Source organism: Streptomyces sp. NPDC006365 (assembly GCF_042870755.1).
GTDB lineage: Bacteria > Actinomycetota > Actinomycetes > Streptomycetales > Streptomycetaceae > Streptomyces > Streptomyces xiangluensis.
Genome location: NZ_JBIAHS010000028.1, coordinates 57545 through 110460 on the forward strand (window position 1 = coordinate 57545; position 52916 = coordinate 110460).

At 69.8% G+C, this 52916-nt stretch carries 40 protein-coding genes and 3 pseudogenes (1 of these 43 cut by a window edge); 25 read left to right on the plus strand and 18 right to left on the minus strand.

Annotated elements, in window-relative coordinates:
- Positions 1-56, plus strand: partial view of an NAD-dependent succinate-semialdehyde dehydrogenase gene (locus tag ACFYO0_RS42945; protein WP_388687171.1) — the 3' end only. It extends 1384 nt beyond the left edge of the window; the window shows 56 of its 1440 coding nt (coding positions 1385-1440); its start codon lies off the left edge, out of view; the stop codon is at positions 54-56.
- A 303-nt stretch (positions 57-359) separates the two neighbouring features.
- Here ACFYO0_RS42945 and ACFYO0_RS42950 read toward each other — a convergent pair whose 3' ends face one another.
- Both ACFYO0_RS42950 and ACFYO0_RS42955 read right to left on the minus strand, forming a co-directional pair.
- Positions 360-1103, minus strand: a complete 744-nt coding sequence (locus ACFYO0_RS42950; RefSeq protein ID WP_388687172.1) for an IclR family transcriptional regulator — start codon at positions 1101-1103, stop codon at positions 360-362.
- A gap of 392 nt (positions 1104-1495) precedes the next feature.
- Positions 1496-2242 (minus strand): IclR family transcriptional regulator, encoded by a 747-nt coding sequence (locus tag ACFYO0_RS42955; protein WP_388687174.1) that lies wholly within the window; start codon positions 2240-2242, stop codon positions 1496-1498.
- Positions 2243-2524: 282 nt separating this feature from the next.
- On the opposite strand from ACFYO0_RS42955, the gene solA reads away from it, so the two are divergent.
- The 12 genes from solA to ACFYO0_RS43015 all read left to right on the plus strand — a co-directional run bounded on the left by solA (position 2525) and on the right by ACFYO0_RS43015 (position 15555).
- Positions 2525-3661 (plus strand): N-methyl-L-tryptophan oxidase, encoded by a 1137-nt coding sequence (gene solA / locus ACFYO0_RS42960; RefSeq protein ID WP_388687175.1) that lies wholly within the window; start codon positions 2525-2527, stop codon positions 3659-3661.
- A 2-nt stretch (positions 3662-3663) separates the two neighbouring features.
- Positions 3664-4725 carry a succinylglutamate desuccinylase/aspartoacylase family protein gene (locus tag ACFYO0_RS42965; protein WP_388687177.1) on the plus strand — a complete coding sequence of 354 codons (1062 nt, stop codon included), beginning with the start codon at positions 3664-3666 and terminating at the stop codon, positions 4723-4725.
- 55 nt (positions 4726-4780) lie between these two features.
- Positions 4781-5887 carry an ABC transporter substrate-binding protein gene (locus tag ACFYO0_RS42970; RefSeq protein WP_388687179.1) on the plus strand — a complete coding sequence of 369 codons (1107 nt, stop codon included), beginning with the start codon at positions 4781-4783 and terminating at the stop codon, positions 5885-5887.
- A complete protein-coding gene (locus ACFYO0_RS42975) occupies positions 5880-7019 on the plus strand; it encodes an ABC transporter ATP-binding protein (protein WP_388687181.1) in 1140 nt (379 codons plus the stop codon). Before ACFYO0_RS42970 ends, ACFYO0_RS42975 begins: the two co-directional genes overlap by 8 nt.
- 3 nt (positions 7020-7022) lie before the next feature.
- Positions 7023-7901 (plus strand): ABC transporter permease, encoded by an 879-nt coding sequence (locus tag ACFYO0_RS42980; RefSeq protein ID WP_388687182.1) that lies wholly within the window; start codon positions 7023-7025, stop codon positions 7899-7901.
- Positions 7898-8764 (plus strand): ABC transporter permease, encoded by an 867-nt coding sequence (locus ACFYO0_RS42985; RefSeq protein ID WP_388687184.1) that lies wholly within the window; start codon positions 7898-7900, stop codon positions 8762-8764. Before ACFYO0_RS42980 ends, ACFYO0_RS42985 begins: the two co-directional genes overlap by 4 nt.
- Positions 8761-10122, plus strand: coding sequence for an aminotransferase class III-fold pyridoxal phosphate-dependent enzyme (locus ACFYO0_RS42990; protein ID WP_388687186.1), 1362 nt, complete (start codon positions 8761-8763; stop codon positions 10120-10122). Before ACFYO0_RS42985 ends, ACFYO0_RS42990 begins: the two co-directional genes overlap by 4 nt.
- A gap of 23 nt (positions 10123-10145) precedes the next feature.
- Entirely contained in the window at positions 10146-11099 is a 954-nt protein-coding gene (locus ACFYO0_RS42995) for a succinylglutamate desuccinylase/aspartoacylase family protein (protein ID WP_388687187.1), read from the plus strand.
- Positions 11096-12556, plus strand: coding sequence for an aldehyde dehydrogenase family protein (locus tag ACFYO0_RS43000; protein ID WP_388687189.1), 1461 nt, complete (start codon positions 11096-11098; stop codon positions 12554-12556). Before ACFYO0_RS42995 ends, ACFYO0_RS43000 begins: the two co-directional genes overlap by 4 nt.
- A complete protein-coding gene (locus tag ACFYO0_RS43005) occupies positions 12553-13491 on the plus strand; it encodes an aldo/keto reductase (protein WP_388687191.1) in 939 nt (312 codons plus the stop codon). Before ACFYO0_RS43000 ends, ACFYO0_RS43005 begins: the two co-directional genes overlap by 4 nt.
- Before the next feature lie 65 nt (positions 13492-13556).
- Positions 13557-14222 (plus strand): haloacid dehalogenase type II, encoded by a 666-nt coding sequence (locus ACFYO0_RS43010; RefSeq protein WP_388687192.1) that lies wholly within the window; start codon positions 13557-13559, stop codon positions 14220-14222.
- A 49-nt stretch (positions 14223-14271) separates the two neighbouring features.
- Positions 14272-15555, plus strand: a complete 1284-nt coding sequence (locus ACFYO0_RS43015; protein ID WP_388687194.1) for an NAD(P)/FAD-dependent oxidoreductase — start codon at positions 14272-14274, stop codon at positions 15553-15555.
- Positions 15556-15819: 264 nt separating this feature from the next.
- On the opposite strand, the gene ACFYO0_RS43020 is transcribed toward ACFYO0_RS43015, so the two are convergent.
- Positions 15820-16260: a MarR family transcriptional regulator gene (locus ACFYO0_RS43020; protein ID WP_388687196.1), complete on the minus strand. Its 441-nt coding sequence runs from the start codon at positions 16258-16260 to the stop codon at positions 15820-15822.
- Positions 16261-16527: 267 nt separating this feature from the next.
- Here ACFYO0_RS43020 and ACFYO0_RS43025 point away from each other — a divergent pair, with 267 nt between their 5' ends.
- The 6 genes and pseudogenes from ACFYO0_RS43025 to ACFYO0_RS43050 form a co-directional block, all read left to right on the plus strand.
- Entirely contained in the window at positions 16528-17688 is a 1161-nt protein-coding gene (locus tag ACFYO0_RS43025) for a LacI family DNA-binding transcriptional regulator (RefSeq protein ID WP_388687198.1), read from the plus strand.
- A gap of 300 nt (positions 17689-17988) precedes the next feature.
- Positions 17989-19371: an ABC transporter substrate-binding protein gene (locus ACFYO0_RS43030; protein ID WP_388687199.1), complete on the plus strand. Its 1383-nt coding sequence runs from the start codon at positions 17989-17991 to the stop codon at positions 19369-19371.
- A gap of 1 nt (position 19372) precedes the next feature.
- Positions 19373-20299, plus strand: a complete 927-nt coding sequence (locus ACFYO0_RS43035; protein ID WP_388687201.1) for a carbohydrate ABC transporter permease — start codon at positions 19373-19375, stop codon at positions 20297-20299.
- Positions 20296-21228 (plus strand): carbohydrate ABC transporter permease, encoded by a 933-nt coding sequence (locus ACFYO0_RS43040; RefSeq protein WP_388687203.1) that lies wholly within the window; start codon positions 20296-20298, stop codon positions 21226-21228. The genes ACFYO0_RS43035 and ACFYO0_RS43040 overlap by 4 nt, the downstream gene beginning before the upstream one ends.
- A gap of 28 nt (positions 21229-21256) precedes the next feature.
- Positions 21257-23395 (plus strand): beta-galactosidase, encoded by a 2139-nt coding sequence (locus ACFYO0_RS43045; protein WP_388687205.1) that lies wholly within the window; start codon positions 21257-21259, stop codon positions 23393-23395.
- Between the two features lie 117 nt (positions 23396-23512).
- Positions 23513-25258 (plus strand): annotated as a pseudogene (locus tag ACFYO0_RS43050) (RICIN domain-containing protein); the annotation flags it as partial.
- A 441-nt stretch (positions 25259-25699) separates the two neighbouring features.
- On the opposite strand, the gene ACFYO0_RS43055 reads toward ACFYO0_RS43050, so the two are convergent.
- The 4 genes and pseudogenes from ACFYO0_RS43055 to ACFYO0_RS43070 form a co-directional block, all read right to left on the minus strand.
- The gene (locus ACFYO0_RS43055) at positions 25700-26566 is read right to left on the minus strand and encodes a sugar phosphate isomerase/epimerase family protein (protein WP_388687206.1); all 867 of its coding nucleotides are present in this window, start codon (positions 26564-26566) and stop codon (positions 25700-25702) included.
- Positions 26567-26893: 327 nt separating this feature from the next.
- Positions 26894-27928 (minus strand): Gfo/Idh/MocA family protein, encoded by a 1035-nt coding sequence (locus ACFYO0_RS43060; RefSeq protein ID WP_388687241.1) that lies wholly within the window; start codon positions 27926-27928, stop codon positions 26894-26896.
- Positions 27929-27991: 63 nt separating this feature from the next.
- Positions 27992-29428, minus strand: a pseudogene (locus tag ACFYO0_RS43065) (sugar porter family MFS transporter); the annotation flags it as partial.
- 8 nt (positions 29429-29436) lie between these two features.
- Positions 29437-30390, minus strand: a complete 954-nt coding sequence (locus ACFYO0_RS43070; protein ID WP_388687207.1) for a TIM barrel protein — start codon at positions 30388-30390, stop codon at positions 29437-29439.
- Between the two features lie 232 nt (positions 30391-30622).
- On the opposite strand from ACFYO0_RS43070, the gene ACFYO0_RS43075 reads away from it, so the two are divergent.
- Positions 30623-31627 carry a LacI family DNA-binding transcriptional regulator gene (locus ACFYO0_RS43075; RefSeq protein ID WP_388687242.1) on the plus strand — a complete coding sequence of 335 codons (1005 nt, stop codon included), beginning with the start codon at positions 30623-30625 and terminating at the stop codon, positions 31625-31627.
- Positions 31628-31896: 269 nt separating this feature from the next.
- On the opposite strand, the gene ACFYO0_RS43080 is transcribed toward ACFYO0_RS43075, so the two are convergent.
- Positions 31897-33087, minus strand: a complete 1191-nt coding sequence (locus ACFYO0_RS43080) for an MFS transporter (protein WP_388687208.1) — start codon at positions 33085-33087, stop codon at positions 31897-31899.
- A gap of 396 nt (positions 33088-33483) precedes the next feature.
- Here ACFYO0_RS43080 and ACFYO0_RS43085 point away from each other — a divergent pair, with 396 nt between their 5' ends.
- From ACFYO0_RS43085 to ACFYO0_RS43095, 3 genes are all read left to right on the plus strand, one after another.
- Positions 33484-36663, plus strand: coding sequence for a putative bifunctional diguanylate cyclase/phosphodiesterase (locus tag ACFYO0_RS43085; protein ID WP_388687209.1), 3180 nt, complete (start codon positions 33484-33486; stop codon positions 36661-36663).
- 72 nt (positions 36664-36735) lie between these two features.
- Positions 36736-40011: an amino acid adenylation domain-containing protein gene (locus tag ACFYO0_RS43090; RefSeq protein WP_388687211.1), complete on the plus strand. Its 3276-nt coding sequence runs from the start codon at positions 36736-36738 to the stop codon at positions 40009-40011.
- Positions 40008-40805: a leucyl/phenylalanyl-tRNA--protein transferase gene (locus ACFYO0_RS43095; protein ID WP_388687213.1), complete on the plus strand. Its 798-nt coding sequence runs from the start codon at positions 40008-40010 to the stop codon at positions 40803-40805. Before ACFYO0_RS43090 ends, ACFYO0_RS43095 begins: the two co-directional genes overlap by 4 nt.
- A gap of 112 nt (positions 40806-40917) precedes the next feature.
- Here ACFYO0_RS43095 and ACFYO0_RS43100 read toward each other — a convergent pair whose 3' ends face one another.
- Positions 40918-41922 carry a sugar ABC transporter substrate-binding protein gene (locus ACFYO0_RS43100; RefSeq protein WP_388687215.1) on the minus strand — a complete coding sequence of 335 codons (1005 nt, stop codon included), beginning with the start codon at positions 41920-41922 and terminating at the stop codon, positions 40918-40920.
- 330 nt (positions 41923-42252) lie between these two features.
- On the opposite strand from ACFYO0_RS43100, the gene ACFYO0_RS43105 reads away from it, so the two are divergent.
- Positions 42253-42414: a hypothetical protein gene (locus tag ACFYO0_RS43105; RefSeq protein WP_388687217.1), complete on the plus strand. Its 162-nt coding sequence runs from the start codon at positions 42253-42255 to the stop codon at positions 42412-42414.
- Positions 42415-42484: 70 nt separating this feature from the next.
- Here the strand turns inward: ACFYO0_RS43105 and ACFYO0_RS43110 are convergent, their stop codons facing one another.
- From ACFYO0_RS43110 to ACFYO0_RS43140, 7 genes are all read right to left on the minus strand, one after another.
- Positions 42485-43240 carry an SDR family NAD(P)-dependent oxidoreductase gene (locus ACFYO0_RS43110; RefSeq protein WP_388687219.1) on the minus strand — a complete coding sequence of 252 codons (756 nt, stop codon included), beginning with the start codon at positions 43238-43240 and terminating at the stop codon, positions 42485-42487.
- Positions 43237-44208, minus strand: coding sequence for a fumarylacetoacetate hydrolase family protein (locus ACFYO0_RS43115; protein ID WP_388687220.1), 972 nt, complete (start codon positions 44206-44208; stop codon positions 43237-43239). Before ACFYO0_RS43115 ends, ACFYO0_RS43110 begins: the two co-directional genes overlap by 4 nt.
- Before the next feature lie 124 nt (positions 44209-44332).
- On the minus strand, positions 44333-45271 hold the full coding sequence (locus tag ACFYO0_RS43120) for a VOC family protein (RefSeq protein WP_388687221.1): 939 nt from the start codon (positions 45269-45271) through the stop codon (positions 44333-44335).
- A gap of 11 nt (positions 45272-45282) precedes the next feature.
- Positions 45283-46308: an amidohydrolase family protein gene (locus tag ACFYO0_RS43125; protein WP_388687223.1), complete on the minus strand. Its 1026-nt coding sequence runs from the start codon at positions 46306-46308 to the stop codon at positions 45283-45285.
- Positions 46305-47471, minus strand: coding sequence for an FAD-dependent oxidoreductase (locus ACFYO0_RS43130; protein ID WP_388687224.1), 1167 nt, complete (start codon positions 47469-47471; stop codon positions 46305-46307). The genes ACFYO0_RS43125 and ACFYO0_RS43130 overlap by 4 nt, the downstream gene beginning before the upstream one ends.
- A gap of 286 nt (positions 47472-47757) precedes the next feature.
- The gene (locus ACFYO0_RS43135) at positions 47758-48729 is read right to left on the minus strand and encodes a cyclase family protein (protein ID WP_388687226.1); all 972 of its coding nucleotides are present in this window, start codon (positions 48727-48729) and stop codon (positions 47758-47760) included.
- Positions 48726-49706 (minus strand): fumarylacetoacetate hydrolase family protein, encoded by a 981-nt coding sequence (locus tag ACFYO0_RS43140; RefSeq protein WP_388687228.1) that lies wholly within the window; start codon positions 49704-49706, stop codon positions 48726-48728. The genes ACFYO0_RS43135 and ACFYO0_RS43140 overlap by 4 nt, the downstream gene beginning before the upstream one ends.
- Positions 49707-49827: 121 nt before the next feature.
- On the opposite strand from ACFYO0_RS43140, the gene ACFYO0_RS43145 reads away from it, so the two are divergent.
- Positions 49828-50793, plus strand: a complete 966-nt coding sequence (locus ACFYO0_RS43145; protein ID WP_388687230.1) for a LysR family transcriptional regulator — start codon at positions 49828-49830, stop codon at positions 50791-50793.
- Positions 50794-50913: 120 nt separating this feature from the next.
- Here the strand turns inward: ACFYO0_RS43145 and ACFYO0_RS43150 are convergent, their stop codons facing one another.
- Positions 50914-52185 (minus strand): MFS transporter, encoded by a 1272-nt coding sequence (locus ACFYO0_RS43150; protein WP_388687232.1) that lies wholly within the window; start codon positions 52183-52185, stop codon positions 50914-50916.
- A 268-nt stretch (positions 52186-52453) separates the two neighbouring features.
- Positions 52454-52795 (minus strand): annotated as a pseudogene (locus tag ACFYO0_RS43155) (Glu/Leu/Phe/Val dehydrogenase); the annotation flags it as partial.
- Positions 52796-52916: the final 121 nt, after the last annotated feature.

Genomic DNA, 52916 nt, shown 5'->3' on the forward strand with positions numbered 1-52916 from the left:
GGGTCGGGATCGACGAGTTCCTGGAGTACCAGTACCTCGCGGTGCCCGTGCGATGACGGCGGCTGTCCTGCCCTGACGTACGCCCCGTCGCGCACCGCGGGGCCACCCCGTGCCCGGCCCCGCTGTCCTCCCGGCCGGGCACGGAGGCGGCCCGCGTTCGCGCAGCCGGGCGGCCGCTTGCGCACGTGAGGTCGGGTACGGGGCCCACCGCGCGCAGGGGGCCCGGCAGGAGCCGCCGCTGCGGGGCCTGCACCAGTCAGGGGGAGTGGGCGCAGTAGAGCGCAAGTAGGCACGGTTCGGACCGGCGTGCTGTCGTCCCCAGGCGGTAGGCGGCTGTCTCCGGCCCGGGGCCGTCACCCTCAGCGCAGGTGTCGGGCGGTGATTTCAGCCGCGGTGTCGGTCACCAGTTGGCCCAGCTCCGCAAGTCGGCCGGGCTCGAAGCGGGAGTCGGGCAGGGAGACGGCCACGGCGGCCAGCGGCACGCTGTCGCCGTCGAGGACAGGTGCCGCGATGGCACAGACACCCTGGAGGTACTGGTTGTGGTTGACGGCGTATCCACGGTCTCTGACGCGCTGGAGCTCCGCGCGCAGCTGCACCGGGTCGGTGATGGTCTCCGCGCCGTAACCCTCGAGCGTGCCCGCCGTGACCTCGTCGACCTCGGACTTCGGCAGATGGGCGAGGACCGCGTGTCCGCTCGCCGTGGCGTGCAGGGGCGAGGTGTCGCCGATGGCGTGGTGCGTCCGTACGGTGTGGTCGCAGTCGAGGCGGTCCACCACGACCATGCACTGCAGGGCGTCGGGCACCGACAGGTGGATGGTCTCGTTCAGCGCGTCGCGGAGCCGCGTCATGGGTTCGCGGGCGGCGGCGAACAGGCTGGATCCCTGCAGGGCGGCGGGCCGCACGGCGAGGATACGGGCGCCGATCTCCCAGCGGGTGGTGTCCTTGCGGTTGGCTCGCAGCCAGCCTGCCTCGTTGAGGGAGACCAGGGTGCGCTGCACGGTCGATTTCGGCAGGCCGAAGAGCTTCGTCAGCTCTCCCACGGTCACGGGCTGGTGCTTGGCGACCGCCTCCAGGATGCGCAGTGACCTGGTGACGCTCTTCATTTCCAATTCCGGTACCCCCGTCAGTTGTGTAGCTGCGGCGTGCTCACTTCTTGACTCCCTCCCAGGAGTCGTGGACATGTCGTGCCAGATAATAGCATGGCGTTCCACAATCTGGCATACGCTCTGATGGGACCGGTGATGGGACCGGTGATGGGACCGGTGGCGGGGCCCGTGTCGAGTTGCGGGAATCCGGTGTTCCTCGCGGCGATGAACGGCGACAGCGCCCGGACGGCGCTGTACCGCGCCGTGTGGGGCAGTCGCCCTGTGCCCTGCCCCTCCCTCAGCGGGCGCAGGGCGGTGGGTGCCTCGAGATGCACTGAGGGTCGGCTCCCACGCTTGCGCGTGCGAGCCGACCCTTGCCGGGTGCGGGCTCTCGGGTCACCGCTTTCCGCTCAGGCGCCCGCCAGGCGCCCGGTGATCTCCGCGGCCGTGCCGGCGACGAGGCGGCCCCACTCGGGTGCCCGGTCCGTGTCGTACCGGGACTCGGGCATCGAGATGGCCACGGAGGCCAGAGGTGTTCCGCCGTCGTCGAGTACGGGCGCGGCGAGAGCGCAGACGCCCGGGCGGAACTGGTTCGTGTTGATCGCGTACCCGTCGGTGTGGATGCGGTCCAGCTCGGCGCGCAGCTCGTCGGGGTCGGTGGGGGTCGTGTCGCTGAACCGTTCCAGTCCCCGCGCGACGAGTTCCTCGATGTCCTTCTTCGGAAGGTGGGCGAGGATGGCGCGCCCGACTGCGGTGGCGTGCATCGGAGAAGTGTCGCCGATGGCGTGGAAGGTCCGTACGGCGTGGTCGCAGTCGACGCGGTCCACCACGACCATGCACTGCAGGGCGTCGGGCACCGACAGGTGGATGGTCTCGTTCGTCGCGTCCCGGAGGCGGATCATGGGTTCGCGGGCGGCGGCGAACAGGCTGGACCCCTGCAGGGCGGCGGGTCGTACGGCCAGCACCCGCGCGCCGATCTCCCAGCGGGTGGTGTCCTTACGGTTGGCTCTCAGCCAGCCGGCCTCCGCCAGCGTGACCAGGGTGCGCTGCACCGTGGACTTCGGGAGTCCGAAGAGCTTCGTCAACTCCCCGACGGTGACCGGCTGATGCTGCGCGACTGCCTCCAGGATGCGCAGTGACCTGGTGACGCTCTTCATTTCCATACGGTTTCCCCCTGTTAATCGTCGGAATTTCTGCCGGACACCCTCTTGACTCCCCTCTTGGCCGCTGTCATTCTCGTGCCAGATTCTAGCACAGCATTCCACAATGTGGCACGGCCAGGCCGAGAGAGATCCCGGAACATGAGCCGGAACTCCGAGACACGACGGCTGCGGGCTGTGTGCCTGACGCAGGGCCCGGCCCCCTTCTGAACACCTTCGAACTGATCAGCCTCACGTCGGGGCCCAGCATGCGCCCCGGCGATACGAAAGGAAAGTCCTGTGTCAGCTGCCAGGAAGCGCGTCGCCGTTGTCGGCGTGGGAACGATGGGCAGCCAGGCCGCCTGGCGGCTGGCGGCCCGCGGCGCCGAGGTCGTCGGGTACGACCGGTTCGCTCCCGGCCACGACCGCAGTGCCGCCGGCGGTGAGACCCGGATCTTCCGCAGCGCGCACTTCGAGGACTCCCGCTACGTCCCGCTCCTGAAGCACGCCGACTCCCTGTGGGAGCAGCTCCAGCAGGAGACCGGCCGTGAGCTGCGCCGCCTGACCGGGTGCCTGCTGATGGGGCCGACCGAGCAGCAGCAGATGGCCACCGTCCTTCAGTCCATCGCCGAGCACGACCTCGACCACGACGTGCTGGATGCCGAGTCTCTGTCGAAACGTTTTCCCCAGTACCGCATCGGGGACGGCGACGCGGCTGTGCTCGACCGTCGCGCCGGCTTCATCCGCCCCGAGCTGACCATCCAGACCGCCGCGCGCCGTGCCGAGCAACTGGGCGCCGTGATCCACCGCTACACCACGGTCCGCGAGATCGTGCCCGTCGCGGGCGGCGTGGAGATCCGCACCGACGCAGGCAGTGAGCGCTTCGACACCGCAGTCGTCACCCCCGGCCCCTGGGTCAACGACCTGCTGCCCGGCCTGCCGTGGGAGGTGGAGATCCTCCGCGTGATCAGCGCCTGGTTCATGCCCACCACCGACGCCTGGTTCGGCGAGGAACGTCCCGCGTTCATTCGCACGGCCCCCACCCACTGCTACGGCCTGCCCTCCCCGGACGGCGTCTCCGTCAAGCTCGGCCTCTCCCAGGCCCTGCACAAGCCGGCGGGAGACCCGAACGCGCTGGACCGGACGGTGCGGCCGGAGGAGCTGGAGATCTATGCCGAGCTGATCGGCCGTTATCTGCCCGATCTGCACCCCGACCCGACCCGGCTGTCCGTCTACATGGAGGGCTACACCGACAGCAGCCGCCCCCTGGTCGGCCCGCTGCCCGGCACCGAGAACGTCATCCTGCTCGCCGGCTTCTCCGGCCACGGCTTCAAACTCTCGCCCGCCTTCGGCGACATCGCCGCGGACCTCGCGCTGGACGGCTCCTCACCCCAGCCCATCGACTTCCTCTCCACCGTCGGTCGTACGGAGGCATGACCATGAGCGATACCACCCTCTCCGTCGGCTCCCTGCACGCCGAGCCCGGCACCAAGGAGCGCGGCAGCGTCCGGGCGAACCTCGGCGCCCTCACCGCGGACATTCCGCTGACCCTCGTCAACGGCACCCGCCCGGGGCCTCGGGTCGTCATCACCGCCGGAGTGCACGGCGGCGAGTTCACCCCCATCGACGCCGCGGTGCGCCTGGCAGACCTGTTGGAACCCGGTGAGGTGCGCGGACAGGTGATCATCTGTCCGGTCGCCAACCCCAACGCCGTGTACCAGGGCCGGCTCAACGTCTCCCCGGTCGACGGCGTGAACATCAACCGTGTCTTCCCCGGCGACCCGGACGGCGGCCCCACCGAGCGACTGGCCGCCTGGCTCTTCGCCCACCTCGTCGACGGCGCCGATGTCTACGTCGATCTGCACTGCGGCGGCATCGACCAGGTCCTGCGGGACTTCGTCGGCTACCGCCTCACCGGTGACCCGGACCTCGACAAGGCGACGGCCGAGCTGGCAGGCTCCTTCGGTATCGAGGACGTCATCCTCGGGCTGACGGCCGAGGGCGGCAACAGCCACGCGGCCGCCGCCCGCCGGGGCATCTCGGCGGTCCTCGTCGAAGTCGGAGCGCTCGGGCAGCGTGACGAGGCCACCGCCCTCCGCCGCGTCGACGGCCTGCTCCGGGCGCTGCGCCACCTGGGCGTACTGGACCCGGACGACTCCGCCCCGGCGCCGATCCGCGAGTGGGTCTGGTCCGCGGGCGTCACGGCCGAGGCCACCGGGCTGTGGTACCCGGAGTTCTCCTTCGACGGTGACGTCATCGGCGAAGTGGCGGACGGCGACGTTCTGGGCCGCATCGTCGACCCGGCCGACGGCACTGAGCACACGGTCCACGCCCCGGCCGGCGGGCGGATCTTCTACGGCATGCACGGCCTCACCGTCTGCCCCGGCACCGAACTGGCCGCCCTGGCCGTCCCGTGGGACCCCGACACGGCCACGCGACCCGACACTCTTTCGGCCCCCGGCCTGGGCCGCGGAGCCGACGAGGCGGACCCCCGCCCCTAGACCCCCATTCCCAGCCGTCCCTCTTTCCCCGTAGCACCACCCCAGGAGGCACACCATGAGAGACGCCCGTATAGACCGCAGACTCTTCCTGCGAGGCGTCGGCGGAGTCACGGCGGGTCTCGCCGCCGCGACCGCCCTCAGCGCATGCGGCACCGGCACGAGCCGTACCCCTTCCGGCAGCGCCAAGGGCGGTGGCAAGACGGTGATCGTCCGTGACAGTGGCGGTTCCTACGGTGCGGCCCTGCAGAAGGCGATCTACACGCCGTTCACGCAGGAGACCGGCATCGCCGTCAAGGTGCTCAACGTGGACGACGCCCCGCTGCTCGCGCAGATCAAGCAGGGCCGCCCGCAGTGCGACCTCATCAACAACTCGATGATGTCCCACCTCAAGTACGTCAAGCAGGACGCTCTGGAGGCGCTGGACCCCGACCGGGTCAAGAGCGTGAAGAGCGCGAAGATCCCCGAGAACCAGATCACCGAGCACGCCATCGGCAACAGCTTCTACGGCCAGTGCATCGCGTACCGCACGGACGCCTTCGGGGGCAAGAAGCCGGAGTCGTGGGCGGACTTCTGGGACACCAAGGCGTTCCAGGGCGGCCGTTCGATGGTCAGCCCGGACGGTGACCTGCCGGAGCTGGAGTTCGCGCTGCTGGCCGACGGCGTCCCCATGGACCAGCTGTACCCGCTGGATGTGGACCGCGCGTTCAAGGCGCTGACCCGGCTGCGCTCGAACATCAAGAAGTTCTGGGACAGCGGCCCGCTCCCGGGTGTGCTGCTGAGCCGTGAGGAGGTGACGATGTCCACCGTCTGGGACGGCCGGATCGCCGATCTGCAGAAGCAGGGCGTCCCGGTGGAGCGGCAGCTCAACGGCATGCGCCGCCAGTTCCAGGGCTACGCCATCGCCAAGGGCGCGGCCAACGCGGACAACGCCTACAAGCTCATGGACTTCTCGCTGCGGGCCGAGATCCAGGCCAATCTGGCCAAGGCCTTCCCCTCGAACCCGACTTCTCCGCTGGCCTACGAAAAGCTCACCGAGGACGAGCGCAACGCACTCGCCGGTGCGCCCAAGTACTACGACAAGGGTTTTGACACCGACATCGACTGGTGGCTGAAGAACGAAGCGGCCGTCACCAAGCGCTGGCTGGAGTGGGCTCGTGGCTGAATTCGGTGTCGCCACACCGTCCGTCAAGGTGGCCGGCGTCACGCCGGCCGCCGCGACCGGCAAAGCGCTGTCGGTAGTGGCTCTGCGCAAGACATACGGGGACGTCGTCGCGGTCGACGAGGCGTCCATGGAGATCGCGGCCGGGGAGTTCGTCACCTTCCTCGGCGCCTCGGGGTCGGGCAAGACCACGACCCTGATGATGATCGCCGGGTTCTGCGAACCCGACTCCGGCACCATCACCGTCGGCGGGCGTGATGTCACGCGGCTCGCCCCGCAGAAGCGAAACCTCGGCTTCGTCTTCCAGCAGTACCTGCTCTTCCCGCACATGACGGTCAGTGAGAACGTCGCGTTCCCGCTCACCCTGCGCGGAGTGCCGAAGGACGAGATCCGCCGACGGGTCGGGGAAACCCTGGAGATCGCCGGTCTGTCGGGGTTCGGCGGCCGCAAGCCGCGCGAGCTGTCCGGTGGTCAGCAGCAGCGCGTGGCCCTGTGCCGGGCACTGGTCTACCGCCCGCCGGTCATCCTCATGGACGAGCCGCTGGGCGCCCTGGACAAGAAGCTCCGTGACCAGCTGCAGGTCGAGATCAAGTCCATCCAGCAGGAACTGGGCCTGACCGTCATCTATGTGACGCACGATCAGGAGGAAGCGCTGGTCCTCTCGGACCGGATCGCGGTGATGCGCAACGGATTGATCGAGCAGTTCGACACCCCCCGTGAGCTGTTCGAGCGGCCGAAGACGCCCTTCGTGGCGGACTTCCTCGGCGCGGCGAACTTCCTGCCCGGCCGGGTGGAGAAGCACGACGGCGAGCACACCCTGGTCCGTCTGGAGCACAGTGGCGGCCTGCTCAAGGTGCGCCGTCACGAGCTGGCCTCCGGCACCTCTGTGAAGGTGGCCGTGCAGCCGGGCCGGCTGCGGGCCGTGGCACCGGACGACGGTTTTTGTACCGGCACGGTGGAGAACGCCACCTACGTGGGCACCCTGGTCCGCGCCGGCGTGCGCATCGACGGCGGCGAGGCGCCGCTGCTGCGCCTGGAAGTACCGGCCGGCCGCGGCCCGGTCGGCGGCGAGCGCGTCGGGATCAGCGCCGACCCCGAGGACGTCAACCTCTTCCCGACCGAACAGGGCGGGTGAGCCATGGCCGCCCTCACCGCCACCGCCGGCGCTCGTCCGCGCAAGCTGCTGGCTTCACGCAAGACCCGCCTCGGGATCCTGTACGCGCTGCCGGTCGTCGTCTATCTGCTGGTGCTGTTCATCTATCCGATCTTCAGCACGCTGCTCCTCAGCCTGCAGGACACCGATGGTTCGTTCACGCTGCACTGGTACGCCGACGCGCTGACCGGCGTCAACCTCTCCGTCCTGATCACCACGCTGCGGATCTCCGCGGAGACGGCGCTGCTCAGCCTGGTCTTCGGGTTCCTCCTGGCCCAGGCGATCTCCCGGCTCAAGCCCATGTGGGCCGCCCTGGCCATGCTGGTCGTCGTCGTCCCGCACTTCATCAGCGCCCTGGTACGCACCTACGGCTGGATCATCATGCTCGGCGACAAGGGCCTGGTGAACGAGTCGATACCGGGCGGGCCGTTCAAGCTGCTCTACAACGAGCTCGGTGTGGTCATCGGCACCACCTCGATGATGCTGCCCTACACCGTGCTGCTGCTGTACGGCGTGATGCGCGGTGTGGACCGTCGCCTGCTGGCGGCCGCGGCCAGCATGGGCGCCGGACGCGTGACGATCTTCAGCCGCATCTACCTGCCGCTGGTCGCCCCCGGCCTGGCCAGCGCCGGACTGCTCAGCTTCATCCTCTCGCTGGGCTACTACATCACCCCCGCCCTGATGGGCGGACCCAACCAGACGATGATCGCCACCCTGATCAACCAGCAGGTGACCAAGGAAAACCAGTGGAACGGGGCGGCCGCCCAGGGCGTCATCCTGCTGCTGCTCACCTTCGCCGGACTGCTGCTGGTCAAGCTCGTGACCTCGCTGGGCGCCAGCGCCAAGAAGAGGAGCGCGTCATGATGGAACTGCGCAAGACCCTCGCCGGGCGGATCGCTCTGACCGCGGTTGCCACCATCATCCTGCTGTTTTTGGCGCTGCCCATCGTCGTCATCCTCGTCACCTCCTTCAGCAACAACGCTTTCGCCGCCTTCCCGCCCGAAGCATGGACGCTGAACTGGTACAAGGCGCTGTTCGCCGACGGCAGCAAATGGCCCGCCGCACTGTCCCTGAGCGCCCTGGTCGCCGCCCTGAGCACCGTGTTCTCCCTCATCATCGGGGTGACCGCGGCCACCGCCCTGACCCGCAGCGAACTCCCGCTGCGCTCAGCGGTCTACGCCCTGGTCCTGGGACCGCTGGTCATCCCGCAGATCGTCACCGCACTCGGGCTGTTCCTGCTCTTCGAGCCCGCCGCGATGCTCGGCAGCCCCATCGCCATCGCCCTCGGGCACACCGTGCTGGCCTCGCCGATCGCGGTACTGATCCTGATCGCGACCCTGCGCGGGATCGACGAACGCCTCGAGGACGCCGCGGCCAGCATGGGCGCCGGCCGTCTGACGATCGCCCGGCGGATCACCTTCCCCCTCGCCGCACCGGGGATGATCGCGGCAGCGATCTTCTCCTTCATCACCAGCTTCGACGAGTTCTACATATCCCAGTTCCTGTCCTCCGTCGACACCGTCACCCTGCCGGTGCGGGTCTACAACTCCCTCACCTTCGAGATCGACCCCAGCGTGACCGCGGTCAGCGCGCTCCTGACCGCCTTCGCCATCCTCGCCCTCGGCCTGGTGGCCCTGGTGCGCTGGCTCGGCACCGGACGCCAGAACTCCCTCCTCTCGGTCGAGAACACCGTCGGGGTCGCCAACCCCGGAGGCGAGACCGTATGACCGCCGCCACCGCTCAGCGGCACCTGCTGCTGAACATGACCGCCAACGGCTCGCTCGGCCCCGAGGGCGAAAACCTCCTCGTCGTCCGGCGAGGGGAGGGCCCGTACGTCGACGACGCAGACGGCAGGCGTTACATCGACGGCCTGTCAGGGCTGTACTGCTGCCAGCTCGGCTACTCCTACGGCGCCGAGTTCGCCGAGGCCGCCGAACGGCAACTGCGCGAGCTGTGCTACAGCCCGCTGTGGACCGGCTCCGCGCACCCGACGGCGATCGAACTCGCCGAGCGGCTGTCCCGTATCGCCCCTGTGGACATCGAGCACACCTTCTTCTCGAGCGGCGGCGCCGAAGCCGTCGAGACCGCCTGGAAGATCGCCCGCCGCTACCACGCTCTGCGCGGCGAGCCGGGCCGCATCAAGGCGATCGCCCGGCGCGGCGCCTACCACGGGCTGACCGTCGGCACCCTGTCGCTCACTGACGATCCCGGCCTGACGGAGCCGTACGGCCCGCCGGCGATCGACACCCGGTTCGTGTCCAACACCAACCGCTTCGGCCTCGCACCGGAGTATGCGGACGACGACCTTTACACGGCCCGGCTGCTCGCCGAGTTGGAGGCCGCGATCCTGGCCGAGGGCCCGGCGACCGTCGCCATGCTCATCGCCGAGCCGGTGCAGAACCGCGGCGGCTGCATCACCCCGCCCAAGGGGTACTGGCAGGGGCTGCGGGCGCTGGCCGACCGGTACGGCTTCCTGCTCGTCGCCGACGAGGTGATCACGGCCTTCGGCCGGGTGGGGGAGTGGTTCGGCGGGGACCGCTACGGCGCCCGCCCGGACATGATCACCGTAGCCAAGGGCATCACCGCCGGATACGCCCCCATGGGCGCCACCCTGGTCAGCACCAAGGTCACCGAGGTCATCAACCAGCCCGGCGCGGTACTCAACCACGGTTACACCTTCGCCGGGCACCCGCTGAGCGCGGCCATCGCCCTGCGCAACCTGGAGATCGTGGAGCGGGACCGGATCCTGGAGAACGTCCGCGGCCTCCAGGACCACCTCGCGAAGCGCATGGCGTCCCTCATGGAGTTGCCGATCGTCGGCGACGTCCGCGGTACCGGGTTCTTCTACTCCTGCGAACTCGTCGGCGATCTTGAGGACGGCGGATTCAGCGACTTGGCCCGCGCCGGCCTGATCCTCGACCGGATCCCGCGTCGGCTCCGCGAGGCCGGCCTCCTCGCCCGCGTCTACAACCGGTCCGCGCCGCTGGTCCAGATCGCGCCCCCGCTGATCAGCGACCGTTTCCTCCTGGACCGTATCGCCGACATCCTCTCGGAAACCCTCGCCGAGGCGTCCGCCCGCATCTGATTCACGTTTCGGAAAGGAACGACATGTATTCCATCGGTCCGCTGACCGTCGCCCCCGGCGAACGCGCCCAGGGCCTCATCCCGGTCGGCACCAGCAGCTACGGCGTGGAGCTCGGCATTCCGCTGATCGTCGTCAACGGCGTGCAGGACGGCCCGGTCCTGTGTGTGGACGCGGGCGTACACGGCGACGAGTACGACGGCCAGGAGGCCATCCGGCGCGTACTCGCCGAGATCGACCCGGCCACCCTGCGCGGCACCGTCGTCGGCATCCCCTGCCTGAACACTCCGGCCTTCGAGGCGGCCGCCCGAGCCAGCGGCATCGACCACCTCAACCTCAACCGCATCTTCCCCGGCGACGCGGAGGGCTCGTACTCCCAGCGTCTGGCCGCCACCTTCGTCGAGAAGGTCATCCCGGCCGTCGACGCCGTGGTCGACCTGCACACCGGTGGCGCCTACGGCGAGATCGCCCCGCTGGTCATCCTCCAGGGCGGCTACGAGGACCTGGCCACCGACCTGGCGCTCGCCGCCGGGCACGAGCTGGTCTGGAAGGGCGGCAAGTGGGGCGGCACGGTCCGCCACCCCGTCCTTGAGGCCGGCAAGCCCGCCATCACCATCGAGTGCGGTGGCGCCACCTATCGCGAGACCAACGTCGAGCATCACATGAACTCGATCCGCAACATCCTGCGCAGCCTCGGCATGACCGACGGCCAGGCGGAGCTGCGGGACACCTACACCACCGTCTCCGGCACCTTCGCCCGCTCCGCCTCCGGCGGCTTCTTCGTCGCTCGCGCCGAGCCGGGGGAGAACTGCAAGGAAGGCGATCTGATCGCGACCATCACCGACCACTACGGCAACACGCTGGAAGAGGTCACCGCCCCGCAGGACGGCATCGTGCTCTGGGTCCGCCGGATCCGCACCGTCCGCCCCGGCGACGAGGTCGTCATCTTCGGCGAGGTCCTCGGGGAGATCCGGCCATGACCGGCGAACTGCAGCTGACCGAACTGCTCATCGACGGCAAGCGGGTCCCCGCCGCCGACGGCCGCTTCTTCACGGTCCTCGACCCCTCCGACGGGACGGCCATCGCCCAGGTGGCGCTGGCCGGCGAGGCGGACGTGAACCAGGCGGTGGCTGCCGCACGGGCGGCGTTCACCTCTCCCGAGTGGGCCGGGATGCGCGCCGCCGACCGGGGCCGGATCCTCTACAGGATCGCGGAGGCCATCCGCTACGAGGGTGAACGGCTGGCGCGTCTGGAGAGCCAGGACGTCGGCAAGCCGCTGCGCCAGGCGAAGGCCGATGTCGAAGCGGCGGCCCGCTACTTCGAGTTCTACGCGGGCGTCGCCGACAAGCTCGGCGGCACCACGGTCCCCCTCGGACCCGGCCTCATCGACTACACCGTCCGCGAGCCGATCGGCGTCTCCGGCCAGATCATCCCCTTCAACTACCCCCTGCAGAACACCGCGCGGGGTTCCGCCCCGGCGCTGGCAGCGGGCTGCACGGTGGTGCTCAAGCCCTCACCCGAGGCGCCGCTCACCCCGCTCGAGATCGGCAGAATCGCCCTGGAGTGCGGCCTCCCGCCGGGCGTTCTCAACGTCGTCCCCGGCGACGGCGAGACCGGCGCGGCCCTCGCCGGCCACCCGGACATCAACCAGGTCACCTTCACCGGCTCGGTACCCACCGGCATCAAGGTCGCCCAGGCCGCTGCCGCCAACGTGGTGCCCTCCGTCACGGAACTGGGCGGCAAGTCGCCGGTCGTCGTCTTCGCCGACGCCGACTTCGACCTGGCCCTCGGTGCCGTCGCCGCCTCGGCCTTCGGCAACGCCGGGCAGACCTGCTCGGCCGGCACCCGGCTGCTGCTGCAGCGAGGCGCCGAGGAGTTCCTGGACAAGCTCGTCGCACACGCTGCCGCACTGCGCGTCGGCCCGGGTCTCACCGACCCGGACGTCGGCCCGCTCGTCGCCGCCCGGCAGCGCGACCGGGTGCTGGGCTACGTGGACCTGGCCCGCGAGGAGGGCGCCGTGGCACGGGCCGGTGGCCGTGCGCCGTCCGACCCGGCCCTGGCCGACGGCTACTACGTCGAGCCGACCGTCCTGACCGGCCTGACAAACGACGCCCGCTGCGCCCGCGAGGAGATCTTCGGCCCCGTCGTCACCGTCATCGAGTTCGACGACGCCGACGAGGCCCTGGACATCGCCAACGACAGCCCGTACGGCCTGGCCTCCTACGTGTGGACCCGTGACATCGACAAGGCGATGCGCCTGGCCGAGGGCATCCGGGCCGGCCAGGTCTACGTCAACGCCACCGGCGTCGGCACCGGCGTGGAACTCCCCTTCGGCGGCTACAAGCACAGCGGCTGGGGCCGGGAGAAGGGCCTGGCCGGCCTGGACAGCTACCTGCAGACCAAGAACGTCTGCATCGGCTTCGGGAACCGGTCATGAGATACCGCACGCTCGGTGAGCGCGGCCCGGCCGTCTCGGTGGTGGGCGTCGGCGGCAACAACTTCGGCGCCCGTCTCGACGAGGACGGCACGAAGGCTGTCGTCCACGCCGCCCTCGACGCCGGGATCACTCTCTTCGACACCGCCGACATGTACGGCGGGATCGGGGAGAGCGGCACCGGGCGCGGTGACGGCGAACGGCTCCTCGGCGCCGCCCTCAAGGGCAGACGTGACGAGGTCGTGCTCGCCACCAAATTCGGTATGGAGATGGGCCGGGACGCGGACCTGTACGGGCCGCGCGGGGCTCGTGCCTACCTCCGGTACGCGGTGGAGGCGTCACTGCGCCGGCTGGGCACCGACCGGATCGATCTGTACCAGTACCACGAGCCGGACGGCGTCACCCCGCTGGAGGAGACCGTCGCCGCGCTCCAAGAGCTGGTCGACGAGGGCAAGATCCGGTACTTCGGCTGCTCCAACCTCCCGGCCGAGGACCTCACCGACGCCTTCGTCTCCACCCAGGCCCGCTACCACCTGCTCGACCGCGGCGTGGAGCGGGACCTGATCCCGGCCTGCCTGCGCCAAGGCGTCGGCCTGCTGCCGTACTACCCGCTGGCCAACGGCCTGCTCAGCGGAAAGTACCGGCGCGGTGAACAGCCCCCGCCCGGCAGCCGGCTGTCCTGGCGGCAGGGCTGGCTCACCGACGCGGCCCTCGACAAGGCCGAGGCGCTCACCGCGTACGGCGCCGAACGAGGACTCACCCTCCTCCAGGTCGCGGTGGGCGCACTGGCCGCGCTCCCCGCCGTCGGCTCCGTCATCTGCGGCGCCATGACCCCCGAACAGGTCACCGCGAACGCGGCGGCGGCCGACTGGATCCCCGACCCGGCCGACCTGGCCGCACTCGACGCGATCGTCACCACCGGCGAACGCGTCGTCTGAAGCCCCCACCCCGCCCCACCCCACCCCCTGGAAATCCGGAAACCCGCGAGACTGAGGCGAACACCATGCGAGAGATCGTCACCTTCGACGCCTATGCCACCCTGATCAACTTCGAGCTCGCCCCCACGACCCTGAAGGTCCTCGAGGACCGGCTGGACCTGGACAACCTGGACGTCGACGAGTTCCTCGACGACTTCCGCGTCATGCGGTTCCAGGCCGTCCTGGAGGCCTACCGCCCGTACCACGAGATCCTGCACTCCAGCCTGCGCAACGCCATGCGTCTGCACGGCCTGGAGTACCGCGAGTCCGACGGTGACGCCCTCGTCGAGGCCGTACCCTCCTTCGGTCCCTTCCCGGAGGTCCCGGACGCCCTGCGCGCCCTGAAGACCAAGTACGAGATCGCCATCATCTCCAACACCGACGACAACCTGATCGCGCGGAACGTCGAGAACATCGGCGTCGAGTTCGACTACGTCATCACCGCCCAGCAGGCCGGCGCCTACAAGCCCGACCGCCAGACCTTCGAGCACGCCTTCAAGACCATGGGCGTCGAGCCGTCCCAGGTCATCCACACCGCCCAGGGCTGGGAGTACGACCACATCCCGACCCGCGACCTCGGCCTGAAGCGCCGAGTGTGGATCAACCGCTACGGCCACCCCGGCAGCGCTGACTACCAGCCGTACGACGAGCTGCCCGACCTGTCGGGCCTCCCGAAGCTGCTCGGCTGCTGACCGACGGCCGCACCGGCGAACCAGACCGAGAACACAGAGGACGCACGCCATGAAGCAGATCCCCTACTGGCTGGACACAGCCCCCGCCTTCCCCGACCGTTCCGGAAAGGACCTGCCCGACGAGGCGGACGTGGTGGTGATCGGCGGCGGTCTCACCGGCCTGTCCACCGCCTACCACGCCGCCCGCAAGGGCGCCCGGGTCGTCCTGGTCGAGAAGGACAAGGTGGGCTCGGGCGCCTCCGGGCGCAACGGCAGCATGTGCACCCAGGGCATCACCATCAGCCCCGCAGAGGCGCGCAAGCGCTTCGGGCAGGAGCGGGCCCTTGAGCTCTACAACGCCTTCCGCGAGGCCGTCGACGTCGTCGAGGAGCTCACGCGCACCGAGAACATCGACTGCGACTTCAACCGCTCCGGGCGCCTCGGCGCGGTCTGCAAGCCCGGGCACTTCGATGGCCTGCGGGCCAAGCAGCGCGACCTGGCCGACAACTTCGGCCACGAGACGATCGTCCTGAGCAAGAGCGAACTGCGGGCCGAGCTCGGCACGGACTACTACCACGGCGCCCTGCTCGACCCGCTCAGCGCGGGCCTGCACGTGGGCAAGTTCGTCGGAGGCCTGGCGGACGCCGCCGAGCGTGCCGGTGCCGAGATCCACGAGCGCAACGCCGCCACCGGCCTCACCCGCCTCCCCGGTGGCGGCTTCGTGGTGGAGACCATGAACGGCATCATCCGGGCCAAGCAGGTCATGGCGGCGACGGACGCCTACACCGACAAGTCGATGCCGTGGTTCCGCAAGCGGCTGATCAACGTCGGCAGCTTCATCATCGTCACCGAGCCGTTGGGGGAGGCACGCGCCAAGGAACTCATCCCGAACGGCCGCCTGTTGGTCGCCCACAAGAATGTCGGCCACTACGTCCGCCTCACTCCGGACAACCGCCTCGCCTTCGGCGGCCGGGCCCGCTTCGCCCCCTCCAACCCGGCCTCCGACGTCAAGAGCGGCGAGATCCTCAAGCGGGAGATGACGGAGATCTTCCCGCAGCTGGCCGGGACGCGGATCGACTACGTCTGGGGCGGCATGGTCGGCTTCTCCTGGGACCGCATCCCGCACGCCGGTGACGTCAACGGCCTGTACTACTCCATGGGTTACTGCGGTCACGGCGTCCAGATGGCCACGTACATGGGCCGCGCGGTGGCCGAGATGATGGACGGCAAGCCCGAGGCCAACCCCCTGCGCGGCTTCGGCTTCCCGAAAGTGCCCGTCCCCTTCTACAACGGCACTCCCTGGTTCCTGCCGTTCGGCGGTGCCTACTACAAGGCCAAGGACCGGCTGCTCTGAGCCGAGGCCGACAGGGGTGACATTGCGGGGGCCTTCCGCGACATGGTCGCGGGAGTGCCGCAAGAGGCTGTCCACGGTCACGCCGATGTCGCCGTGACCGTGGACAGCCACCCGGTACCGGCGAGGAAAACGATCACTGGCCTCGACGGTTCCCGAACTCTTGTCGACTGAAGACCAGCGGACCAGCCACCAAGCATCCCCAGAGGGCGGTCGGCGTCGGGCGGGTAACCGCGAGACGTCGGCCGCCCTCTGGCGTCGCCGCGGTCACGCCCCGGTGGTCATCGCGTCCCGGACCTGGGCGGGTCCACGAACTGTTCGAAGCGGACGATCAGTCCGCCCCGTACGACGAAGTGGTGCGCGACGCGCACGTCGATCGGTTTGCCCGTGGCCTTGTTGAGGGCCGTGTAGCGGGCCAGGACGACCGGCCGCCTCCATCCGGTCCACCAGTCGTGTCGCCCCGCCGGTGCTGAGCACCTGCTCCTGGCTGATCGCCCGCATCGACAACCCGGGTTCGCCGGCCCGTCCCAGGATCAGCGGCACCTCGTACATCAGGTGGCTGATCCCGCACTCCTCCTCGATCTTCCGGCCCAGGATCCACTCCAGCCGGTTCGCGGCACCCTGCAACCGTCCGAAGGTCAGGACCAGCGCGTTGTCGGCCGCCTCCAGCGCGGTCGTGATCTCCCTCTGCTCGTCCTGCTCGTCCACGGCACCTCCGTATGTTCGTCCAGGCGGAACCTGTCGCGCCTGATCGCAGGTGGGAGGCTCGGTGCCTGTGGGGCGGGGGTCGTGCGTTGCGTTCCGGTTGCCGCGATGTTGCGCGAAGTCTTGACACGTTCTGTTTGACTGCGTAGATATGACACCGCAGTCATGACAGCGCAGTCATACAGTTGACCGCCCGGTTCCGGTCGGGTCAGCTGCGGGCAACGGGCCGTGACTGGCTAGGATCTGAGCCGCCGAACATCGGGAGACGCAATGACGCGAGTGGGAGGACGGGGCGGCAGCCCCGCCGCGCCGCGCAGCGTGGACGTGGCCCGGCTGGCCGGTGTCTCGCAGAAGACGGTGTCCCGGGTCTTCAACGGTGAGCGGTACGTGTCCGACGAGGTGCGTCGGCGCGTGCTCGAAGCCGCCGAGGAACTCGGCTACCGGATGAACAATGCGGCCCGGGCACTGGCCTCGGGGCGCTCCCGCACCATCGGCGTGGTCACGCTGGGAACCGCCCTGTACGGGCCCGCCACGCTGCTCATCGGCGTCGAGCGGGCCGCCCGGGACGCGGGTTATGCGATCCGGGTGGTCAACACCCTGGAGGGTGAGCCGGGAGGCGTCGCCGGGGCCGTGGAGTCACTGCTCGAGCAGGGTGTGGACGGCATCGTCGTATCCGAACCGATCGATGAGGGATCGGTCTCGCTCAGCGTCGATGTGCCGGTCCTCGTCCTCGGCGCGCCCGCGGTGTTCGGCGGTTCACGGACCGTGGCCGCGGGGGTCGGCGCCGAGTCGCTGGCCCGGGCGGCCACCGAACACCTGCTGGATCTCGGTCATATGACGGTCCATCATCTGGCCGGTCCGCAGGGGTGGTTCGCCGCCCGGGACCGTCTGGGGGGCTGGCGGGCGGCGTTGTCGGCACGCGGCAGGGAACAGCCGCCCGTGATCGAGGGCGACTGGTCGGCCGAATCCGGCTACGCGGCGGGCCGCGAGTTCGCCTCCGCCGGTGGCGTCACCGCCGTGTTCGCCGCCAACGACGACATGGCCATCGGTCTGATCCGCGCGCTGACGGAAGCCGGCCTGCGGGTGCCGGGCGATGTGAGTGTCGTCGGCTTCGACGACGTCCCCGTCGCGGCCTATGTCACTCCTCCACTGACCACGATGCGCCAGCCCTTCGACGCCGTGGCGAACGACGGGATCCGGCTCCTGGTGCAGGCCATCGAGAAACCGGACGCGGAGCCGGCGCCGGCGCACGATCCGCCGGTCGAACTCGTCGTCCGCGCCTCGACCGCACCCCCGCCGAGCCGGAAGATCCCGGCACGCGGGCGGCGCACGGCCTCCGGCTCGAGCGGCTCGGCACAGTTACCCCCGGCCGGGGACGGACCGCCCACTCCACCAACTGATCCGCTGATCCGCCCGCCCACCACCGACTGACCCGCGTTCATCGGCCTGGGCGGTACCCGCTCATGGCCGGGCGGTGCGCCGCCCGCGCTCACCGCCCTTCAAAACCCTTCCACAACCGTGGACTTCCGCAGTACGGCACGTGACGCGCGTGCCGGCCGCACCCCGCACGCGACGCAGACTCGAATATGGCGACCCCGATGCCCTGGTAGCGACGTCTGCGCCCCGCCCCACGTCATCCCTCCCCACGCCTCTCCCTTTCCCCATGCGCAGCGCCCACGCCAGGTGCTCCGTTCCTCTGCCCATTCGTCTGCCCTTCGGCGGGAGTTCGCCATGCCCCGATCATTCGTTCCCACGTCCTCCATGAGCCGTCGGCGGTTCCTCGCCGCGACCGGCGCGGTGTCCCTCGGAGCCGCACTCGCCGCGTGCAGCGGCGACAGCGACTCCGGCTCCTCCTCCGCCGAGCCGGTGAGCCAGGCCGACATCGACAAGGCGATGAAGACGCCGACCGAGCTGACGTTCTGGACCTGGGTCCCGGACATCCAGCAGGAGGTCGCGCTCTTCCAGAAGAAGTACCCCGCGATCAAGGTCAGGGTCGTCAACGCCGGCCAGGGCGTAGCCCACTACACCAAGCTGCGTACGGCGCTGAAGGCCGGAACCGGCGCCCCGGACATGGTGCAGATCGAGTACCAGGCGATCCCCACCTTCACGATCACCAACAGCCTCCTCAACCTCGCCCCGTACGGCGCCACGGCACTGAAGGACCAGTTCGTCGACTGGACTTGGGGACAGGTCAGCGGACCCGGCGGCGAGGTCTGGGCGATCCCTCAGGACACCGGACCCATGGGGATGCTCTACCGCAAGGACATCTTCGACAAGCACGGCATCCAGGTGCCCGAGACCTGGGACGAGTTCGCGGCCGCCGCACGCAAGCTCCACAAGGCGGACCCGGACGTCTACCTGACCAACCTCGCGGCGAACGCACCGGCCGCCTGGCACGGCCTGGTGTGGCAGGCGGGCGGCAAGCCGTACACGACCTCGGGCAAGAGCGCTCTGTCCATCAGCGTCGACGACACCGTCTCCAAGAAGCTCGGCGAGTACTGGGGCGGTCTCGCGAAGGAAGGCGTCATCAGCACCGACCCGGACTTCACCGACCCCTGGTACGCCGGGTTCAACAAGGGCAAGTACGCCACCTGGCTCACCGCGGCCTGGGGCCCGTCCTTCCTGTCCGGCTCGTCCAAGTCCACCTCGGGCAAGTGGCGGGCGGCGCCGCTGCCGCAGTGGGATGCCGCCAAGCCGGTTGCCGGCAACTGGGGCGGCTCCACGACCGCGGTCACCGCGGCCACCAAGAACAAGATCGCGGCGGCGCAGTTCGCCCAGTTCCTCAACAGCGACCCGGCGAGCGCCAAGATGTTCGTCACCCAGCAGTTCTTCTTCCCGGCGACCAAGGCCTTGCTCGCGGACGCGAGTTTCACCGGCAGCGCGCCCGAGTTCTACGGCGGTCAGAAGGTCAACCAGATCTTCGCCGACATCAGCGACACGGTCTCTCCCTCGTTCCAGTGGCCGCCGTTCTACGACCAGGCGGCGACCGACTGGACGGAGACCGTCGGCAAGTCCCTTGCCGCCAAGTCCGACACCGTCGCCGCGCTCGGTACGTGGCAGTCCCGGCTCACGGCGTACGCCAAGAAGCAGGGCTTCACGGTCAAGGGGACCTGACATGGCTGCCACGACCGCGGCCTACGCCAAGAAGCCGCGCCGAGCCGGACCGTCGCCACGTCGCCGGTCCGGCTCGGCAGGACCCCTGTTCGTAGCCCCCTTCCTGATCCTCTTCCTCCTGCTGTTCCTCGCCCCGCTCGGCTACGCCGCCTACCTGAGCCTCTTCCAGGAACAGCTCATCGGCGGCACGGTGTTCGTCGGCCTGGACAACTACGTCACCGCTCTCAAGGACCCTCAACTCCTCCACGGCGTCGGACGCGTGGCCCTGTTCTTCCTGGTCCAGGTGCCGCTGATGCTGCTGCTGGCCCTGCTGTTCGCCCTCGCGCTCGACAGTGGCCTGCTGTGGCTTGCGCGCGTGATCCGGCTGGGCATCTTCGTGCCGTACGCGGTCCCGAGTGTCGTCGCCACACTCATGTGGGGCTACCTCTACGGCCCCGACTTCGGCCCGTTCGCCCAGCTGAGCCGCAATCTCGACCTGCCGGCCCCGCAGTTCCTCAGCGAGGGCTGGATGCTCGGCAGCCTGGCGAACATCGTGACCTGGGAGTTCGTCGGCTACAACATGATCATCCTGTACGCGGCCCTGCGGACCATCCCGCACGACCTGTACGAGGCGGCCGCGATGGACGGCGCAGGAGCCTGGAGAGTCGCCTGGTCGATCAAGCTCCCGGCGCTGCGGCCCGCTCTTCTGCTGACCCTGCTGTTCTCGGTGATCGGCAGCTTCCAGCTGTTCAACGAACCGAGCCTGTTGATGAAGATCGCCCCGGACGTCATCAGCAGCTCCTACACCGCCAACCTCTACGCCTACTCCCTCGCCTTCACCGGCCAGCAGGTCAACTACGCGGCCACGGTGTCCTTCCTCCTGGGCCTGGTCATCGTCATCGCCTCCTACGCCGTGCTGCTCACCGCGAACCGCAGGAGGGAAAAGTGACGACCACCATGCCGAAGGCCACGACCGCACCGGCCGACGGCCCGGCCCCCACCGCACCGAAGCGGCGCCGGTCCGCGTCCCCCCGCCGCAGTACCCCGCTCACGATCGCCATGCTGGCGGCCCTGGCGTACTTCCTCCTCCCGCTGTTCTGGCTGCTGGTCGCCTCGACCAAGAGCACCCAGGACCTGTTCGACAGCTTCGGCCTGTGGTTCTCCGGCGCCCCGCAACTGCTCGAGAACATCAGTCAGACCTTCACCCAGGACGACGGCGTCTTCGTCGACTGGCTGCTCAACACCGCCGTGTACGCCGTCGTCAGCGCAGTCGGCGCGGCGATGATCGCGGCTGCCGCCGGCTACGGCTTCGCCAAGTTCCGCTTCCGCGGCGACCGGGCCGCCTTCAACCTCGTACTCGGCGCGATCATGGTCCCGGCCACCGCGCTGGCGATCCCGACCTACCTTCTGTTCGCCCAGGTCGGCCTGGTCAACACCCCCTGGGCGATCATCCTGCCCTCCCTCGTCAACCCCTTCGGCCTCTACCTCATGCGCGTCTACGCGGCCGACGCGGTCCCGGACAGCCTCCTGGAGGCCGCCCGCATCGACGGGGCGGGGGAGGCACGGATCTTCTTCCGGATCGCTCTCAGGCTGCTGGGACCCGGCCTGGTGACCGTCCTGCTCTTCACGCTCGTGACGACCTGGAACAACTACTTCCTGCCGCTGATCATGCTCAACGACCCGAGCCTCTACCCCATCACGGTCGGCCTCTCCTCCTGGGCCGCCCAGGCGCAGAACGGCGGGGGCGGCGCCAGCGGCGACATGCTCCCGCTCGTCGTGACCGGCTCCATGATCTCCATCGTGCCGCTCGTCATCGCCTTCCTCATGCTCCAGCGCTACTGGCAGAGCGGTCTGGCGACCGGAAGCGTCAAGCAGTAACGCCCCCTACACTCCCGGAGGTTCCTTCATGGCGGATCTGCCTGCCCGCGTCCTGTTCGGCGCCGCGTACTACCACGAGTACACACCCGCGTACGACCCCCAACTGCGGCCCGACGAACGGCTCAAGACCGACCTCGACCTGATGGCCGCGGCGAACTTCACCGTGATCCGGGTGGGCGAATCGGTCTGGTCGACCTGGGAGCCTACGAGCGGGCACTTCGACCTCGACTGGCTCCAGCCGGTCCTCGACGGCGCCCACGAGCGCGGCATCTCCGTCATCATCGGCACGCCGACGTACGCGGTGCCGCCGTGGCTGGCCCGACAGTACCCGGAGATCACCGGGGAGTACGCCACCGGTCAGCGTCTCGGCTGGGGAGCCCGCCAGGAGGTGGACTTCACCCACCCCGCCTTCCGTTTCCACGCCGAGCGGATCATCCGCAAGCTCGTCGCCCGGTACGCCGATCACCCGGCGGTCATCGGCTGGCAGGTCGACAACGAACCGGGACTGCACCTCTTCCACAACCAGGGTGTCTTCCAGCGCTTCGTCGACCATCTGCGCGACAAGTACGGAGACGTCGAGACCCTCAACCGCGAATGGGGCCTGGTGTATTGGTCCCACCGGCTGTCCACCTGGGCCGACCTGTGGACGCCGGACGGCAACGTCCAGCCGCAATACGACGTCGCCTGGCGGGAGTTCCAGGCGCGCCAGGTCACCGAGTTCATCGGCTGGCAGTCGGACATGGTGCGTGAGTACGTCCGCCCCGAGCAGTTCGTCACCACCTGTATCTCCTACACGCGCCAGGGAGTTCAGGACGACGAGCTGTCCGCCCGGCTCGACATCGCCTCCGGAAACCCGTACTACGACATGCAGGACGGTCTCCTGCTCCCCGACCCCACGCCCGACGACCACCAGCAGATCTGGAAGACCACCGGCGTCTGGTCGATGTACCAGACCGCGGACTGGATGTTCTCCTCCCGTCAGGAGCCGTTCCTGGTCACCGAGACCAACGCGAGCTCCATCGGCTTCGCGTGGGACAACCGCCCCGGCTACGACGGCCAGTGGCGGCAGACCGCGTGGGCGCACGTCGCGCGCGGGGCGCGGATGATCGAGTACTGGCAGTGGCAGACACTGCGCTTCGGTGCCGAGACCTACTGGGGTGGCGTCCTGCCGCACAGCGGACAGCCCGGCCGAGCGTACGCCGAAATCGCCCGCCTGGGCGCCGAGTTCGAGGCGGCCGGCCCGCTCGTGGCCGGGCTCGAGCCGGACGCCGACATCACGATGGTCTACTCGACGCCGAGCAAGTGGCTCATGCAGAAGTACCCCCCGCTCGCCACCCCCGACGGCGACTCCGACCCCGCCGCCTACCACCGCATCTTCGACCCCTTCTACCGCGGCGCCTTCGAGGCCGGCCGCCAGGTGCGGATCGTGCACGCGCGGCAGCTGCACGACCCGCGCGGTGAGCAGGAGGGTCTAGCGCCGGAGGAGGCCGCACTCCGTCACCCCGTGCTGGTCGTACCAGGGCTGTACATCGCCGCCGACGCGACCCTCGACTGGCTCGCGGCCTATGCCGACGCGGGCGGGCACCTGGTTCTCGGCCCGCGCACCGGATACGCCGATCACGAGGCCCGGGCCCGGCACGAAGCGGCACCCGGACGCCTCACCGAGGCCGCGGGCGTGATGTACGACGAGTTCAGCAATCTGTCGCGCGACGTCCCGGTCCACTCCCCGGACGGCAGCCCGCTGCGGCTGCCGTCGGAGGCGACGGCGACCCGCTGGGCCGATGCCCTGACCGTCACCGACGCCGAGGCGCTGGCCTCGTACGACCACCCCCACTTCGGCCAATGGCCCGCGATCACCACCCGCCGCCACGGCGATGGCCGCGTCACCTACGTCGGTACGGTCCCCGGCCGCGCCCTCGCCCGCGCCCTGGCGACCTGGCTGACACCCGCCGCACGCCACGGCTGGCGGGACCTGCCGGAATCGGTCACCGCCACGACCGGCACATCACCCGACGGGCGCCGCGTCCACATCGTCCACAACTGGAGCTGGGAGCCCGCCCGTGTCACCACCCCCGTGGCGTTGACCGACGTCCTGAACGGCACGTCCGTCCCCGCGGGTGAGGCGCTGGACCTCGGCGCCTGGGACGTACGCGTACTCGTCTCCTGATTCAACCTCTGATCCAACCTCCCGAGCATCACCATGACCATCCCCGATCCCCAAGGAGGGGCTGTGCAGAGAAGAAGACTCGGCAAAGCGCTGGGAACTTTCGTCGCGGGTTCAGCGATGCTGGGCCTGACCATGAGCAGCGCGCAGGCGTACAACCCGACGGGCGGGATTCTGTACCAGCTCGGCGATGAACCGTGCCTGAAGGGCCGGGGCAACTGCGCGATCTACGTCAAGTCGGCGCAGCTGGAGAGCGGACGTCTCGTCGCGGCATTCGAGAAGGCCACGGTCGTCCCGGAGACGGGAAGCGCCGACCGAGAGACGATGCCGGTCTACAAGAGCGACGACTACGGAACCTCGTGGCAGCCGCTGGCGGACGTCAAGGCCCCGGCGTACCTCTCCAAAGACCCCAAGTACGCGAAGTACAAGAGCAACTGGGCGAGCCCGTTCCTCTACACGCTTCCGCAGGACGTCGGCAAACTGAAGAAGGGCACGCTGCTCCTCGCGACCATCGTGACGGGCGACGACCACTACTACACGGAGCACAAGGCAGCCGACCCGAACTGGACGCCGTCCAATGACGGAGACCGCAGTGACATGGCGCTCGCCCTGTACTCCAGCACCGACGAGGGCGAGAGCTGGAAAGTCCTCAACGTGATCGCGACAGGCGGCTGGCAGGGCGGCAGCGCGGGCGCGATCGGCAAGAACGTCGCCAAGGCGAACACGTACAAGCAGGTGGATCCCCTCTGGGAGCCGTACCTGATGGTCCACAAGGGCCAACTCGTCTGCTACTACTCCGATGAGAACGACTACCTCGGCTTCGACCCGGTCACCGGTGTGCCGAAGCTGGATCCGGACAACGACACCGCCCGGGACTCGCACGGCCAGATCCTCGTCCACAAGACCTGGAACGGCCGCAGCGCGCAGTGGAGCGAGCCCGTCGTCGACGTCGCGGGTCTGACCCAGGACATGGGAGGCGGCAAGACGCAGATCGGAGGCGGCCGGCCGGGCATGACGACCGTCGTCCCGACGACGGACGGCAAGTGGCTTCTCCCGTACGAGTACTGGGGCGGCGGAACCAACACCCGGTACGTGATCGCCGACGACCCGCTGAAGTTCTACCGCGGCTCCACTGACAGTCCCGTCACCTCCCTGCCGGTCGACGAGGGTTCGCGTCGTCTCGCGGTGAACGGAAGCCCGGTCGTCATCAACCTCCCCGACGGGCGCCTGGTGTACAACGCCGCGGGCAGCGGCAACGTCTGGGTCAACGAGAGCGGACGCAGCGACGGCGTGTGGAAGGAGTACCAGACGAATGCGCCGGCCTCCTACAGCCGCAACCTGCAGTACGTCGAGGGCACGGGCCGCATCTCGATCCTCAACCACCAGGGCACCTCGACGCTTCGCTTCTCCGAGGTCGACCAGGGCCGCTCGGAGGGCGCCTACTACCAGCTCGTGAACCGCAAGACCGGGCAGGTGATCGGCACCGGCGGCAAGACCAACGACGCCAACATCGGCAACGGGGACGTTCCCGACGTCCGCCTGGAGGACGCCGGCTCGGCGGCGAACAGGGACACCCAGTACTGGCACCTGGCCACCAAGGCCGACGGCGCCAGGACACTGCTGAACAAGTCGGGCGGCCGTGCCGCCGGCATCTGGACGGCGAATCCGACGGTCGGCCAGCGGATCGGCCAGTGGGTCGACGACACGCCGGCGGGCCTGTGGAACCTCGTCAGGACCGACGACGGCTACTACAAGTTCCAGTCCGCCAAGAACACCAACGTGTACCTGACCGGTGCCTCCGCCGGTGCGCCGCTGACCCTCCAGAACGCGGTCGCGGACGGCTCGCAGGAGTGGGAGCTCGTCCAGCAGGCGCCGACCGCCGCGGCCCTGACGAAGGAGACGCGGTCGAAGCGTCTGACCGCGAGCACCGTCGGGAAGAATGCCACCCTGTCGCTGAACGCCGCCGCCTCGGACCCGGCGGGCACGGCCCTGCACGCGAACAAGACCGGCCAGGTCTACGTGTTCGCGGCCAACGGCAAGGTCACGGACCTCGGCCCGGTCTCCTTCGACGAGGCCCAGAAGGGCAGCGTGGCGCTCCCGGAAACCCTCGCGGCCGGGACACAGGTCAAGATCGCCGTGCAGTTCGACGACACGCCGCTGATGTGGGACACGGCCAAGGTCCGGTGATCTGCTCCCGGCCGGTGATCTGAGGGCCACAGGACATCACAGGGCTGAGGAGCGGGCTCACCGCTCCTCAGCCCTGCGCGGTCGTTCGGTTGCCGACCGCGTCGAACCCTCCGGCCGGTCTCAGGCCGCGAGTTCCTTCCTGATGCGGTCCAGCATGAACGCCGAGGAATCGCGGGCCCGTTCCTCCCAGGCGAAGACGCAGGACGTGGCGACGCCGCCGAAGTCCAGTTCGCGCAGGGTGGCGAAGAAGGTGTCCCAGTCGACCTCGCCCTGGCCGATGTCCAGGTGCTGGTGGATACGGGCCGGGGTGCCGGGCGGGTTGAGGATGTAGCGCAGGCCGCTGGAGCCCTTGTGGTTGAAGGAGTCCGCGATGTGCACGTGCTGGAGCTTGTCGCCGGCGTAACGCATCATCGCCGCGATGTCCGCTGTCGGATCCGCCCCCGACAGGTGGAAGGTGTGCGGGGCGCAGTAGAGGTAGTTCACCCAGGGCTTGTTGATCGCGCGGACCAGGTCGACCGCGGGGGTGTTCTCCTCGCAGAAGTCGTCCGGGTGGGCCTCCAGGTTCAGAGCGATGCCTTCGCGCTCGAACACCGGCAGCAGTTCCTCCAGCGAGCGCCAGAAGGCGGCTTCGCTCTCGGCGGCGCGCTCCGGACGGCCGTTGAACTCCGAGTTCATCAGCGGACATTCGAGGTCCGCGGTGATCTCGATCATCCGCTTCCAGTAGCGTACGGCGCTCTGCCGCTCGGTCTCGTCGGGCGAGGACCACTTGTACAGCGGCAGCACCGAGGACAGTTGAACGCCGTGCGTGCGCAGGGACTTCTTCAACGCCGCGACGCACTCGTCGTCCGCCCGCGGGTGCAGGAAGAACGGCATGAAGTCGTCGCGCGGGGACAACTCGATGTACTCGTAGCCGAGTTCGGCGACCGTGCGCACCATGTCGTCGAGCGGCAGGGCGCGGAACATATAGGGGTCGAGGGCGATTTTCACCTTGTTCCTTCCAGTAGGCCCGGTCGTCCGCCGGGAGGAATGGATCTCGAGCAAGCGGCGCGTGGCGCCGCAGTGTCTCCGGTATGATGGTTCGGTCGTTCCGTGAGCCCTTGAAGGCACGAACCGGCCTGGCTGGGGAGACGGTTGTACGTGGCGTCGACCGGATCGATGTCGCCAGGACTTCCTGGCGTGGGGTCTTGTCACCGGTCCTGCACCGCATGGTGGTCCGGTCGTCATGCGGTGGATGCGACCTGTGACCGTCCTGTCGTAGGGGGCAGTCGGGAGCGTGACGAGGTGTGGACGGCTGAGCGCACAAGCTCGGTCGCTTCACGGCTGAGAAGGTGACGCGGCACCTCCGTAGAACGCGGGGCGGGGCTTCATGTCGGCGGAGACGACCGTGCCGTCGGACTCCAGGGAGCGGACGGCGGCGTCGGTGATGACGGTGGCGGCGTAGCCGTCCCAGGCGGAGGGGCCGGTGGGCTCGGCGCCCGCCGCGACCGAGGCGATCCACTCGCGGAACTCGGTGTCGAAGGCCTCCGCGAAGCGGACCTTCCAGTCCTGCGTGACGGCCGTGGCGTGCCGGGCCGCGGTGCGGATGCCCACGGCGGCCGGGTCGGGCAGCCGGACCAGGCCGTCCTCTGCGACGACCTCGCATTGGATGTCGTAGCCGTACTGGCAGTTGACGAAGACCTCGAGGTCGATACGCACTCCGCTCACGGTCTCGAAGATCATGATCTGCGGGTCCTTGAGGTTCTCGAACCGTTTGCTCGTGGCGCGTGGCGTGACCACCTGGGCGGAGACGATCTCGTCGTCGAGCAGCCAGCGCAGTACGTCGATCTCGTGGACCGCCGTGTCCTGCGCCGCCATCGCGGAGTGGTACGCGTCGGGGACCGTCGGGTTGCGGTGGGCGCAGTGCACCATCAGCGGGACGCCGAGGGAGCCGGCCGCGAGGACCTCCTTCATCTGGCGGTAGCCGGGGTCGAAACGGCGCATGAAGCCGACCTGGACCAGACGGCTGCCATGCGCCCGCTCGGCCTCGACGATCCGCAGACAGTCCTCCGCGGTCGTCGCGAGGGGCTTCTCGCAGAACACGGGCTTGCCGGCCGCGATGGCGTTCAGGACATGCTCGGCGTGGGTCGGGCCCCAGGAGGTGACGAGGACGGCGTCCACGTCGGGTGAGTTGATCAGCTCGGCGCCGCCCGGCAGTACGGCCGCGCCTACGGTGGCGGCGACCTCGGCGGCCCGGGCCGCGTCGAGGTCGGTCACCGCGGTGACGGTGGCCCCGGTGACCACCTCGGTGAGGCGCCGGATGTGGTCCTGGCCGATCATTCCGGCGCCGATGACACCTACACGTACGGTCATGGCCGTTCGTTCCCTTCGAAGGGCTTGCGGGGCCGGGAGTCCATCAGCGGCCCGCGGGGGGAGGGGGTCAGGAGAAGCGGGCCTTGAGATCCGCTCCAGCGTCTCGAGCGTGCGGCCCTTTGTCTCGGGGACGTAGCGCTTCACGAAGGCGAGCGAGAACAGGCCCGCCACCACGAAGAGGAAGAAGGTGTTGGAGATCCCGATCCCGTCGACCAGGGACGGGAAGACGAGACCGATCACGAAGTTGGTCAGCCACAGCACCACGGCCGCGACACCCATCCCGAAGCCGCGCATCCGCATCGGGAAGATCTCGGACAGCATCAGCCAGGTCACCGGCGAGATCGCGCCCTGCTGGAAGGCGAGGAAGGTGACGGTCATGGCGAGCACGGCGTACGCCCGGCCGTCACCGGAGGGCAGCGCCAGGGAGAAGATGCCGATCAGCAGCAGAGCGGCGGTCGTGCCCATCTGGCCGGCCATGAGCATCGGGCGGCGCGCCACACGGCCCAGCAGCCAGATGCCGACGAAGGTCGCCAGCACCGAGATCACGCCGTTGGCGATGTTCGCCGTGAGCGCGCTGTCCGCGGCGAAGCCGGCGTCGGTGAGGATCTGCGTGCCGTAGTACATGATCGTGTTCACGCCGGTGATCTGCTGCACGATCGCGATACCGAAGCCGACGAACATCAGCTTGCGCACCCACGGCGTGCTCTTCATGTCCTGCCAGCCGCCGAGCTTCTCCTGCTCGTCCTTCACGGCCAGCGAGGACACCTCGGCGAGCTCGGCCTCGGCCCGCTGCTGGGAGCGCACCTGCTTGAGGACCTCCAGGGCCTCGCCGAAGCGGCTCTTGGAGGCCAGCCAGCGCGGGCTCTCCGGCATCACCAGCATGCCGAACCACAGCACGACGGCGGGGATGGTCGCGATGACGAGCATCCAGCGCCAGACGCCGCCGGACTCATCGCCCACCCGGGCGATGATCGCGTTCGAGGTGAAGGCGAGCAACTGCCCACTGACGATCATGAGTTCGTTACGGGTGACCAGCGCGCCGCGCCGCTCGGCGGGCGAGACCTCCGCGAGATAGACCGGCACGGTCACCGACGCGCCACCGACCGCGAGACCGAGCACGAACCGGGCGACGACCATGATCGCCGTGTTCGGTGCGAGCGTGCAGCCGAGCGCGCCGACGAAGAACACCACGGCGAGAACAAGGATGGTGCGGCGCCGGCCGCGCCCGTCCGACAGCCGCCCGCCCGTGACGGCGCCGAGCGCGGCACCCAGGAGAAGCGAGCTGGTGACCATGCCCTCGGTGAACGGGGTCAGGCCGAGGTCCTCGGTCATGTACGGCAGGGCGCCGTTGATGACGCCGGTGTCGTAACCGAAGAGCAGTCCGCCGAAGGTGGCGATGAGCGTGATGACCCGCAGTCGGCGCTTGACCGTGGGCGAGGCGTCGTCCGGGACGGCGGTGGCGGGAATGGGGTCCTGGGACGTGTCCTTGCTGACGTCCATGGTCACCCCTACTTGTCGTCGAGGACGGGGCGCCGGGTACCGGCCAACCCGCAGCCGGCCAGGTACTCACGCGTACTGACCGCGATGGCCTGCGGCACCTCGGGTGCGCACGGGTACAGGTCCTGCTCGACGATGACGAACAACTCGGCGTCCAGCTCCGCCAGTTCGGCGACCACGTCGTCCGGCTCCGGCACACCCGCCGGAGGCGACACGCACACACCGCGCTTGACGGCCTCGCCGAAGGAGAGGTTCTCGGCGGCCACCCGGGCGAGGATCTCCGGGTCCATCTGCTTGATGTGGACGTAGCCGACGCGCTCCCCGAACCGGCGGATCAGGTCGAGGTTGTCCCCGCCGCCGTAGGCCACGTGCCCCGTGTCCAGGCAGAGGTTGGTGTAGCGGGAGTCGGACTCGTTCAGCAGGCGCTCGATCTCCGGCTGCGTCTGGATGTGGCTGTCCGCGTGCGGGTGGATGACGAGGCGTACGTCGTACTCGTCGAGGAGCAGCTTCCCGAGCCGGTCCGCGGCCCGGCCGAAGCCCGCCCACTGCTCGGCGGTCAGCTCGGGCGACTCGGTGAAGCCGCCGGTCTTCTCGTCGCGGTACATGGGCGGGATGAAGACGAGGTGGTGGGCGCCCGCGGCGGCGGTCAGTGCGGCCACCTGCCGGACATGGGCGAGCATGTCGCCCCAGGCCTCCGGACGGTGCAGCGCGCCGAACGCGGTGCCGCCGGAGACCCGGAGCCCCCGGGCGTCGAGCTCCGCTTTCAGCCGCTGCGGGTCCGTGGGGAGATAGCCGTACGGGCCCAGCTCCAGCCACTGGTAACCGGCCGCGGCCAACTCGTCGAGGAAGCGGGTGTACGGAACCTGGTGCTCGTCCTCGGGAAACCAGACGCCCCAGGAGTCGGGGGCCGAGCCGAGGCACAGGTTGCCGACGACGGTGCGAAGGGGGGACGGCGTCGTTGCCATAGTGCACGTCCTTTGAAGAGGGAACGGGTGGGGGTATGGAAAGGCTCGGGGGAGTTGTCAGCAGGAGGACTGGACTGACGCGCTCTACTAGCGCGCGCTAGTGCGAGTACGATGGCGCCTGTTCAAATGTCATGTCAATAGCTTGTTGCCGGGAGATTTCAGGACTGCCCGTATGGTGGGCGCGTCGAAGGGTGGTTCACAGGTGAGTGCGTCGGGCAAACAGCGGCCCACGATGGTGGACGTTGCCGCGAAGGCGGGCGTGTCCAGGGCGCTCGTCTCGATCATCTTCCGCGACCAGCCGGGGGCGAGCCAGGAGACCCGCGAGCGTGTACTGCGCGTCGCCGACGAGATCGGCTACCGCCCCGACAACGCGGCGCGGCTGCTGGCCCGTGGCCGCAGCCGCACGCTGGGCGTGATGTTCACCGTCCACCAGACCTTCCACGCCGACCTCGTCGAGGGCATCTATCCCGAGGCCGAGCGGCTCGGCTACGAGGTGTTGCTCTCCGCCACCGGCCAGGGGAGGGGCGAGGCGAAGGCCGTCGAGGCCTTGTTGAGTCATCGCTGCGAGGCGGTGATCCTGCTGGGCCCGGACACGGTGGCTGCGGACCTCGACGCCCTTGGGCACCGTACGGTCGCCGTCTCCGTCGGACGCCGGGTGCCCCAGACCCGCGTCGACAGCGTGCACACCGCCGAGGGCAAGGGCGTACGGCAGGCCATGGACCACCTCTACGAGCTGGGGCACCGCCGGATCGTGCACATCGACGGCGGCCGGGGTCCTGGTTCGGCCGAGCGGCGGCGGGCGTATCGGGCCGCGATGCGCCGTCACGGTCTGCACTCGGAGCTGCGGGTGATCCCCGGGGATCACACCGAGGAGTCCGGCATCGAGACCGGCCGCCTGCTGCTGGCGGAACGCGAGCGAGGGGAGCCGCTGCCGACGGCGGTCCTCGCCGGGAACGACCGGTGCGCGATGGGCCTCTTGATGGCTCTGACACGGGCCGGCGTCGAGGTCCCGCGGGACCTGTCCGTCGTCGGCTACGACGACAGCCACCTGTCCCACCTGATGCCGATCGGCCTGACCACCGTCCGCCAGGACTCGCTCCTGATGGCGGAGTACGCGGTCCGGTTCGCCGTGGAACGCCTGGAGGACGGGGAATTGGAGCCGCGCGAGGCTGTCCTGGACCCGAAACTGGTGGTGCGGGGAACGAGCGGTCCGGCCCCGGAACAGGGGCCGGCCTGAAGGCTCGGTGAGGGCCGAGGACCCGCGACCGCCTGGTCATTACCGTGTGTCCTTTCGGCGAACTTGGCGATGGCGTCGACGTTCTCCCGATGACGAAAGCCGGACCGGTCAGGACCACCCGCGACGCCGGACGCCGGCACTGTGGGCCTCTGAGGCGGGATCGTCGCCGCAAGGGCATGCAGCGGTCGGCCGATGCGTGCGTTGCGCTGGAAACCGCCCCTGCCGAAGAGGGTCCAGATGGAGTGCCGGCGTGGCGGGCCTGGCCGAGCTCACTGCGCGTCGGCGCGGGTCAGCCGTGGCAGGGCGAGGGAGACTGTCGAGGCGGCGAGCAGGGCCGCCGCGCACGACGCCCCGTAGCCCGCTGGGGCCCCGGCCGCGTCGACCACCCACCCCGACGTGGCGTAGCCCAGAGCCACCCCGACGGAGAGGCCTGAGACGATCCAGGTGATGCTCTCGGTGAGCTGAGAGACCGGCGCCAGGCGGCCCACCAGCCCCATCGTGGTGATCAAGGTCGGCGCGATGGCCATGCCCGCCACGAAGAGCATCCCCGCCAGTGCCGCGAGACTCGGCGCGAACAACAGCGGTGCCACTGTCACCGCCATCGCCCAGACGCTGACCAGCAATCCCCGTGTGATCGCCCCCCGGGGCCTGACCGCGCCGAACACCGCGCCCGCCAGGCCCGAGCCGAGCGCGTACACGCCCAGGAGCAGGCCCGAGAGCGCCTTGTGGTGGTGTGTGTCGGCGAACGCCACCGTCACGACCTCAACCGAACCGAAGGACGCGCCCACCGACGTCACCGTCAGCACCAACAGGCCGAGTCCCGGGATGCGCAGCGCAGAGCCCCCGGCGCGTTGCGGCCGGGGGCGCACCGGCGGTTCCGTGCGCCGCTGGGCGGCGAACAGCAGGACGCCGACGGCGAGCAGGACCGCGGCCGCCAGCGGACCTGCCTCGGCGAAGACGCTGGTCGACAGCGCGATCGCCAGGACTGGGCCGACGACGTAGACCACCTCCTCGAGCACCGTCTCCAGCGAGTACGCGGTGTGCAGCAGTCGCGGCGACTCCCGGTGGACCTCCGACCAGCGGGACCTGACGAGCGCGGCCATGCTGGGCATGCAGCCCGCTACCGCCGCCGCGACGTACAACGTCCATTCCGGGGCGCCATACCGGGCGCACAGCAGCAGCGCACAGATGGCGGCGACCGTCACGGCCATCGCGGGGAGGACGACCCGGCGCTGGCCGTGACGGTCGATCAGCCGGGAGATCTGCGGGGCGATCGCCGCGGTGGCGAGCGCCTGCGTGGCGGAGACCGAGCCGGCGAGCCAGTATTCACCGCCGAGTTGCGACAGCATGGTGATGATGCCGACACCGATCATCGACATCGGTAGGCGTGAAACGAAGCCCGCGGCGGAGAAGAGCAGACTGCCCGCGGGAGAGAAGATTCGGCGGTAATCGGAGAGCATGGACTCCACGCTCCGTCAGGAGCCGATCGTCGCTCGGCGGATCCGGTCCGGTTACCGCGTCCTCCGTGTACTCCATTTTCACGCATGGCGCGGTATGCCGCGACGTGACGCGGTATCTCTCCCTGCACGTGCGGGAAATGGCGAGCCGAGTTAGCTTGAAGGAGACACGTCGATTTCTCGGCGAGAGGGAGCCCGTATACCGGCGACCGTGTAAACGGCGACCGCGTATCGACCGCGTACAGAGGCGATCGGTTCAGAGGCGACCGGGGCCGAGCCCCGGGCCAGGAGAATTCTCCTCCTTCGTCAGCCCGATCCCACGGGCTTCTCCGCCGTCGCCCAGTGCCGTTCGCCCAGCTCGTCCGCCCGACAAGTGGCCCTCCAAGGAGGTTAGCTGGGATGAACGCGCGACTGCGAAGCCGGGCCGCGATGGCTGCGGTCAGCACATGCATCGTCGTGCTGACCGTGTTCTACTACATATTCCCGGAACAGCGGCTGATCTTCGTCGCCATTGGAGCCACCGGCGTCATCGGGATTACCCTGGGTATCCTTGTCAATCGCCCCGCGCATCCACTTCCCTGGTTGTTGCTCGCCGCGGGAAATCTCGCATTCGCCGCTGGCCAGGCCACCCAGATCGTCCTCATCGAGTTGCTCCACGATGAGATTCCGTTCCCATCGATCGCGGACGGCTTCTATCTCGCGGCGTATCCGCTCTATGCGGCCGGGTTGCTGGGCTTCGTGCACTGGCGCACGAGTTGGCGCGACCGCGCGAGCCTCGTCGACGCGCTGACGCTGACAGTCGGCCTGGCGCTGCTGTCGTGGCTCTTCCTCATCGATCCGTACGCCCGCCTCGAGGGTCTCACCTGGGTGCAGAAGGCGTTCTCCATCGCGTATCCGCTCGGCGACATCCTCGTACTGGCGATGCTGCTGCGCCTGCTCGTCGGCCGTGGCGGCAAGAGCCGCTCGCTCATGCTGCTCACCGCGGGCACCGTCGGACTGCTCACCGCCGACGTGGCTTACGGCCTGATTCAACTGAACGGGACCTGGCGCACGGGTACCGCGGTCGATCTCGGCTGGGCCGTCCTGTACGGCGCCTGGGCGGCCGCCGCGCTCGATCCGACCATGCGGTCGCTGACCCAGCCGGTGGAATGGCGCGCCGAGACCGGCACGGGCCGGCTGAGCCTGCTCACCCTGGCGTCGCTGATCGCGCCGACCATCCTCCTGACGGAGGCGGTGCGCGGCGTGAATTCCAACACCGGCGTCATCGGGGTGTTCTCCGCGGTGCTCTTCCTCCTCGTGCTCTACCGCCTGGCGGGCGTGGTGGCGACGCACCGGCGGGCGGTCGGCCGGGAGAAGGTGCTGCGCAACGCGGTGTCGTCGCTGGGCGGAGCGGGCGATCTGCGGGATGTGGCCGCCGCCGTCCACTCGGCGGTGACGGAGCTGATACCGCACGGCCCGCCTCATTCCGCGCTGCTCACCGTGCCCGACGACACGCTCTGGGTGAACGGGGCGAACGGCGGCGCACACGGGCCGCTGTCTGCGCCGATGACCGCAGCCGTACGGGAACTGATCGCGTCCGGCGAGAACCGTCTGGTGGCTGTCGACGGTGCGGGGCCCGATCTTGTCGCCCGCCTCACGGGCTCGGTGGAGGAGCCGACCCTGACCGGCCACGCGCTGGTCTGCCCGCTCATCTCACAGGATCACCCCTCTGGCGATTCGCTGATCGGGGCACTGATCGTGGCCGGGGACGAGCACGACCTGCTCGTGTTCCGCGACACGCTGGCGACTCTCGCTGCACAGGCGGCACTTGCCGTGGCGAGGGTCGCCCTGGCCGAGGAAGTCAACCGTCGCAACAGCGAGATGTACTTCCGCACACTGGTGCAGAACGCCTCCGACGTCATCCTGATCCTCGACGACGACGACCGGGTCCGTTACGCCAGCCCCTCCGCCGACCAGGTGCTGGGCATTCCGAACCTGGAGGGCGCCCAGCTCATCGATCTGGTGCCGCCGCAGGACAGTCGCGCGGTGGTCGAGACGCTCGGCCGGATACGGAGCCGCGAGTACCAGACCATGCGCGAGCACTGGCGCATGGTCCGCACCGACCGGTCGATCATCGAGGTCGAGGTGAGGTGGAGCGACCTGCGTGAGGAGGCCACCGTCGGCGGGGTGGTGCTCACCCTGCGGGACGTGACCGAACAGCGCAAGCTCGAACGCGAACTCACCCACCAGGCGTTCCACGACTCGCTCACCGGCCTGGCCAACCGCGTGCTCTTCCAGGAGCGGATCAACCACGCCCTGATGCAGGCTCAGCGCGAGGGCACGGTGGTCGGCGTGCTCTTCGTCGACGTGGACGACTTCAAGGTCGTCAACGACATACACGGCCACAGTGTGGGCGACGAACTCCTGGTCGCGCTGTCACTCCGGCTGCAGACCACCGTCCGTGCCTCCGACACCGCCGCGCGCATCGGTGGTGACGAGTTCGCACTACTGGTCGAGGGCTCCATCGCGCCTGAGGGAGTGGAGCGGTTCACGGAACACGTGATGACCGTGTTCGCCGAGCCGTTCCGGCTCAGTGTGGGGCCGGTGAGCACATACGCCAGCGTCGGCGTCGCGACGACGGAGGACAGCATCGACTCGGTCGAACTGCTGACACACGCCGATCTCGCCCTGTACGCGGCGAAGACGGCGGGCAAGCGCCAGTGGCGCCGCTATCACCCCGAGCTGCAGAGCGGCATGGCGGAGCGTGCCAAATTGCAGGAGGGCCTGGACAGTTCGTCGATCGAGACGTCGTTCATGGTGCTCTACCAGCCCATCGTGGAGCTGACCAGCGGGCGGATCGCCGGCTTCGAGGCACTCGTTCGCTGGCCCCACTCCACGCGCGGCATGGTGCTGCCGGAGCAGTTCATCACGCTGGCCGAGGAGAGCGGGCAGATCGTCCCGCTCGGTGCCTGGGTACTTGACCAGGCCGCGGCCGAGGCCGTCCGGTGGGAGGACTCCGTGCTGCGCCACGGGACGGCCGACCGCAACGCACCTTACGTCAGCGTGAACGTGTCGCCGCGTCAGTTCCGGGACGACGAATTCCACGACGTGGTCCGGCGCGCCCTGCAACTCTCCGGCATCGAACCGTCGTCTCTGGTACTGGAACTGACCGAGAGTGTGCTGATGTACAACGACGAGCGCATCCTGGCAGAGATGAGTTCGCTCACCGACCTCGGGATCCGCTTCGCGATTGACGATTTCGGAACGGGTTACTCGTCGCTCAGCTATCTGCGTGAGTTCCCGATCTCGATACTCAAGATCGACAAGTCGTTCGTCGACCAACTCGGGCGCTCGCCCGAGCAGTACGCCCTGGTCGAGGGCATCACGCATCTCGCGGACACACTCGGCCTCACGGTGATCGCCGAAGGAGTGGAGGACGTGAGACAGCAGGAGTTGCTGATCTCCATGGGCTGCCGACTCGGCCAGGGGTATCTCTTCGCCGAGCCGGTCAGCGCCGAGGAGGCGGAGCACCTCGTCCTCGCGCCGCCGCTCGGCCGCCTGGCCGGAAGGCCTGCGGCGCCCGCGGAAGGGAAAGGGTGATGGCGGCGGCCCTCTCCCGCGAAACGCGCCGGTCATGCTCCGCAGGACGCCGCGCGAGGCAGGAGCCCCAAGGTGACGGAACGTGACCACCCGCCGGTAGAGTCGGTTGCGCTGTGCGTCGTGCTGCGCAACGACGAGGAGCAGTACGCGATCTGGCCCGCCGATCGCCGGATTCCGGCCGGGTGGCATCGGATCGGCGGACCGGAGTCCGCCGGGTGGTGCGGGAGCATGGTCGACCGCCTGTGGACCGATATGCGGCCCGCGAGCGCCCGCGCCGGGCGGCGGCCCCCGGAAACCGGGCCGAGCACCGTGCCCGAGCTGGTCCGGGAGCGGGCACGGCGTGACCCGTCCGCCCTCGCGGTGCTCTCGGACGAGGGCCGGCTCAGCTACGCCGAGCTGACCGGCCGCGCCGACCGGCTTGCCCACCAGCTTCGGGAGTGGGGCGTCGACGCGGAGTCCGTCGTCACCGTGTGCCTCGACCGCGTGCCCGAGCTGGTCGTCGCGCTGCTGGCGGTGCTGAACTCCGGCGGCGCGTTCCTGCCCCTCGACCCGGCGATGCCGCGGCAACGAATGGCCGGACTGGTCTCGGAGACCGGTTCACGCCTCATCGTCTCGAGCCGCGAGCACGCTCCGATGTTCGCCGGGTGCGAGGCGAGGATCGTCCACGTCGGGGATCAGGCCGCGCAGGCGCTGTCGGAGGGGCCGCGGCCGGCACGGGGTCCGCGGCCGGACGACCTCGCCTACGTGCTCTACACCTCCGGATCCACGGGGCCTCCCAAGGGAGTGATGATCAGCCACCGGTCGCTGGCCCATTCCCTCACCACGGTGGCCCGGGCCTACGAACTGACGCCCGGTGACCGGGTGCTGCACGCCGCGGCGCTCGGCTTCGACACCTCACTGGAGCAGATCTTCGCCACGCTGATCAGCGGCGCGACACTCGTCCTCGCGGGAACGCATACGTGGGCGCCCACCGACCTGCTGCACCGCCTCCCGGAGCACGGGATCACCGTCGCCGACCTGACCCCCGCCTACTGGCATCGGATCGTCTCCGCCCCGGACCGCCACGAGAGCCTCGCATCGCTGAGGCTCGTCATCGTCGGCGGTGAGATCATCACGGCGAAGGACTGCCGCGCCATTCTGCACCGGATCCCCGGCGCGCGGCTCGTCAACGCCTACGGGCTCACCGAGACCACCATCACCTCCACGCTCTGCGACCTGAACGAGGAGGTGCTCGCCCTACCGGACACCGCCGTCGCCCCGATCGGCAGGCCCCTGGAGGGGAACCACGTTCACGTGCTCGACGCCGAACTGCGCCCGGTGCCGCCCGGCGAGCGCGGCGAGATCTACATCGGCGGTCCGGCGCTGGCGCGCGGTATCTGGCGGCAACCCGTCCTGACCGCACAGCAGTTCCTGCCCGACCCGCACGGCTTGGCGCCGGGGGACCGGATGTACCGCACCGGCGATCTGGGCCGCCGGCGCTCGGACGGCAACCTCGAAGTCCTGGGCCGGATCGACGACCAGATGAAGATCCGCGGGTTCCGGGTCGACCCGGCCGAGGTCGAGGCCGCGCTCGTCTCCCAACCGGAGATCGGCCAGGCGATGGTCGTGGCCCGAACGCGCGCAAGCGGCGACCGGGACCTCGTCGCGTACTTCACGCCGACCTCGCCGCCGGCCGGCGGCGAGGAGGTGCTGCGCGCACGGCTGCGGTCGGCACTCGCCGAGGTCCTGCCGGGCTACATGATCCCGGCAGCGTTCCACGCGGTGGAGCGGTTGCCTGTCACACCTGGCGGAAAGCTCGACCGCAGGGCTGTACTGGAACCCCGGACCGCGGCGACGACGGCCGGCCCGGACGACCGTCCGGTGCCGCAGGGGATGGCCCAGCTGTGGGGCCAGATCCTGGATGTGGACTACGTCCGTCCGCACGACGACTTCTTCGAGCTCGGCGGCAACTCGCTGCTGGCCATGGAAATGCTCGCCCGGACCCGCGTCGTATTCGGTATCGGCATCACACAGATCCGCGACCTGACCCGTTCACTGCTGCGGTACCCGACGCTCGCCGCGTTCGCCGAGTCCGTGCGCCAGGCACGTGCCGGTACGCTGGCCCACCCGGACGGCGGAAGCGTCGACTTCGCCGCCGAGACCGGTCGGCGCGTTCCGGCAGTGGGGCATGACGCGCCGGCTCCGGACCCCCGGCGCCCCGGCGACGTCCTCCTCACCGGGGCGACCGGGTTCTGCGGCGCGCACATGATCGACGAGCTGCTGCGCAGGACGACGGGACGGATCCTCTGCCTGGTCAGGGCCTCCGACGAGCAGCACGGCATGGAGCGGATCCGCGCGAGCCATCAGAGGCACGTCCTCAGCGATCTGTCCAGCGAGCGTGTCCAGCCGGTCGTGGGCGACCTGGGCAAGCCAGGACTGGGGCTGTCCCCAAGCCGGTTCGAGGAGCTGGGATCGACCATCGACGCCGTCTACCACTTCGGCGGCCAGGTCAACTTCATCTACCCGTACCACGAGTTGCGTGCGGCCAACGTCGACGGAACATACGAGATCATCCGCCTCGCCGCCGGCCGGGCCGTCCCCGTCCACTTCACCTCCAGCATGGCGGTGCTCGCTGGATTCGGGCCGGCCGGGGTGCACGAGGTGACGGAGAGCACGCCACTGGACTTCCCCGAATATCTGTCGGTGGGATACGTGGAGACCAAATGGGTCGCCGAGGCGCTGCTGAAGAAGGCGTCCGACGCGGGCCTGCCGGTGGCCGTCTACCGCCTCATGGACATCACGGGCCGCAGCGGAACCGGCGTGATGAACACCAGCAGCGAGCTGGCCGCCCTCTTCGACTTCATCGCACGGACCGGGCTGTGCCCCGACGTCCCGCTGCCGCTGGACTTCCTCCCCGCCGACCACCTCGCCCGCGCCATCGGACACATCTCCACCCGCCATCCCGCTCGCGGCGAGGTCTACCACCTCACCAACCCCCGTCCCACGCTGCTGAATTCGCTCGCCGAGCGGCTGCGCCGACGGGGTTACCCGGTCCGGGAGATCCCGTACGCCGAATGGATCGCCGCTCTGGTGAAGTACGCGGCCGGGCATCCCACCGACGCGATCACCCCGTTCGTCCCGCTCTTCGTCGACCGGTGCGCCCGCGCCGACATCACCGTGAGCGAGATGTACTTCCAGGGCGTCTTCCCGGAGTTCACCCGCGGCAACGCGGAACGGGCCCTGGTGGACGCCGGGATCGACGTTCCGCCGGTGGACGCGGAGATGATGGACCGCTACATCGACTTCCTCCAACAGGCCGACGACGTCAGGCCGGTGAAGAGCCAAGGGCAGGGAGCGGCACGGTGGTGAGCAGATGCCCCCGCTGGGAGGCGCTGGACGTGCTGGAAGCGGCGCCCGACGGTCCGGTGGCCTTCGGCACCGACCTCAGCCCCGCCGGCCTCCTGGCTGCGTACCGCGCCGGGGTCTATCCGTTCCCGGCATCTGACGAGTACACCCGCGCCCTCAACGAGGTGGTCTTCGCCGATCAGGTCCAGGAGGGGCGCATCCGGCTCGTGGGGGAGGAATCGGCCGATCCCTACGCCGTCTCCTGGTGGTCGCCCGACCCCAGGCCGGTGCTGCCCGTCTCGGCCACCCACCTCAGCCGGAGCCTCGCCCGGCGGCTGCGCAACCGGCTGCCGTGGTCGACCAGCCTGGACCGGCGGTTCGAACAGGTCGTCCGCGAATGCCGCGCCGGCCGCGTCCCTCTGTGGCTCACCGACGAACTGATCGCAAGCCTGGTCCGCCTGCACGATCTGGGTCATGCGCACAGCGTCGAGGTGTGGGAGGACGGCGAGGACGGTGATCTCATCGGCGGCGTCTTCGGCATCCAGGTCGGATCGGTCTTCAGCATGGACTCGATGTTCTTCCACCGTCCCGGTGCCTCGAAGGTCGCGGTGACCGACCTCGCGGCGCGCTTCGCCCAGGCCGGCGGCGTGCTGCTCGACGCGCAGCGGGACAGCCCGCACGTCCACGACCTGGGCGGCATTCTCGTACCGCGAGAGCAGTACGTGCGTCACCTGCGCCGCAGCCTGCGCAACGGCCTCCCGATGCCCACCGCCCTCTTGCCCGCCCGCCGCCTTGCCCAGCCGACGGGAGCGCGCTGACCGCGTTCGTCGCGCTGTTCTGCATGCGGCCGGGGGAACGAGCGGGCCGGCCCCGGAGCAGGGGCCGGCCTGAAGGCTCGGTGAGGGCCGAGGACCCGCGACCGCCTGGTCGTTACCGTGTGCCCTTGTCGGCGAACTTGGCGATGGCGTCGACGTTCTCCTCGGTGACGAAGGCCGGACCGGTCAGGACCGGTGCGGTGCCGCCGCCGCTGAAGTTCCCGTTGTTCTTGTAGAGCCAGAGGCCGTCCACGGCGAGGTAGCCCTGCAGGTAGGGCTGCTGGTCGACGGCGAATTGGACGTTGCCCTCCTTGACGGCGTTCACCAGGTCCTTGTTGAGGTCGAAGGTGGCGACCTCGGCCTTGCTGCCCGCGTCGGCGACGGACTGGACGGCGGTCAGCGCGAACGGGGCGCCGAGCGTGACGACCTCGTCGATGGACGAGTCCTGCTTGAGCTTGGCGGTGATCGTCGACTTCACGGACGGCATGTCGGCGCCGTTGACGTAGAGGTTCTCGGTCTTGCCCTCGAACGCCTTCTTCAGGCCCGCGCAGCGAGCTTCCAGGGCGACGTGGCCCTGTTCCTGGACCACGCAGACGGCGTTCTTGGCGCCGATCTCGTTGAGGCGCTCGCCGAAGGCCTGGCCTGCGATGTTCTCGTCCTGGCCGAAGTATTCGAGCATGCCGAGGTCTTTCCAGTCGTCCAGGCCGGAGTTGAAGCCGACGACCGGGATACCGGCCGCCTTGGCCTTGGCCACGACGTCCTTCATGGCGTCCGGCTTGGCCGCGGTGAGCGCGATGCCGTCGACCTTCTGGTCGATCGCGTTCTGCACCAGGTTCGCCTGGTCGGCGGCGTTGGGGTTGCTGGAGTAGACGAGCCTGACGTTGTCCTTCTCGGCGGCAGCCTGGGCACCCTTGCGGATCAGGTCCCAGAAGGTGTCGCCGGGGGCCGCGTGGGTGATCATGGCGACGGTCATACGGGGCGTGCTCGCCTTGCCCGCCGCGGCTTCCGCACCGCCTTCCTCCGACTCCTTGCCACCGGAGCTGCTGGAGCAGCCGGCGGCGAGCAGGGTGCCTGCGAGGACGGTGGCGGCGAGAGCCGCGGTTCGGTGGTGTCTGTGCATGTCCCTTGCACCTCACTGTGCGGTCGGGGTGGATACGGGGAGAGGGTGGCTCGAAGTTCTTCAGGAACCCAGGAGTGGAGGACGCCCGGCCCAGGAGGCGGGTGTGCCGTGGGAGGGGGCTCGGGAGGCGGCGGGACCGTTGTCGCTTGTCCGCGGCGGTCTCATGGGTAGGACCACCCCGCCTTCCGTGACTAGAGCGCATCATTAGCGCGCTCTAGTGCTAGGTAACTATGGGGCTGACCCCTGGTGCTGTCAACAGGTTTGTCCGGATGTCCCGACAGGGGATGACGGGGAGGATTCCCGCGGGGGTCGAAGGACCCCGAAGCGCTGATGCGATGGCTGGTGCCGACCGTCGTCGCGGTGTCCTTCGTGCCCGCCTTCCTGCTCTTCGGTGAAGGCGGAGCGGCCGGCGTCGTGGCGTTGCTGCTGATGCACGTCGTGGTCGCGGTGGTCGCGGTGTTCGCCCACCGCACGGTGATGCCCTTGTCGTAAGAGCACGCGAAACGCGTCGGGCGGGCAGGGGCTGTGGTCCCTGCCCGCCCGACGCGTGGCTTGCTGCCGTTCAGGTGTCCTGCTGACGCAGGGCGTCCGAGATCGACTTGGCGCCGCCGTGTGCGGTGAGGCCGCCGTCGACGGGGATCTCGGCGCCGGTGATGAAGGCGGAGTCGTCGGAGAGGAGGAAGGTGACGAGCGGGGTGATGTCGTCGACGGTCCCGGTGCGGCCGAGCGGCGTCTCGCGCAGATTCGCGTCGCGGAACGCGGGCGCCGCGGAGGCGGTCATCGCGGTCTCGATGAAGCCGGGGTGGATGGTGTTGACGCGGATGCCGCGGGGCCCCAGTTCCATGGCGGCGGTCTTCGACAGGCCGCGCAGCGCCCATTTGCTGGAGGTGTATGCGACCGGATAGTGGGCGGTCAGTGCCGCCGACGAACCGACGTTCACGATCGACGCGCCCACGCCCATCAGCGGTACCAGGTGCTGGATGCCCAGGAGCGGGCCGGTGACGTTGACCGCGTGGACCCGGGCCATGTCCTCGGGGCGTACCTCGTCGATCCGGGCGCGCCAGGTGACGCCCGCGTTGTTGACCAGGCCGTGCACCTGCCCGTACGACTCCTTGAGCTCGGCGGCGAGATCCGCCCAGTCCTTCTCGCTGGTGACATCGAGGACACGACAGCCGGGCGCCTCGGCCACGTCGGTGGCGATCACCCGGGCGCCCTCGAGGGCCAGTGCCTCGGCCTCCGCGGCGCCCTGCCCGCCGGCCGCGCCCGTGACCACGACGACCTTGCCGAGGAGCCGCAAAGAACGGAAGCCGGAGGTCACGGCCGTTCCCGGGGACGTCGCCGGGCGAGCGGAACAGGCACCGGCTCCGGACCGGTCACCACGGTGTTGGAGACCGAGCCGAGGCCCTCGACGGTGAGCGTGACCGTGTCGCCCGGCTTCAGCGGCGGCGGTTCCTGCTTGCCTCGTACGCCCCAAAGTTCGGCGAGGCAGCCGCCGTTGCCGCAGGTGCCGGAACCGAGGACGTCGCCGGGGCGGACGACCGTACCGCGTGAGGCGTAGGCGACCATCTCCTCGAAGGTCCAGCTCATGTTGGACAGCAGGTCCCTGCCCACGACCTCCCCGTTGACCTCCGCCGTCAGCGCCAGGCGCAGGAAGCCGTCCGCGTCCCGGTACTGCTCCAGCTCGTCGGCGGTGACCAGGTACGGGCCCAGCGTGGTGGCGGTGTCCTTGCCCTTGCAGGGGCCGAGGCCGACCTTCATCTCGGCGGACTGCAGGTCACGCGCCGTCCAGTCGTTGAAGACGGTGTAGCCGACGATGTGGTCGCGGGCCTGCTCGGGGGTGAGGGCGCGGCCCTCCTTGCCGATCACGGCGGCGACCTCGAGCTCGAAGTCGAGCAGGCTCGACCCCGGGGGCACGGGGATGTCGTCGTGCGGGCCGTACACCGCGTAGGGGTTGGTGAAGTAGAAGGTCGGCGCCGCGTACCACCGCTCCGGCACCCCGGCGGCCCCGTCCACGGAGCGCCGTACGCCCTCGACGTGTTCCTCGAAGGTGACGAAGTCCCGCACGGTGGGCGGCTGGAGCGGCGGCAGCAGCCGCACTTCGGAGACATGGGGACCGGCCTGGGCGTCGAGCATCCTGGTGCCCGCGTCGAGCAGTTCCGGCATGCTGCCCGCCTCGGTGAGCAGTCCGGTCAGGGAGTGGACACCGGACAGGGGGCGGAGTGTGCCGTCCTTGTCGACGACGGCCACATGGTGTTGGTCGCGGTGTTCGTAAGTGGCGAAGCGCATGGGAGGGGGTCCAGTCGGCGTGGGGCGGGCAGGCACGGAGGAGCCGGGGAGCGCGGAGTGCAGTCACGGCAGGACAGCGGATCACCGCGCCCCCGGTGGCTGGAGGACCTTGCAGGCCGGGCGGTCAGACCGGCGGCGCGACGAACACGCCGCGGTCGACGTCGTTGAACGACTCCTTGACGATGAGTTCGTTCATCGGGTTCGCGGTGCCCCACTGGTCGGTGACCTCGGGCTGGGAGAAGTCGTAGACGTGGGGGTGCCAGGTGTCCTCGTCCAGTTCCTCCAGCTCGGTGGTGTACTCGACGGTGTTGCCGTGCGGGTCGAGGAAGTACGTGAAGGTGTTGTCGCCCGCCATGTGCCGGCCCGGGCCCCAGAGCTTGCGGGCGCCGGAGCGCATCACACGGCCCGAGCCGCGCATGTACTCGTCCAGGCCGCGCATCTCGAAGGAGACGTGGTGCAGGGAGGTGTGCGGGCCCTTGGCGATGGCCATCGAGTGGTGCTGGTTGCTGATCCGCATGAAGTGCATGACCTCGCCCATGTGCGGCGAGCCCAGCGTGTCGGAGAGACGGAAGCCGAGGTGCCGCTCGTACCACTCACGGGTCTTGTTCAGGTCGGGGGAGTTGAGCACCACGTGCGAGAGACGGACCGGGATCGCCTCCTTCTCCTCGATACGGCGGTGCTGCCTGGCCTCGACGTCGGCGGAGACCTCGATGGTGCGACCGTCGACGTCGAAGAAGCGGAAGGCGTAACCGCCGCCGGGAGTGTCCACCTTTCCCGGCTGGGAGATCAACTGCACGCCCTGGGAAAGGAGTTGATCGGCCAGCGTGTCGACGTCGGCCGGGCTGCCCGCCCCGTAGGAGACCAGGTCGAGGCGCTTCTCGTCGGCCTTGCGGAGCCGTACGACGTATTGTTCGGGGCTGCCCTCGGCGGCGAGGAAGGAGATCCCGGAGTCCTCGGAGACCTTGGTCAGGCCCCAGACGCCGGAGTAGAAGTCGAGTTGCTTGTCGTAGTCGGGCACGGCGAGGTCGACGTGCCGCAGGTGGGTGAGCAGGCGGTTGCTCATGGGGGTCCTCCTCAGGCGAGGTTGAGCAGTGCGGCGGCGTTTTCGCCGCGGATGGCGTTGAAGTCGGGGTCGGGCAGGTCGGCGGCGCGCAACGCGCCCAGCGGGTCGTCGGTGCCCATGTCGAAGGGGAAGTCGGAGCCGAGCAGGACCCGGTCCGGGCCTGCGGCGCGTATCAACTCCCGCAGTACGTACGGGTCGTGGACGAGGGAGTCGAAGTACAGCCGCTTCAGGTAGCTGCTCGGCTCCCGGGCGCAGTCCCGGGCGTCGGGGCGGGTCTTCCAGGCGTGGTCGGAGCGGCCGATGTGGGTGGGCAGGTAGCCGCCGCCGTGCGCCGCGATCAGCTTCAGGCCCGGATGGCGGTCAAGTACGCCGGAGAAGATCAGGTGCGAGAGCGCTACCGCGTTCTCGGTGGGCTGGCCGACCGTGTTGGACAGGTACCACTGGTCAAGGCGCTCGTCGAGCGTGCAGCCGAACGGGTGCAGGAAGATCAGGGCGCCGGTCTCCTCCGCGCGGGCCCAGAAGGGTGTGAGGCGAGGGTCGGAGAGTTCCACCGCTCGTGTCCCGCCCGGCCCTGGCGCGTGCGAGGACAGTTCCACGCCCCTCAGGCCCTGGTCCAGTGCGTGGTCGAGCAGGGAGACGGCGAGGCCGGGGTGTTGGAGGGGGACCAGCCCGAGGCCGTAAAGCCGGTCGGGGGCCTTGGCGCAGTGTGCTGCGGTCCCCTCGTTGGCCAGCCGGCAGACCTGCTCGGCCGGCCGGGGCTCGGCCCAGTAGTGGTAGTGCGACGGTGAGGGGCTCACCAGCTGCACGTCCACGCCGGCCGCGTCCATGGCCGCGAGGCGCACGGTGACGTCCGTCAGCTTCGGCACGCGCGCGCCGACCATGGGACCGTTCACGGCCAGGGCCGCCGACCCGTTGCGGCGGGCGTCGAGGTTGCGGGCCTCGGCGAGGCCGGGGTGACCGGCGACGGCCTCCTCGACCTCCGGGAGCAGGAGGTGGGCGTGGACGTCGATCGTCGGTGTCGGCAGGGGATCGGTCACGGGAGTTCCTTGAGTGCGTTCATGGTGCGGCCCACCAGTCCGGGCACGTCCGCGTCGCGCACCCCGTCGAGCAGCCACTGGCCGAGCTGGACGGAGGCGTCGACGACCATGCGTACGCGGGGCAGACGCCGTGCGTGGTAGTCGGTGAAGAGCCGGTCGTCCCAGTCGCTTCGGGTGGTGAGCAACTCGGTGAGGACGGAGGCGTCCTCCAGCGACATCGCCGCGCCCTGGGCGAAGGTCGGCGGACAGCAGTGGGCGGCGTCCCCGACCAGCACGACCCGGCCGCGGTGCCACGGGCCCTCCACGAGGTGGCGGTGGAACCAGGTGTAGTTGACCTTGGCCGGGTCGTCGATGTGTTTCGTGATCTCGGGCCAGAAACCGCCGTAGGCCTGGGCGAGCCGCCGCATCTCGTCCGCGTACGTGGCCGGGTCGATGGAGGCCCGGTCGCGGCCGGCCTCGACGACGTACGCGTAGATGGTCTTCTCGCTGGTGGGGCAGTAGCCCGCGATGTAGGCCGGGCCGCCGTACGCCAGGTCCGTGCGGTCAATGCCCTCGGGCCGTGGGGCCGCGATGCGCCAGATCGCCATGCCGGTGGGCTCGGGTCTGTCGGTGATGCCGACCGCGGCGCGGGTGGCGGAGTTCAGGCCGTCCGCGGCGATCACCAGGTCGTAGCGGCCCTCGGTGCCGTCACTGAAGCGGACCGAGACGCCGTCGGCGTCCTGCTCCAGGGTGTCGACGGTGGTGCCCAGGCGGACGGTGGCGCCCGAGGCGCGGACCGCGTCGATGAGGATCTGCTGGAGCCGCGGGCGCTGCATGCCGAGGGTGGCGGGCAGGTCGTCGCCGCCGGTCTGGAGGTCCTCGGCCACGAAGAGGACGGTGCCGTCGGGGGCGGCCACGCCCAGCGAGCCGAAGGCGAATCCCGAGGCGCTCACCTGCTCCCACACGCCCAGTTCGCGCAGGACGCGCAGGGCGTTGCCCTGGAGGGTGATACCGGAGCCGGTGGTGGCGTTCCAGTCGGGCCTGGCCTCGATCAGGTCCACGCTGACACCGGCACGGCGCAGCAGGATGGTGGCGGCGTTGCCGGAGGCGCCCCCGCCGATGACGAGGACGGTGGGGCTCCCCCCGCTCGAGCGAGGTCGAGAGTGGGTGAGGGTGTCAGCCATGTCGGGGAACCTCCCGGGGTTGGGCCGCGCGGCTTCGGGCGGCGGTGTGCGGCTCGCCCGCTGGGAGCGCGGGCCAGGGGTGGGGACGGGATGCGAGGTGGGGACGGTGTGCGGGGCCGGATGCGCCGCTGCTGTCAGGGGAGAATGGCGGCGCATCCGGCGGGTGAGCGGGTCGGCGCCGATGGCCGGCGGCCGAGCGGGTCGGCGGCCGGGTGCCGGGGCGGTCGGCGAGCGCCGGGTCGGCGGCCGGGCGCTGGGTGGCTGAGCGGGTCGTCGGCCGGGCGGGTTACTTGACGGCGATGGGGTTGACCGGGGAGCCGACGGCTCCGGTGATGGGCAGCGGTGCGGCGGTCAGCCAGAACTCGTACACGCCGTCGGCCGCGCAGTCCTCGGCGAGGGCGTCCAGGTCCCACATCTCGCCGATCAGCAGGCCCATGTTGGGGATGACGACCTGGTGCAGCGGCTGGAAGGCGTTGTCGAACTCGTTCGGCCGTACCTCGAAGCCCCAGGTGTCGGTGGCGATCCCGGCGATCTCGGTACGGTGCAGCCAGCCGGCGGTGGTGAACGACAGACCGGGCGCGGGGCCGCCAGCGTAGTCGCCCCAGCCGTCACGCCGGGCGCGGGCGAGGCGCCCGGTGCGGACGAGGACGATGTCGCCGCGTCCGACGCTCACGCCGTGGGCCTCGGCGGTCTCGGTCAGGTGTTCCGTGGTGATCGCGAAACCGTCGGGCAGTTCCGGCGTGCCGTCGTCGTCACCGATGACCCGGGCCACGTCCAGCAGTACGCCGCGGCCGGCGACGTACGGGGCCATGTGCTCGATCCCGGTGACCAGGTCGCCGGCGGAGGTGACGACCTTCTCGGCGTCACGTCCGTTCCAGGCCTTGCCGTGATCGAAGATGTGGCCGAGGCCGTCCCACTGGGTGGAGCACTGCAGCGGCATCGCGATCACGTCGTCCGCGCCGCCGATACCGTGCGGGAAGCCCTGGTTGCCCAGCACCGCGTCGGTGCCGGTGTCGAGCATGGTGTGCACCGGGTTGGTCCGCCGGCGCCAGCCCTTCTGCGGGCCGTCCATGTCGAACCGCTGCGAGAGGGAGAAGCTCACGCCCCGGCGCACCAGTGCCGCGCCTTCGCGCCGCTTGGCCTCGTCGAGGAAGTTCAGCGTGCCGAGCACGTCGTCCTCGCCCCAACGTCCCCAGTTGGAGTACGCCTTGGCGGCCTCGGCGATCGCACCCTCCGGGTCGTGGCGGTCCAGACTCATGACTTCTCCTCCACACAGCGGGTGCGCTGCGTACCCAGCCCGGTGATGGACCCCTCCATGACGTCACCGTCGCGCAGCAGCCGCCCCCAGTGGATGCCGTTGCCGGCCGGGCTTCCGGTCAGCACCAGGTCGCCGGGCAGGAGCCTGGAGGTCTGCGAGATGTACGACACCAGCCGCGCGACGCCGAAGAGCATGTCCTTGGTGGACTCGTCCTGCATGGTCTCGCCGTTCAGCTTCAGCGTCACCCGCAGGTCACCCGGGTCGGAGACGGACTCGGCGGGCACGATCCAGGGCCCGAGCGGGGTGAAGCCGGGGGCGTTCTTGCAGCGCAGCCAGTCGGTGCCGATCGCGGGCATGTCCCGCCGGAAGACGGTCGCGCGGTCGGTGAGGTCGTTGGCGATCGTGTAGCCGGCGACGTACTCCAGGGCCTCCTCGACGGAGACCCGGTAGGCGGACTTGGCGATGACCGCCGCCAGCTCCAGCTCCCAGTCCGGCTTCTTCGCCCAGGAAGGGAGTGCGACGTCGTCGTACGGGCCCGCGATGGTGCTGGGCAGCCCGATGAACACGTACGGCAGGTCCTCGGCGGCCCGGCGGTCCATGACCGCGGCGATCTCCGCGCGGGCCTCCTCCACGGTGCGCGGGTCGTCGGGGGAGCGGTGGGCGACCTCCAGGTCGATCACGTGCTGGCGGTAGTTGGCGCCGGACTGGAAGATCTGGCGGGGCTCCAGCGGGGCGTGCACGTGCAGGCCGTCCAGCCGCCGCCAGTCCAGGGCGTCGTCGTCCGCCAGGGCGTACAGGACGGGGAGGGTCTCCTCCCAGCGTTCCAGTACGGCACGCACGCCGGACGGTGCCCAGTCCAGGGCTTTGCCCAGATCGAGCACCCGCTCCTTGGCCAGGAGACCGGGAAACGGCTCCCCGTCCGGAACCGAGACCGTGCCGAGCGCAATCGGGCCGGCAGGTTGCACGAGCGTTGCCATCAGATTTCCTCCTGCTGGGTTGCGGTCTACTGTGGCCGCGATCGGCGGATCACGGAAATCGCTCCTATGGATGCGCCGAATCCATGACATGGATGGCTCTTGCTCGCCCAGGTGGTGCCCGATGAACCTGTCCCGACTCGACCTCAATCTGGTCCTCGCCCTGCGTGCGCTGCTGGAGGAGCGCAATGTGACCCGGGCCGGCGAGCGCGTCGGGCTGAGCCAGCCCGCCATGAGCGCGGCGCTGTCCCGGCTGCGCCGCCATTTCGACGACGAATTGCTCGCCCGCACCGGCAACAGCTACGAGCTGACACCGCTCGGTGTCGCCCTGCGCGACCGCAGCGCCACCGCGTGCGACCTGCTGGAGCGTGTCTTCTCCAGCCAGGCCGACTTCGACCCCGCCGCCGAGACCCGCGAGTTCACCCTGCTCGCCGCCGACTACGGCGCTGCCGTGTTCGGTGCCGCTCTCGCCCGCGCCCTGCACCAGGAGGCGCCCGGCCTCCGGCTCACCTTCCAGCACCCGGCGCCCTCCGTCACGGAGAACACCGCAGCCCTGCTGAGCACCGTCGACGGACTCCTGATGCCGCACGGCGTCATCGACGGCTTTCCCTGCGTCGACCTCCATCAGGACCGCTGGCTGTGCATGATCGCCGACGACCATCCCGAGATCGGCCACGAACTCACCCTCGACGAGCTGGCCCGCCTGCCCTGGGCCGTCTACCAGCGCCCCTACGACGCCCCGGCCGCCCGCCAGCTCAGCATGCTCGGCATCAGCCCCCGGGTGGAGGTGTCCGTGCCGACCTTCCAGCTGCTGCCCCACATGGTCGAGGGCACCCGCCGGATCGCGATGATCCAGGAGCGTCTGGCGCGCCGGGCGGTCCGTTCCGCCGCGGTGCGGGTCCTGCCCTGCCCGTTCGAGGCCGTGCCGGTGCAGGAGGCGATGTGGTGGCACCCGGTGCACACCCAGGACGCCGCCCACATCTGGCTGCGGCAGAAGGCCGCGGAGGTGGGCGCGACGCTGACGAGCCACGGCACGGCGGAGGCACCGTCCGCCGGACAGGGCGCCGGACCGACGCCGGGCCGGCTCTGATCACGGCCCGGGACCGACGCGCCCCGTCCCCACGGGAGGCCGTGGGGACGGGTTCCGCGGCGTGCGGCCGGTCCGCTGCCGCGTTGGCAGCGTCTGCAGCGTCTGTCGCGTCCGCTGTGTTCAGGCCGCCTGCTCCGGCAGCGGCTGGGGGGCGACGGCGTCCGCACGGCGGCGAGCCGCCGACAGTCCCGCCGCGACGAGGGCCGCGGCCAGCCCCAGCATGCCCACCGCACCGGCGAGAGAGCCGACCGCCGACTCCAGGGCGAGCAGCACCAGCGGGCAGACGAACGCACCGCCGAAGAAGGCCGACGTCCACAGCCCCGTGCCCCGGCCGCGGTCCTCGAACGCCAGCCGGGACATGGCACTCGTGAGGAGGGCGGGCAGCAGCATGCCCGTACCCAGACAGTTGACCACCGCCCCGACGACCAGCAGCGGGGCGCTGCCGGCGAGGAACATCACCCCGAAACCGGCGCCACAGACCGCGAAGACCGCGGGCAGCATCGGGTCCGGGGAGCGCTTCAGCCGGGCGAAGATCACCGCTCCGGCCACGGTGGCGGCACTCGCGATCGCCGTGGCCAGACCGATGACGCCGGGGTCCTCCACACCGAGGTCGTCGAGCAGGTACGCCATCTCCACCGGGACCGTGTAGAAGACCATCGCTCCGAAGAAGGTGAGGGCGCAGATCCCCGCCAGCGGCCGCCAGGGGAACGGACGGCCGGTCATGGCCACGGCCGGGGCCTCGTGGGTGGCCGCGCGGGCCGCCGGGTTGGGCAGAGCGGCGGCCATCAGCGGGGCGATCACCAGGGCCACGGCGTAGATCCAGAAGGGCACGCGCCAGCCCGCCGCGCCGACGGCGCCGCCGACCACGAAGAAGGCGGTGGCCGACGCGGAGGTACACACGGCCTGCAGCGCCAGGTACTTCACCCGCTGCCGGCCGCTGTAGTAGTCGCCGATCAGTGTGGTGCAGCAGGTCATGATGGCGGCCTCGGCGACACCGACCAGGGCGCGGCTGGCGATGATCGCGCCCAGCGAGTCCAGCCAGAGCGGCGCCGTTCCGAACACGGCGTACAGGACGGTCGCCACGATCAGCAGGCGCTTGCGGCCGAGCCGGTCCACGATCACCCCGGCGAAGGGTGCCAGCAGTGCCAGCGACAGCGCCGGAACCGTCAGCGCGAGGGGCACCAACGCCTTCGCCCCAGGCGTCGAGGCGAAGTGGTCCTGCATCCTCGGCAGCACCGGGGCGATCAGCACCGCACCCAGGACCGGCAGACAGCTGCCCGCCATCAGCAAGGTCAGGCGCACCACATGAGCGGGGCCCGACACGGCGACGGGTGACGGAGCACCGTCGTCGACCGCGGCGGAGGGCGGGGTCGGGGACACGGAACCGGGCATGGCGACTCCAGGGGACGGCGTACGAGGGCGGGCATGCCGTCATGGGCGCCGACGACGGCGCACGGCATGCGGGGGAAGGCCACACACCCGGTGCTGGTCCGGACAGCGGCGTGCGGTGGGCACGACTATGGGCTGTACGGAACCCCACCGCCATCCTCCGCGCGATCGGAATCCCGTATCCGGGTCATCCAGGCCATGGATGAGGCCGCCATGGATGAGGCCGCCATGAAGGAGACCTCCGCCTCCCTCCCACCCCGTGAAGGGACCCTCAGGAACGAAGCCGCCCCTTGCTCCGCATAGCGGCGCGCACGCGTTCCTCTGTCAGCCCGCGCCCCGCGATGTGCGGCGTGGTGGCACGGCGCCCGGCTTCTTCGAGGACGGTGACGGCGTTGGCGCGCAGCCGCTTGGAGATCGTCTCGAAGATGGTGGGCGTCTCGGGACGGAATCCGGAGTAGCGGGCGTCCATGGCGAAGGCGGCGGCCACGACGCCTCCGGCGTTGGCGACGAAGTCGGGCAGGACGGCGATTCCACGTTCGGCGAGGACGGCCTGGGCCTGCCCGGAGGTGGGGAGGTTGGCGCCCTCCACCACCAGCTTGGCCTTGATCTGGTGGGCGGCCTTCTCGTCGTGAGAAGCGACCTACTGAGGTCTTCGGATTGTTGTCGGTCGGTGGGTGAGCGTGAGTCCGGTGCCGGTGAGGCAGCCATCGATCAGGTCGGGGCGGAACTGAATG

What these genes read in the sequence shown, in the direction of transcription:
- ACFYO0_RS42950 (WP_388687172.1), bottom strand. Translation starts at nt 1,103, where the DNA reads ATGAAGAGCGTCACCAGGTCACTGCGCATCCTGGAGGCGGTCGCCAAG.
- ACFYO0_RS42955 (WP_388687174.1), bottom strand. Translation starts at nt 2,242, where the DNA reads ATGAAGAGCGTCACCAGGTCACTGCGCATCCTGGAGGCAGTCGCGCAG.
- ACFYO0_RS42965 (WP_388687177.1), top strand. Translation starts at nt 3,664, where the DNA reads ATGAGCGATACCACCCTCTCCGTCGGCTCCCTGCACGCCGAGCCCGGC.
- ACFYO0_RS42970 (WP_388687179.1), top strand. Translation starts at nt 4,781, where the DNA reads ATGAGAGACGCCCGTATAGACCGCAGACTCTTCCTGCGAGGCGTCGGC.
- ACFYO0_RS42980 (WP_388687182.1), top strand. Translation starts at nt 7,023, where the DNA reads ATGGCCGCCCTCACCGCCACCGCCGGCGCTCGTCCGCGCAAGCTGCTG.
- ACFYO0_RS42985 (WP_388687184.1), top strand. Translation starts at nt 7,898, where the DNA reads ATGATGGAACTGCGCAAGACCCTCGCCGGGCGGATCGCTCTGACCGCG.
- ACFYO0_RS42990 (WP_388687186.1), top strand. Translation starts at nt 8,761, where the DNA reads ATGACCGCCGCCACCGCTCAGCGGCACCTGCTGCTGAACATGACCGCC.
- ACFYO0_RS42995 (WP_388687187.1), top strand. Translation starts at nt 10,146, where the DNA reads ATGTATTCCATCGGTCCGCTGACCGTCGCCCCCGGCGAACGCGCCCAG.
- ACFYO0_RS43000 (WP_388687189.1), top strand. Translation starts at nt 11,096, where the DNA reads ATGACCGGCGAACTGCAGCTGACCGAACTGCTCATCGACGGCAAGCGG.
- ACFYO0_RS43005 (WP_388687191.1), top strand. Translation starts at nt 12,553, where the DNA reads ATGAGATACCGCACGCTCGGTGAGCGCGGCCCGGCCGTCTCGGTGGTG.
- ACFYO0_RS43010 (WP_388687192.1), top strand. Translation starts at nt 13,557, where the DNA reads ATGCGAGAGATCGTCACCTTCGACGCCTATGCCACCCTGATCAACTTC.
- ACFYO0_RS43015 (WP_388687194.1), top strand. Translation starts at nt 14,272, where the DNA reads ATGAAGCAGATCCCCTACTGGCTGGACACAGCCCCCGCCTTCCCCGAC.
- ACFYO0_RS43025 (WP_388687198.1), top strand. Translation starts at nt 16,528, where the DNA reads ATGACGCGAGTGGGAGGACGGGGCGGCAGCCCCGCCGCGCCGCGCAGC.
- ACFYO0_RS43030 (WP_388687199.1), top strand. Translation starts at nt 17,989, where the DNA reads ATGCCCCGATCATTCGTTCCCACGTCCTCCATGAGCCGTCGGCGGTTC.
- ACFYO0_RS43035 (WP_388687201.1), top strand. Translation starts at nt 19,373, where the DNA reads ATGGCTGCCACGACCGCGGCCTACGCCAAGAAGCCGCGCCGAGCCGGA.
- ACFYO0_RS43045 (WP_388687205.1), top strand. Translation starts at nt 21,257, where the DNA reads ATGGCGGATCTGCCTGCCCGCGTCCTGTTCGGCGCCGCGTACTACCAC.
- ACFYO0_RS43060 (WP_388687241.1), bottom strand. Translation starts at nt 27,928, where the DNA reads ATGACCGTACGTGTAGGTGTCATCGGCGCCGGAATGATCGGCCAGGAC.
- ACFYO0_RS43070 (WP_388687207.1), bottom strand. Translation starts at nt 30,390, where the DNA reads ATGGCAACGACGCCGTCCCCCCTTCGCACCGTCGTCGGCAACCTGTGC.
- ACFYO0_RS43075 (WP_388687242.1), top strand. Translation starts at nt 30,623, where the DNA reads ATGGTGGACGTTGCCGCGAAGGCGGGCGTGTCCAGGGCGCTCGTCTCG.
- ACFYO0_RS43080 (WP_388687208.1), bottom strand. Translation starts at nt 33,087, where the DNA reads ATGCTCTCCGATTACCGCCGAATCTTCTCTCCCGCGGGCAGTCTGCTC.
- ACFYO0_RS43085 (WP_388687209.1), top strand. Translation starts at nt 33,484, where the DNA reads ATGAACGCGCGACTGCGAAGCCGGGCCGCGATGGCTGCGGTCAGCACA.
- ACFYO0_RS43100 (WP_388687215.1), bottom strand. Translation starts at nt 41,922, where the DNA reads ATGCACAGACACCACCGAACCGCGGCTCTCGCCGCCACCGTCCTCGCA.
- ACFYO0_RS43105 (WP_388687217.1), top strand. Translation starts at nt 42,253, where the DNA reads ATGCGATGGCTGGTGCCGACCGTCGTCGCGGTGTCCTTCGTGCCCGCC.
- ACFYO0_RS43115 (WP_388687220.1), bottom strand. Translation starts at nt 44,208, where the DNA reads ATGCGCTTCGCCACTTACGAACACCGCGACCAACACCATGTGGCCGTC.
- ACFYO0_RS43120 (WP_388687221.1), bottom strand. Translation starts at nt 45,271, where the DNA reads ATGAGCAACCGCCTGCTCACCCACCTGCGGCACGTCGACCTCGCCGTG.
- ACFYO0_RS43130 (WP_388687224.1), bottom strand. Translation starts at nt 47,471, where the DNA reads ATGGCTGACACCCTCACCCACTCTCGACCTCGCTCGAGCGGGGGGAGC.
- ACFYO0_RS43135 (WP_388687226.1), bottom strand. Translation starts at nt 48,729, where the DNA reads ATGAGTCTGGACCGCCACGACCCGGAGGGTGCGATCGCCGAGGCCGCC.
- ACFYO0_RS43140 (WP_388687228.1), bottom strand. Translation starts at nt 49,706, where the DNA reads ATGGCAACGCTCGTGCAACCTGCCGGCCCGATTGCGCTCGGCACGGTC.
- ACFYO0_RS43145 (WP_388687230.1), top strand. Translation starts at nt 49,828, where the DNA reads ATGAACCTGTCCCGACTCGACCTCAATCTGGTCCTCGCCCTGCGTGCG.
- ACFYO0_RS43150 (WP_388687232.1), bottom strand. Translation starts at nt 52,185, where the DNA reads ATGCCCGGTTCCGTGTCCCCGACCCCGCCCTCCGCCGCGGTCGACGAC.